The organism is Bradyrhizobium zhanjiangense, assembly GCF_004114935.1.
Lineage (GTDB): Bacteria > Pseudomonadota > Alphaproteobacteria > Rhizobiales > Xanthobacteraceae > Bradyrhizobium > Bradyrhizobium zhanjiangense.
The window spans coordinates 4,234,900-4,290,175 of record NZ_CP022221.1; the positions used below are offsets into that span (position 1 = coordinate 4,234,900).

The 55,276-nt window shown below is 64.6% G+C and carries 52 protein-coding genes, 1 tRNA gene and 3 pseudogenes (1 of these 56 cut by a window edge); 29 read left to right on the forward strand and 27 right to left on the reverse strand.

What is annotated here, in order from left to right:
- Positions 1-250 precede the first annotated feature (250 nt).
- Positions 251-1,477, reverse strand: a complete 1,227-nt coding sequence (locus XH85_RS20105) for a c-type cytochrome (RefSeq protein WP_128933163.1) — start codon at positions 1,475-1,477, stop codon at positions 251-253.
- A gap of 280 nt (positions 1,478-1,757) precedes the next feature.
- Between XH85_RS20105 and XH85_RS20110 the strand changes: the two genes are divergently transcribed.
- The 9 genes and pseudogenes from XH85_RS20110 (at position 1,758) to XH85_RS20155 (ending at position 15,459) form a co-directional block, all read left to right on the forward strand.
- The gene (locus tag XH85_RS20110; protein ID WP_128933164.1) at positions 1,758-5,249 is read left to right on the forward strand and encodes an indolepyruvate ferredoxin oxidoreductase family protein; all 3,492 of its coding nucleotides are present in this window, start codon (positions 1,758-1,760) and stop codon (positions 5,247-5,249) included.
- A gap of 942 nt (positions 5,250-6,191) precedes the next feature.
- Complete coding sequence (locus XH85_RS20120; RefSeq protein ID WP_128933166.1) at positions 6,192-7,349, forward strand: thiolase domain-containing protein; 1,158 nt, start codon at positions 6,192-6,194, stop codon at positions 7,347-7,349.
- On the forward strand, positions 7,349-7,738 hold the full coding sequence (locus XH85_RS20125; RefSeq protein WP_128933167.1) for a Zn-ribbon domain-containing OB-fold protein: 390 nt from the start codon (positions 7,349-7,351) through the stop codon (positions 7,736-7,738). The genes XH85_RS20120 and XH85_RS20125 overlap by 1 nt, the downstream gene beginning before the upstream one ends.
- A gap of 199 nt (positions 7,739-7,937) precedes the next feature.
- Positions 7,938-8,798, forward strand: coding sequence for a MaoC family dehydratase (locus tag XH85_RS20130; RefSeq protein WP_128933169.1), 861 nt, complete (start codon positions 7,938-7,940; stop codon positions 8,796-8,798).
- A gap of 179 nt (positions 8,799-8,977) precedes the next feature.
- On the forward strand, positions 8,978-9,856 hold the full coding sequence (locus tag XH85_RS20135) for an SDR family oxidoreductase (RefSeq protein ID WP_128933170.1): 879 nt from the start codon (positions 8,978-8,980) through the stop codon (positions 9,854-9,856).
- Between the two features lie 28 nt (positions 9,857-9,884).
- Positions 9,885-10,838, forward strand: a complete 954-nt coding sequence (locus XH85_RS20140; RefSeq protein WP_128933172.1) for a dihydrodipicolinate synthase family protein — start codon at positions 9,885-9,887, stop codon at positions 10,836-10,838.
- Between the two features lie 4 nt (positions 10,839-10,842).
- On the forward strand, positions 10,843-11,658 hold the full coding sequence (locus XH85_RS20145) for an NUDIX hydrolase (RefSeq protein WP_128933174.1): 816 nt from the start codon (positions 10,843-10,845) through the stop codon (positions 11,656-11,658).
- A gap of 80 nt (positions 11,659-11,738) precedes the next feature.
- Positions 11,739-12,649 (forward strand): annotated as a pseudogene (locus tag XH85_RS20150) (DMT family transporter).
- A 122-nt stretch (positions 12,650-12,771) separates the two neighbouring features.
- Entirely contained in the window at positions 12,772-15,459 is a 2,688-nt protein-coding gene (locus XH85_RS20155; protein WP_091889788.1) for a PAS domain S-box protein, read from the forward strand.
- A gap of 39 nt (positions 15,460-15,498) precedes the next feature.
- Here XH85_RS20155 and XH85_RS20160 read toward each other — a convergent pair whose 3' ends face one another.
- From XH85_RS20160 to XH85_RS20170, 3 genes are all read right to left on the reverse strand, one after another.
- Positions 15,499-15,939, reverse strand: a complete 441-nt coding sequence (locus XH85_RS20160; RefSeq protein WP_128933175.1) for a DMT family transporter — start codon at positions 15,937-15,939, stop codon at positions 15,499-15,501.
- Between the two features lie 80 nt (positions 15,940-16,019).
- Complete coding sequence (locus XH85_RS20165) at positions 16,020-16,568, reverse strand: AraC family transcriptional regulator (protein WP_164940550.1); 549 nt, start codon at positions 16,566-16,568, stop codon at positions 16,020-16,022.
- A 229-nt stretch (positions 16,569-16,797) separates the two neighbouring features.
- Entirely contained in the window at positions 16,798-17,151 is a 354-nt protein-coding gene (locus tag XH85_RS20170; RefSeq protein ID WP_164934954.1) for a GrlR family regulatory protein, read from the reverse strand.
- A gap of 258 nt (positions 17,152-17,409) precedes the next feature.
- Between XH85_RS20170 and XH85_RS20175 the strand changes: the two genes are divergently transcribed.
- Positions 17,410-17,907, forward strand: coding sequence for a hypothetical protein (locus tag XH85_RS20175; RefSeq protein WP_128933178.1), 498 nt, complete (start codon positions 17,410-17,412; stop codon positions 17,905-17,907).
- A 58-nt stretch (positions 17,908-17,965) separates the two neighbouring features.
- On the opposite strand, the gene XH85_RS20180 is transcribed toward XH85_RS20175, so the two are convergent.
- Complete coding sequence (locus XH85_RS20180) at positions 17,966-18,349, reverse strand: VOC family protein (protein ID WP_128933180.1); 384 nt, start codon at positions 18,347-18,349, stop codon at positions 17,966-17,968.
- Between the two features lie 183 nt (positions 18,350-18,532).
- Between XH85_RS20180 and XH85_RS20185 the strand changes: the two genes are divergently transcribed.
- The 3 genes from XH85_RS20185 (at position 18,533) to XH85_RS20195 (ending at position 20,004) form a co-directional block, all read left to right on the forward strand.
- Positions 18,533-19,105, forward strand: a complete 573-nt coding sequence (locus XH85_RS20185; protein WP_128933182.1) for a hypothetical protein — start codon at positions 18,533-18,535, stop codon at positions 19,103-19,105.
- Between the two features lie 164 nt (positions 19,106-19,269).
- Entirely contained in the window at positions 19,270-19,776 is a 507-nt protein-coding gene (locus XH85_RS20190; protein ID WP_128933183.1) for a hypothetical protein, read from the forward strand.
- A gap of 151 nt (positions 19,777-19,927) precedes the next feature.
- Positions 19,928-20,004 (forward strand) — tRNA-Arg (locus XH85_RS20195).
- A 71-nt stretch (positions 20,005-20,075) separates the two neighbouring features.
- On the opposite strand, the gene XH85_RS20200 is transcribed toward XH85_RS20195, so the two are convergent.
- Positions 20,076-21,041, reverse strand: a complete 966-nt coding sequence (locus XH85_RS20200) for an AraC family transcriptional regulator (RefSeq protein WP_164940794.1) — start codon at positions 21,039-21,041, stop codon at positions 20,076-20,078.
- A gap of 460 nt (positions 21,042-21,501) precedes the next feature.
- The gene (locus XH85_RS20210; RefSeq protein WP_128933186.1) at positions 21,502-21,774 is read right to left on the reverse strand and encodes a hypothetical protein; all 273 of its coding nucleotides are present in this window, start codon (positions 21,772-21,774) and stop codon (positions 21,502-21,504) included.
- A gap of 307 nt (positions 21,775-22,081) precedes the next feature.
- On the opposite strand from XH85_RS20210, the gene XH85_RS20215 reads away from it, so the two are divergent.
- Positions 22,082-22,543, forward strand: coding sequence for a host attachment protein (locus tag XH85_RS20215; protein WP_128933187.1), 462 nt, complete (start codon positions 22,082-22,084; stop codon positions 22,541-22,543).
- 30 nt (positions 22,544-22,573) lie between these two features.
- Here XH85_RS20215 and XH85_RS20220 read toward each other — a convergent pair whose 3' ends face one another.
- A complete protein-coding gene (locus tag XH85_RS20220) occupies positions 22,574-22,837 on the reverse strand; it encodes a hypothetical protein (RefSeq protein ID WP_128933188.1) in 264 nt (87 codons plus the stop codon).
- Positions 22,838-23,128: 291 nt separating this feature from the next.
- Between XH85_RS20220 and XH85_RS20225 the strand changes: the two genes are divergently transcribed.
- From XH85_RS20225 to XH85_RS20235, 3 genes and pseudogenes are all read left to right on the forward strand, one after another.
- Complete coding sequence (locus XH85_RS20225) at positions 23,129-23,575, forward strand: hypothetical protein (protein ID WP_091889766.1); 447 nt, start codon at positions 23,129-23,131, stop codon at positions 23,573-23,575.
- Positions 23,576-23,673: 98 nt separating this feature from the next.
- Entirely contained in the window at positions 23,674-24,546 is an 873-nt protein-coding gene (locus XH85_RS20230; RefSeq protein ID WP_128933189.1) for a DMT family transporter, read from the forward strand.
- Between the two features lie 112 nt (positions 24,547-24,658).
- A pseudogene (locus XH85_RS20235) lies at positions 24,659-24,868 on the forward strand (hypothetical protein); the annotation flags it as partial.
- A 58-nt stretch (positions 24,869-24,926) separates the two neighbouring features.
- Here XH85_RS20235 and XH85_RS20240 read toward each other — a convergent pair.
- Entirely contained in the window at positions 24,927-25,217 is a 291-nt protein-coding gene (locus XH85_RS20240) for a histone (protein ID WP_164940552.1), read from the reverse strand.
- Between the two features lie 54 nt (positions 25,218-25,271).
- Positions 25,272-25,449, reverse strand: a pseudogene (locus tag XH85_RS46755) (FAD-binding domain-containing protein); the annotation flags it as partial.
- Positions 25,450-25,663: 214 nt separating this feature from the next.
- Between XH85_RS46755 and XH85_RS20250 the strand changes: the two are divergent.
- A complete protein-coding gene (locus XH85_RS20250; protein ID WP_128933191.1) occupies positions 25,664-27,394 on the forward strand; it encodes a methyl-accepting chemotaxis protein in 1,731 nt (576 codons plus the stop codon).
- Positions 27,395-27,523: 129 nt separating this feature from the next.
- Here the strand turns inward: XH85_RS20250 and XH85_RS20255 are convergent, their stop codons facing one another.
- Positions 27,524-28,183: a peroxiredoxin gene (locus XH85_RS20255; RefSeq protein WP_128933193.1), complete on the reverse strand. Its 660-nt coding sequence runs from the start codon at positions 28,181-28,183 to the stop codon at positions 27,524-27,526.
- Between the two features lie 382 nt (positions 28,184-28,565).
- Here XH85_RS20255 and XH85_RS20260 point away from each other — a divergent pair, with 382 nt between their 5' ends.
- Positions 28,566-29,138, forward strand: coding sequence for a hypothetical protein (locus XH85_RS20260; protein ID WP_164939111.1), 573 nt, complete (start codon positions 28,566-28,568; stop codon positions 29,136-29,138).
- A 55-nt stretch (positions 29,139-29,193) separates the two neighbouring features.
- On the opposite strand, the gene XH85_RS20265 is transcribed toward XH85_RS20260, so the two are convergent.
- Both XH85_RS20265 and XH85_RS20275 read right to left on the reverse strand, forming a co-directional pair.
- Positions 29,194-31,047: an alkaline phosphatase family protein gene (locus XH85_RS20265; protein ID WP_128933194.1), complete on the reverse strand. Its 1,854-nt coding sequence runs from the start codon at positions 31,045-31,047 to the stop codon at positions 29,194-29,196.
- A gap of 1,206 nt (positions 31,048-32,253) precedes the next feature.
- Entirely contained in the window at positions 32,254-32,532 is a 279-nt protein-coding gene (locus XH85_RS20275; RefSeq protein ID WP_128933196.1) for a hypothetical protein, read from the reverse strand.
- A 284-nt stretch (positions 32,533-32,816) separates the two neighbouring features.
- On the opposite strand from XH85_RS20275, the gene XH85_RS20280 reads away from it, so the two are divergent.
- Entirely contained in the window at positions 32,817-33,263 is a 447-nt protein-coding gene (locus XH85_RS20280; protein ID WP_164940576.1) for a hypothetical protein, read from the forward strand.
- Position 33,264: 1 nt separating this feature from the next.
- Here the strand turns inward: XH85_RS20280 and XH85_RS20285 are convergent, their stop codons facing one another.
- Positions 33,265-34,107, reverse strand: coding sequence for a GNAT family N-acetyltransferase (locus XH85_RS20285; protein WP_128933197.1), 843 nt, complete (start codon positions 34,105-34,107; stop codon positions 33,265-33,267).
- Between the two features lie 108 nt (positions 34,108-34,215).
- On the opposite strand from XH85_RS20285, the gene XH85_RS20290 reads away from it, so the two are divergent.
- A complete protein-coding gene (locus tag XH85_RS20290; RefSeq protein ID WP_128933199.1) occupies positions 34,216-34,917 on the forward strand; it encodes an SDR family oxidoreductase in 702 nt (233 codons plus the stop codon).
- A 113-nt stretch (positions 34,918-35,030) separates the two neighbouring features.
- Here the strand turns inward: XH85_RS20290 and XH85_RS20295 are convergent, their stop codons facing one another.
- Positions 35,031-36,086, reverse strand: coding sequence for a serine hydrolase (locus XH85_RS20295; RefSeq protein ID WP_164940577.1), 1,056 nt, complete (start codon positions 36,084-36,086; stop codon positions 35,031-35,033).
- A gap of 283 nt (positions 36,087-36,369) precedes the next feature.
- Here XH85_RS20295 and XH85_RS20300 point away from each other — a divergent pair, with 283 nt between their 5' ends.
- Positions 36,370-36,759: an ArsR/SmtB family transcription factor gene (locus XH85_RS20300; RefSeq protein WP_091889742.1), complete on the forward strand. Its 390-nt coding sequence runs from the start codon at positions 36,370-36,372 to the stop codon at positions 36,757-36,759.
- The gene (locus tag XH85_RS20305) at positions 36,759-37,250 is read left to right on the forward strand and encodes an SRPBCC family protein (protein WP_164940578.1); all 492 of its coding nucleotides are present in this window, start codon (positions 36,759-36,761) and stop codon (positions 37,248-37,250) included. The genes XH85_RS20300 and XH85_RS20305 overlap by 1 nt, the downstream gene beginning before the upstream one ends.
- A 169-nt stretch (positions 37,251-37,419) precedes the next feature.
- Here XH85_RS20305 and XH85_RS20310 read toward each other — a convergent pair whose 3' ends face one another.
- Positions 37,420-37,737: a hypothetical protein gene (locus XH85_RS20310; protein WP_128933203.1), complete on the reverse strand. Its 318-nt coding sequence runs from the start codon at positions 37,735-37,737 to the stop codon at positions 37,420-37,422.
- A 125-nt stretch (positions 37,738-37,862) separates the two neighbouring features.
- On the opposite strand from XH85_RS20310, the gene XH85_RS20315 reads away from it, so the two are divergent.
- The gene (locus tag XH85_RS20315; RefSeq protein ID WP_420837899.1) at positions 37,863-38,177 is read left to right on the forward strand and encodes a hypothetical protein; all 315 of its coding nucleotides are present in this window, start codon (positions 37,863-37,865) and stop codon (positions 38,175-38,177) included.
- A gap of 15 nt (positions 38,178-38,192) precedes the next feature.
- On the opposite strand, the gene XH85_RS20320 is transcribed toward XH85_RS20315, so the two are convergent.
- Entirely contained in the window at positions 38,193-39,167 is a 975-nt protein-coding gene (locus XH85_RS20320) for a Bug family tripartite tricarboxylate transporter substrate binding protein (RefSeq protein ID WP_128933204.1), read from the reverse strand.
- Positions 39,168-39,203: 36 nt separating this feature from the next.
- Positions 39,204-40,085 (reverse strand): IclR family transcriptional regulator, encoded by an 882-nt coding sequence (locus XH85_RS20325; RefSeq protein ID WP_128933205.1) that lies wholly within the window; start codon positions 40,083-40,085, stop codon positions 39,204-39,206.
- A gap of 201 nt (positions 40,086-40,286) precedes the next feature.
- Between XH85_RS20325 and XH85_RS20330 the strand changes: the two genes are divergently transcribed.
- Positions 40,287-41,129: a hypothetical protein gene (locus tag XH85_RS20330; protein WP_128933206.1), complete on the forward strand. Its 843-nt coding sequence runs from the start codon at positions 40,287-40,289 to the stop codon at positions 41,127-41,129.
- 3 nt (positions 41,130-41,132) lie between these two features.
- Here XH85_RS20330 and XH85_RS20335 read toward each other — a convergent pair whose 3' ends face one another.
- The 4 genes from XH85_RS20335 to XH85_RS20350 form a co-directional block, all read right to left on the reverse strand.
- A complete protein-coding gene (locus XH85_RS20335; RefSeq protein WP_128933207.1) occupies positions 41,133-42,344 on the reverse strand; it encodes an ABC transporter substrate-binding protein in 1,212 nt (403 codons plus the stop codon).
- Between the two features lie 40 nt (positions 42,345-42,384).
- Positions 42,385-43,242 (reverse strand): fumarylacetoacetate hydrolase family protein, encoded by an 858-nt coding sequence (locus XH85_RS20340; RefSeq protein ID WP_128933208.1) that lies wholly within the window; start codon positions 43,240-43,242, stop codon positions 42,385-42,387.
- A 22-nt stretch (positions 43,243-43,264) separates the two neighbouring features.
- A complete protein-coding gene (gene mhpA, locus XH85_RS20345; protein WP_128933209.1) occupies positions 43,265-44,773 on the reverse strand; it encodes a bifunctional 3-(3-hydroxy-phenyl)propionate/3-hydroxycinnamic acid hydroxylase MhpA in 1,509 nt (502 codons plus the stop codon).
- 73 nt (positions 44,774-44,846) lie between these two features.
- On the reverse strand, positions 44,847-45,638 hold the full coding sequence (locus XH85_RS20350; RefSeq protein WP_128933210.1) for a DNA-binding transcriptional regulator: 792 nt from the start codon (positions 45,636-45,638) through the stop codon (positions 44,847-44,849).
- A gap of 147 nt (positions 45,639-45,785) precedes the next feature.
- Here XH85_RS20350 and XH85_RS20355 point away from each other — a divergent pair, with 147 nt between their 5' ends.
- On the forward strand, positions 45,786-46,769 hold the full coding sequence (locus tag XH85_RS20355) for a VOC family protein (RefSeq protein WP_164940579.1): 984 nt from the start codon (positions 45,786-45,788) through the stop codon (positions 46,767-46,769).
- A gap of 17 nt (positions 46,770-46,786) precedes the next feature.
- Here the strand turns inward: XH85_RS20355 and XH85_RS20360 are convergent, their stop codons facing one another.
- Positions 46,787-47,449 carry a response regulator gene (locus XH85_RS20360; RefSeq protein ID WP_128933211.1) on the reverse strand — a complete coding sequence of 221 codons (663 nt, stop codon included), beginning with the start codon at positions 47,447-47,449 and terminating at the stop codon, positions 46,787-46,789.
- Positions 47,446-48,828, reverse strand: a complete 1,383-nt coding sequence (locus XH85_RS20365; RefSeq protein WP_128933212.1) for a sensor histidine kinase — start codon at positions 48,826-48,828, stop codon at positions 47,446-47,448. The genes XH85_RS20360 and XH85_RS20365 overlap by 4 nt, the downstream gene beginning before the upstream one ends.
- A 194-nt stretch (positions 48,829-49,022) precedes the next feature.
- Between XH85_RS20365 and XH85_RS20370 the strand changes: the two genes are divergently transcribed.
- A complete protein-coding gene (locus XH85_RS20370) occupies positions 49,023-49,907 on the forward strand; it encodes a DUF3280 domain-containing protein (RefSeq protein ID WP_128933213.1) in 885 nt (294 codons plus the stop codon).
- Positions 49,908-49,994: 87 nt separating this feature from the next.
- Here XH85_RS20370 and XH85_RS20375 read toward each other — a convergent pair whose 3' ends face one another.
- From XH85_RS20375 to XH85_RS20385, 3 genes are read right to left on the reverse strand one after another with little or no spacing between them, the layout of a single operon-like run.
- Positions 49,995-51,026, reverse strand: coding sequence for an L-idonate 5-dehydrogenase (locus XH85_RS20375; protein WP_128933214.1), 1,032 nt, complete (start codon positions 51,024-51,026; stop codon positions 49,995-49,997).
- A gap of 27 nt (positions 51,027-51,053) precedes the next feature.
- Entirely contained in the window at positions 51,054-51,821 is a 768-nt protein-coding gene (locus XH85_RS20380; protein ID WP_128933215.1) for an SDR family oxidoreductase, read from the reverse strand.
- Positions 51,822-51,832: 11 nt separating this feature from the next.
- Positions 51,833-53,032, reverse strand: coding sequence for a mandelate racemase/muconate lactonizing enzyme family protein (locus tag XH85_RS20385; protein WP_128933216.1), 1,200 nt, complete (start codon positions 53,030-53,032; stop codon positions 51,833-51,835).
- A 174-nt stretch (positions 53,033-53,206) separates the two neighbouring features.
- Between XH85_RS20385 and XH85_RS20390 the strand changes: the two genes are divergently transcribed.
- Complete coding sequence (locus XH85_RS20390) at positions 53,207-53,974, forward strand: GntR family transcriptional regulator (RefSeq protein ID WP_128933217.1); 768 nt, start codon at positions 53,207-53,209, stop codon at positions 53,972-53,974.
- Positions 53,975-53,998: 24 nt separating this feature from the next.
- Positions 53,999-55,276, forward strand: partial view of an MFS transporter gene (locus tag XH85_RS20395; RefSeq protein WP_128933218.1) — the 5' portion only. 87 nt of this gene lie beyond the right edge of the window; the window shows 1,278 of its 1,365 coding nt (coding positions 1-1,278); its start codon is at positions 53,999-54,001; its stop codon lies beyond the right edge, outside the window.

Sequence of the window (55,276 nt, forward strand, 5' to 3'; positions counted from 1 at the left end):
GCTCTCTTCGCCTTGCCCCGCTTGCGGGGAGAGGCCGACGCGCGAAGCGCGGCGGGTGAGGGGGAGTTTTCGCGAGTCAAGCTGGTCGGCGTACGCACAGGTCCATCCACGTCGTCATTGCGAGCCAACGGGTCCGCGCGAAGCGCGGCCCGATGACAGGCTCCGCGAAGCAATCCAGAATACGTCCGCGGAAAGACTCTGGATTGCTTCGCTGCGCTCGCAATGACGGAGGGGAGGCGGCAGCGCGAATCTACGGCTCCGCCTTCCTCGCCTTCGCCACCTGCGACGGCGTCACCAGCGGGCCCGCATTGCCCCAGGAATTGCGCATGTAGTTCGTCACCGCGGCGATCTCGTCGTCGGACAATTGCTTGGCATAGGCCGGCATCTCGCCGGTGTTGGGTGCGCGCGGCGTCGTCACGGTGTGGGCGCCGTCGAGGATGATGCGCAAGGTGGAGGACGGATTGATCGATTGCAGCAGCGCGTTGCCGGGCAGCGGCGGATAGATCCGCGGGCTGCCTGTACCGTCGGCCTCATGGCAGGCGACGCAGAGCTTTGCGTAGACCGCCTGACCGGCCTTCATCTCGGCATCATCGGGCGGCGTCACGATGGTCTCGCGCCGCGCCGGCGGCAGGCTCTTCAGATAGACCGCGATCGCTTGCACATCGGCATCGCTCATCTTCGAGGTCGAGTTGACGACCACCTCCGCCATCGGTCCGCCGGCATGGCTTTTGGCGTTGCGGCCGCTTTGCAGATATTCGGTGATATCGTCGGCGCTCCACGACTTCAGCCCGGTGCGCGCGGCGCCGTCGAGCCTTGGTGCATACCAGCCGCCGATCTCGCTGCCGGATAGCGCCTGCGCCTGCTTGTCCACGCCAAAATAGTTCTTCGGCGTATGGCAGGCGCCGCAATGACCAAGACCGGTAACGAGATAGCCGCCTCTGTTCCACGCGGCGCTCTGGCTCTGGTCCGGCTCGAACAGGCCGGGCTTGAAGTACAGATAGTTCCAGACCCGCATCAGGCCGCGATAGCCGAACGGCCAGCGCAGCTCCGGCGGCTTGTTGCGGTTAGCTAGGGGCGCCAGCGTTCCCAGATAAGCCCGGATCGCCAGCGTGTCGTCCTTCGTCATCCGTGTGAAATAGGGATAGGGAAACGCCGGATAGTAGTTCGAACCATCAGGCGCGACGCCATAGCGCAAGGCGCGCGTGAAGTCGGCATCGGTCCAGGCGCCGATCCCGGTGTCGCGGTCAGGTGTGAGGTTCGGCGCATAGATCGCACCGAAGGGCGTGTCGATGCGCTTTCCGCCCGCGAACGGTCTCGCCGGATCGGCGGTGTGGCAGCCCGCGCAGCCACCGGCCTCGACCAGCGTCTTGCCGTAAGCGATCAGCTCCGGCGAGGGCTCGGCGGCGCGGGCCGCGCTTGCAACTGCACTGCACAACGCCAAACCCACGAGAGCCGACCCAACCAGAATCGTCCGCATCGAAAGCCTCTCCTGCGACCAATCGCCCGCATCCGGCATGACGGGGCATCAATTCATTTCGCGACGGCGGGGGTATGGTGACACAAATTGAAAATGCCCAGCGTGTTTCAGGCCACGAAATTGCGATTTTTACCCGGCGCTGCCTTTGGCCGAGATTTGTGATGCGGAGCGTGAAATTTCCGACATAAAGTGGCGGAGGTGGTCGGCGCGCCCTAGCTAAAAACGACGGGCAGGCAACGGCTTAAGTGGCCAAACGCCAAGAAGGGTGGAAGAGGACAGCATGGGCATCAACCAGGGTCCGATCAGTCTCGATCAGAAATATACCCAGCAAACTGGACACGTCTTCACCACCGGCATTCAGGCGCTGGTGCGCCTGCCCATGGCCCAGATTCGGCGCGATCGCGCCAATGGCCTCAACACCGCGGGCTTCATCTCGGGCTATCGCGGCTCGCCGCTCGGCGGTTATGACCAGCAGCTCTTCGCGGCGCGAAAGCATCTCGAACAGTACAACGTCAAGTTCCAGCCCGGCGTGAACGAGGACCTCGCGGCGACCGCCGTGTGGGGCTCGCAGCAACTCAACCTCTCGCCCGGCGCCAAATATGATGGCGTCGTCGGCATCTGGTACGGCAAGGGCCCCGGCGTCGACCGCTGCGGTGACGTGTTCCGCCACGGCAATGCTGCCGGCTCGGCCAAGAACGGCGGCGTCTTGTGTCTTGCCGGCGACGACCACGGCGCAAAATCCTCCACCGTCCCGCATCAGTCCGACCACGCCTTCATCTCGGCGCTGATGCCGTATCTCTATCCCTCGAGCATTCACGAGATGATCGAGATGGGTCTGCTCGGCATCGCGATGTCGCGCTACTCGGGTTGCTGGGTCGGCATGAAGGTGATCACGGAGACGGTGGAAACCACCGCCGAGATCGACCTCACCGACGAGATGAAGCCTTTCATCATCCCCTCCGATTTCGAGCTGCCGCCCGGCGGCCTCAATCTGCGCTGGCCCGACGACCGTTTCGAGCAGGATCGCCGCCTGCAGGACTACAAGGGCTTTGCCGCGATTGCCTTTGCGCGCGCCAACAGGGTCAACCGCGTCACCATGGATTCGCCGAACGCCCGCTTCGGCATCATGGCATCGGGCAAGAGCTATGAGGACGTACGGCAGGCGCTGCGCGAGCTCGGCATTACCGAGGAGGTCGCCGCCAAGATCGGCCTGCGCCTCTACAAGATCGGCATGCCCTGGCCGCTGGAGCCGGAAGGCGTACGGCAGTTCGCCATCGGGCTCGAAGAGATCTTCATCGTCGAGGAACGCCGCGAGATCGTCGAGAACCAGGTCAAGCAGGAGCTGTTCAACTGGCGCGACGACGTCCGTCCGCGCATCGTCGGCAAGATGGACGAGCACGACAAGCGCTTTTTGACCTTCGCCGCCGAGCTCAGCGTCGCCTCGCTTGCGACCTCGCTGACCGAGCGGCTGCTTCGACTTAATCTCAACCCTGAAATTGCGGAGATGCTCCGCGTCAAGGCCGACTGGTTCAACGGCCGCCAAGCCACGCAGATGCAGGCGGTCGCGCCTGTCTCCCGCACCCCCTATTTCTGCTCCGGCTGTCCCCACAACACCTCGACGAAAGTCCCCGAAGGCAGCCGCGCGCTTGCCGGCATTGGCTGCCACTTCATGGCGCTGTGGATGGACCGCTCGACCGAGACCTTCACGCATATGGGCGGCGAGGGCGTGCCGTGGGTCGGCATCGCGCCGTTCACCAACGAGAACCACATCTTCGCGAATCTCGGTGACGGCACCTATTTCCATTCGGGCATTCTCGCCATCCGCCAGGCGATCGCCTCCAAGGCCAACATCACCTACAAGATCCTCTACAACGACGCCGTTGCCATGACCGGCGGTCAGCGCCATGATGGCGATCTCTCGCCGCAGCAGATCACCCAGCAGCTCTACGCCGAAGGCATCCGCGAGCTCTATCTGGTCTCGGAAAACCCCGACGCTTACCCGGCCGACACCATCGCGCCCGGCGTGAAGAAGTATCACCGCGACGAGCTCGACAACGTCATGAAGATGTGCCGCGAATACAAGGGCACGTCTGCGATCGTGTTTGTGCAGACCTGCGCGGCCGAGAAGCGTCGCCGCCGCAAGCGCGGCCTGATGGAAGATCCGGCGCGCCGGGTCATGATCAACCCGGCGGTCTGCGAAGGCTGCGGCGACTGCTCTGTGCAGTCGAACTGCATCTCGGTCGAGCCGCTGGAGACCGAGTTCGGACGCAAGCGCGCCATCAACCAGTCGTCCTGCAACAAGGACTATTCCTGCCTGAAGGGCTTCTGCCCGTCCTTCGTCACGATAGACGGCGGTGCGCCGCGCCACCGCGCGCCGGCGGAGCTCAGCGAGATCGGCGAGCTGCCGGAACCGGCCTCGCGACCGACGCTGGAAAAGCCCTACAACATCGCGGTCGGCGGTGTCGGCGGCACCGGTGTACTCACCATCGGCGCGCTGCTCGGCATGGCCGCTCATATCGAGGGCAAGGCCTCGATGATCCTCGACATGTCGGGCCTGGCGCAGAAGGGCGGGGCGGTGCTCAGCCATGTGCGGCTATCAGATCATCCGGCCGAGGTGACCTGCTCGCGCATCGTCACCGGCACGGCCGATCTCGTACTCGCAGCCGACGAGGTGGTCGCGGTTGCCAAGGATACGATCTCACTCTGTGACTCCAGCCGCACGCACGGCATCATCAACAGCCACGTCATCCCCACCGCCGACTTCATCCTCAACCGCGATTTCAACTTCCAGACCCGCAAGTTGAACGCGGTGCTGGAGACGGCGCTGCACAAGGACTCCGTATTCTTCGATTTCACCAGACCGGCCGAGCAGCTGCTCGGCGATGCCATCGCCACCAACATGATGATGATGGGCTACGCCTATCAGAAGGGGCTGTTCCCGCTGTCGGCGGAGTCGATCGAGCAAGCCATCGAAGTCAACGGCGTCTCGATCAAGATGAACAAGGAGGCCTTCCGCCTCGGACGCCTTGCGGTCGCCGACCCCAAGCGCCTTGCCGACATGCTGAAGGGGACGAACGAGGTCGTCGCGCCCAAGACCCTGGAGGCGATGACGCTGGACGAGGTCATCGAGCACCGCGCCAAACATCTCACCGCCTACCAGAACAATCGTCTCGCCAAGCGTTATCGCAAGCTGGTCGACCAGGTTCGCGATGCCGCCAAGCAGGGCGGCTATGGCGATGCACTGCCGCGCGCGGTCGCGGTGAACTACGCCAAGCTCCTGGCCTACAAGGACGAATACGAAGTCGCACGCCTCTACAGCAATGGCGCCTTCGAGCAGCAGCTCCGCGACCAGTTCGAGGGCGACTTCAAGTTCACCTTCAATCTGGCACCGCCGATCCTCAGCAGCGGCGTCGACGCGCTGGGCCGTCCGAAGAAGCGCGCCTTCGGCCCGTGGATGCTGAACGTCTTCCGCGTGCTGGCAAAATTCAAATTCCTGCGCGGCACCCCGTTCGACATCTTCGGCCGCAGCGCCGACCGCAAGCTCGAGCGCGATTTGATCGCCGGCTATGAAAAGGACGTCGCCACCGTGCTCGGCCTGTTGTCGCCGGTCACGATCGACACCGCCGTCGAACTGCTCTCACTGCCCGACCGTATCCGCGGCTATGGCCCGGTGAAGGAGAAGGCGGTGAACGACGCCAAGGCCCGCTATGCCCAGCTCGCCGCGGACCTCGCCAACCCACCGCCGGCGCCACGGCAGATCGCAGCCGAGTAGGCAGTCCTGTAGGGTGGGCAAAGCGAAGCGTGCCCACGTCTTCAGGATTGATTTCGGCGAGATGGTGGGCACGGCGCGTTGCGCCTTTGCCCACCCTACGGCACCACCCCTTGCGTTGCCCGTCGCGCAAAACACTCATGCCATGGGTCAATCCGCTAGCGGAAAAATATTCCACTTTACCGAAATTCGGAATTATCGTAGCTATCGCTCACCTCATCCCAGTCAGAGGGGCGTATCGCGATCGTCACGAAACGCGGGGTGAGCGGCGGTGGACGCGGGCTGCGTCGCACGGGGGATTGTCTCGCGTGCACGACGGGCGCGGTCTCGCGTACGGCAAAATCGTGTGGTCCTGGCGCCCGGGGTCTGTGCGTCAAGTCTTGCGATCACTCGCAAGGCGACGGGGGCAATAGTGCATCGCTCCCCGGGGAGAGCGCGACATAAGCCGTAAAGCCACTGCGCAGGGAAGGCCGGATGTTTGGCTTCACCTGTATGCCGCTGTGCATCTGTTCTTCGCGCATTTCGCGCACAGCGGACCGTGGGTGCCCAGCCGGCACCCGGTCTTCCCTGCGCCCTCTGTTTGGAGGGGGAGCAAGACGGGAGCAAAACTCGGGCGAACCCGCCGCGAGGATGCGGGCGTGTGTCTGCGATTTAGTTGTGAATGGAAAGAGCGACGTCGCTATCCGCGAACTCCGTCATTGCGAGCGCAGCGAAGCAATCCAGAATCCTCCACGGAGGGACTCTGGATTGCTTCGTCGCAAGGGCTCCTCGCAATGACGACGCGGCAGGCAGGTTAGCTTCCTATCCGCGGCCGGGATTTCGGCTGGACTCCAGTTGCGCCCACCCGCTGCCCTCTCGCCCGACGGAATATTTCCGCGCTTGCCAATCAGGCCGGTGCGGTTCAGAAAAAAGAGCCAAGAAGAAACGCGATCGGAGACCTGAAGTTTGACCATCAAGGGCAAGGCCTACATTGCCGGGATTTTTGAACACCCGACCCGGCATGCGCCGGACAAATCCACCGCCCAGCTCCATGCCGAGGTCGCCAAGGGCGCGATCGAGGATGCCGGGATCAGCAAGGACGATGTCGACGGTTATTTCTGCGCGGGCGATGCGCCCGGCGGCGCCTGGCCGATGGTCGATTATCTCGGCCTGAACACCAAAAAACTCCGCCACGTCGATTCCACCGAGACCGGCGGCTGCTCGTACATCATCCATCTCGGCCATGCCGCCGAGGCGATCGCCGCGGGCAAGTGCTCGATCGCGCTCGTTACGCTCGCCGGCAAGCCGCGCACCGGCGTGATGCCGCCGCGCGCGGCCGGTGCCGAGGTCGATTTCGAGTCCGCGTACGGCGCGACCACGCACAATGCCTATGGCATGTGTGCCATGCGCCATATGCACGACTATGGCACGACCAGCGAGCAGCTCGCCTGGATCAAGGTCGCGGCCTCCCATCACGCGCAGTACAATCCGCATGCGATGCTCAAGGACGTCGTCACCGTCGAGGACGTGCTGAACTCGCCGATGATCTCCGATCCCCTGCATCGCATGGATTGCTGCGTCGTCTCCGACGGCGGCGGCGCGCTGATCGTGACCACGTCGGAGATCGCGAAGAGCCTGAAGAAGCCGCTGGTCAGGTTGATCGGTCATGGCGAAGCCATGAAGGGCCCGCGCGGCGGCAAGGATCTCGATCTCACTTATTCCGCGGGCGTCTGGTCCGGCCCGCGTGCGTTCGAGGAAGCCGGGATCACGCCGAAGGACATCAAATACGCCTCGATCTATGACAGCTTCACCATCACGGTGCTGATGCAGCTCGAGGATCTCGGCTTCTGCAAGAAGGGCGAGGGCGGCAAGTTCGTTGCCGACGGCAATCTGATCTCGGGTGTTGGCAAGCTGCCGTTCAACACCGACGGCGGCGGCCTCTGCAGCAACCATCCGGTCAACCGCGGCGGCATGACCAAGATCATCGAGGCTGTCAGGCAGTTGCGCGGCGAGGCGCATCCGAAGGTGCAGGTCAAGAATTGCGATCTCGCCATCGCCCACGGCACCGGCGGGCTCTTGGGCGTCCGCCACGCCGCCTCGACCGCCATTCTGGAGCGCGTGTGATGAGCGAAGTGAAAAAGTATCCGGCCCCGGTGACGAACCCCGAGACCGCTGCGTTCTGGGATGCGGCGAAAGAGGGCAAGTTCATGATCAAGCGCTGCACCGCCTGCGGCGAAGCGCATTACTTCCCGCGCTCGATCTGCCCGTTCTGCTACTCCGACAAGACGGTGTGGGAGCAGGCGTCCGGTGAGGGCACGATCTACACCTACAGCCTGATGCGGAAGTCGCCGACCGGGCCTTATGCCATCGGCTACGTCACGCTGAAGGAGGGGCCATCGGTGCAGACCAATTTCGTCGACTGCGACCTCGAGAAGCTCAGAATCGGCCAGAAGGTTAAGGTGGTGTTCAAGCCGACCGACGGCGCACCGCTGCCGTTTTTTACGCCGGCTTGATTACTTTCTTCCTTCTCCCCTTGTGGGAGAAGGTGGCGCGAAGCGCCGGATGAGGGGTCTGTCTCCGCGGAGAGAGATTTCAACGCGGAAGCAACCCCTCACCCAAATGCGTATGTGGCCGGCACCTCGTGGCCCTCTCCCACAAGGGGAGAGGGCACATTGATAAGCGCCGGTGAAATTCCGGAGGAAGACAAACAACATGTCCGCCAGATACGAAGAGCTCAAGGCCCTCAAGAACATCGGCCAGAAATATGCCTACACCGACCGCGAGGTCATGCTCTATGCCTACGGCATCGGCCTCGGCGCCGATCCCATGGACGAGAAGGAGCTCGCCTTCGTCAACGAGGGCACGCTGACGCCGCGGCCGCTCAAGGTGGTGCCGACGTTTGCTTCCGTCGCCGCCTGGGGTTCGGGACCGGGCGAAATGAACCTCAACCGCGTCATGGTGGTAGACGGCGAGCGCGACATCACCTTCCACCAGCCGCTGCCGGTCGCCGCGCGCATCACCGCCGATTCCTCCGTGCTCGAGGTCTACGACAAGGGCAAGGACAAGGGCGTGGTGATCAGTCACCAGACCGTGCTGAAGAACGAGAATGGCGAGAAGCTGGCTACTCTGGTGGCCTCGCGCTTCGCCCGCGGCGATGGCGGCTTTGGCGGGCCAAACCTGACCCAGCCCGATCCGCACAAGATCCCGTCGCGTTCGCCGGACAAGACCATCGACATCGTCACGCGCCCTGACCAGGCGCTGGTCTATCGCCTCTGCGGCGACCGCAACCCGCTGCACTCCGATCCCGAGTTCGCCAAGAAGGCCGGCTTCCCGCGCCCGATCCTGCACGGCATGTGCACCTACGGCATCACCTGCCGCGGCGTGCTGCAGACCTATGCCGATTACGACGCTTCCGCCTTCCGCCAGCACGTCGCGCGGTTCTCTTCGCCAGTCTATCCCGGCGAGACCGTGACCATGGACCTCTGGAAGGACGGCAACACGATCTCGTTCGAAGCCAAGGTGAAGTCGCGCGGCGTCACCGTGATCAAGAACGGCAAGACGGTGCTGGGTTAGGCGGGCACCGGCGGTTCACTCCCTCGCCCCGCTCTAGCGGGGAGAGGGTGGGGTGAGGGGCTCTCACCACGAGCCGTGACGGTCTTGAGACCTGTACCCCCTCACCCGATCGCTACGCGATCGACCTCTCCCCGCAAGCGGGGCGAGGTGGAAGAAAAAGCAAACAGGGAGAAGCCACCATGGGACTACTCGACGGCAAGGTTGCGCTGATCACCGGCGCGGGCGGGGGGCTCGGTGAGGCCTATGCAAAGCTGTTCGCGCGGGAAGGGGCGTCCGTCGTCGTCAACGACCTCGGCGGCCCCCGCGACGGCTCCGGCGCTGACAAGTCCATGGCGCAGCTTGTGGTCGATGCGATCAAGGCGGAGGGCGGCAAGGCGGTCGCCAACGGCGCCGACATCTCCACCATGGAGGGCGGTCAGTCGGTGTTCGACGACGCCATCAAGCACTTTGGCCGCGCCGACATCCTCGTCAACAACGCCGGCATCCTGCGCGACCAGACCTTTCACAAGGCGTCTGAAGCCGACTGGGACAAGGTCATCAAGGTGCATCTGAAGGGCACTTTCTGTTGCACTATGCCGGTGTTTCGCTGGATGCGGGAAAACGGCGGCGGGGTCATCGTCAACACCTCCTCGACCTCGGGCCTGATCGGCAATTTCGGCCAGACCAATTACGGCGCGGCCAAGGGTGGCATCTGGGGCCTGTCCAACGTGCTGGCGATCGAAGGGCGGAAGTACAACATCCGGATCTGGACGCTGGCCCCGGGCGCGCTGACCCGCATGACCGCAGACCTGCCCCGCTATAAGGAGAACCCCTCGGCGGCGCTGGGGCCGGACGGCATCGCACCGGCCGTGCTATACATGGTCAGCGATTTGTCGGGCGACCAGACCGGCAAGGTGCTGGGCGTGTCCGGGCCCCGCGGCGTGCGCGAAATGCGGATGATGGAAATGGAAGGCTGGAAACCGCCGCACACGGGCTGGAAGGCCCAGGACATCGTCGATCACGCCAAGGAGATCTTCTTCTCCGAGGAGCAGATCAAGATGGGGGCGCGGCGGTTTTAGCCATCGACAGAGAGAAACAAGGAAGACGATGAAACTCACCGCCGACGCCAAGGGCACCTTCGCAATCGCGCCGACGCCGTTCCACGACGACGGCCGGATCGACGAGCGCTCGATCGACCGCCTGAGCGATTTTTACGAGGAGGTCGGCTGCGACGGCGTCACGGTGCTGGGAATCCTCGGCGAGGCGCCGAAGCTCGATGCCGCCGAGGCCGAGCAGGTGGCGGTGCGCTTCGTCAAGCGCGCCAAGAAGATGCAGGTAATCGTCGGCGTCTCCGCGCCGGGTTTTGCCACCATGCGCTCGCTGGCGAAGGCCTCGATGGATGCGGGCGCGGCCGGCGTCATGATCGCGCCGCCGCCCTCGCTCCGCACCGACGACCAGATCGTCGGCTATTTCAAGCAGGCCGCCGAGGCGATCGGCCCGGATGTGCCCTGGGTGCTCCAGGACTATCCGCTGACCCTCTCGGTGGTGTTCACCCCCGCCGTGATCCGCAAGATCGTCACGGACAATGCGAATTGCGTGATGCTCAAGCACGAGGACTGGCCGGGGTTGGAAAAGATCTCGACCCTGCGCAATTTCCAGAAGGACGGCTCGCTCCGTCCGCTCTCGATCCTCTGCGGCAATGGCGGGCTCTTTTTGGATTTCGAGATGGAGCGCGGCGCCGACGGTGCCATGACCGGCTATGCCTTCCCGGAACTCTTGATCGACGTCGTGCGCCTCTCCAAGGAGGGCAAGCGCGACGCCGCGCATGATCTGTTCGACGCGCATCTGCCGCTGATCCGCTACGAGCAGCAGCCGGGCGCCGGCCTTGCCGTGCGCAAATATGTGCTGCAGAAGCGTGGCATCATCGCCTCCAGCGCGCAGCGCAAGCCCGGCGCGACCATCACCCCGACGGCGAAGGCGGAGGTCGATTATCTCCTCTCGCGCGTCGCCCGCGTCGACAAGCGCGCCAATCTCGGCCCGCAATCCAGCGCCGCAGGTTAGTCGCATGGCTGAAGCTGTCGCATCACGCCCTGCCTCGACCATTCTCCTGCTGCGCGACGGTGCGGGTGTCGACGGCAAGAGCCGCGACGAGATCGAGGTCTTCATGATGGTTCGCCATCATCAGATCGAGTTCAACTCGGGCGCGCTGGTGTTTCCCGGCGGCAGCGTCGATGCCGGCGACAAGGAGATCGTCGCTCGCGCCGATCTTTATTCGGGCGGCGAGGGCCTCAGCGAAGCGGACCGCGGCTTTCGGATTGCCGCGATCCGCGAGACCTTTGAAGAAAGCGGCATCCTGCTGGCGCGATCGAAGGATTCGGGCGCGCCGGTCGACGCCAAGCGTGCCGGCGAGATCGCGGATGCGCATCGCGTCGCGCTCAACGAGCATAATATTAGCTTCCTAAAAATCCTCGAAGATAACGGCCTCCAGCTCGCGCTCGACACGCTCGTGCCGTATGCGCACTGGATCACGCCGGAGGGCATGCCGAAGCGCTTCGACACCTGGTTCTTTCTTGCGGCAGCGCCGCCCGATCAGCTCGGCGCCCATGATGGTCGCGAGTCCACGGATTCGATCTGGGTCTCGCCGCGCGAGGCGGTGGAGGGCGGGGAGAGCGGCCGCTTCAAGCTGCCGTTCCCGACCACGCGCAATCTGATCCGGCTCGCCAAGCAGCCAAACGTGAGTGCCGCACTGGAGCACGCCCTTGGGATGTCGATCGTCACGGTCATGCCTGTGATGACCAAGACTGAAACCGGCCGTCAGCTCCGCATTCCCCGCGAGGCCGGCTACGACGGCGAGGTGTTCGAGGTCGGGGCGCTCGGCTAGGATAGTTCGACACCAAACGAAGTATCGGCGGCTGCGGACGCGCTAGGTTCCGTTCATCGCGAATGGACGGGACGCAACGCATGAACAACCGGCAGGGTACCAACATCGCCGTCGAACTGGCGTTGCTGGTCGCGCTCGCAACGCTCTGGGGCGGCTCCTACACCTTCATCAAGCTCGGCGTCGCCACCATCCCGCCGATCACGCTGATTGCGGCGCGCACCGCCATCGCGGGCCTGTTGCTGCTGGCCGTCATGTGGTTGCGGGGCATCAGGATGCCGACGGATGCGGCGACCTGGCAGCGCTTCGCGTTTCAGGCGGTGCTCAACAGCGTGATCCCCTGGACGCTGATCGCCTGGGGCGAGCGCCATGTCGATGCCGCGCTCGCCACCATCCTCAACTCGGCCGGGCCGATCTTCACGTTCCTGCTCACGGCGCTGATCACCCACCACGAGGCGACGACGCCGCGAAAGCTGTTCGGCGTGATCGCCGGCATGGCCGGCATCCTGCTGATCGTCGGCGTCGATGCCTTCCATGACATCGGCAGCGGCCTGCTGGCGGAGGCGGCGATCGTGGCCGCGACGATCTGCTATGCCTGCGCCGCGATCTTCGGCCGCAGTTTCAAGGGGCTCGATCCCATGGCTCCCGCCGCCGGCTCGCTGCTGACGCGGCGGTGCTGATCCCGGCCTCGCTCGTCGTCGAGCAACCCTGGACGCTGTCGCCCTCGCTGGCGTCCGTGTTGGCTCTGCTGGCGCTCGCGGTGTTCTCGACCGCAGCAGCGTTTGCGATCTACTTCCGCTTGATCCAGACCCTAGGCTCGGTCGGGACCACCGCGCAGGCCTATCTGCGCGTCCCCATCGGGGTTGCCATCAGCGTCGCCTTCCTCGGTGAGACCTTGAGCCGGACCGCCTGGATCGGGCTGGCCTGCGTCGTCCTCGGCGTTGCCGCCATGACGATCCCGGCCCGGCGGCGGACAAGCCTCAAAGGCTCATAGTCCGAAACGGAGGAGGGGCGGCAGGCCCGATATTAAGGATATTCGGCGGCCAGAGGCATGTTCCCCCGGGGGCGCAATACGTCGTATATTGGACCTCCAATAGCCCGGTCCCCCAAACACCAATGTCCGCCGAATTGACGCCGACCCCTGAGAAAAAGCGAACTTTTTCGCTCTCCATCGGCCAGCTCACCTTCGGCAGCTTCCTGTTGGTGCTGGCGGTGATCATCGTCACCTCGACCGCGAGCGTGATCGCGATCCGGCATATCGACACCACCTTCGCCGAGCTGCAACGGCTCCAGAGCGTCGGGGACCTCGCCGAGGACATCGACCGCCGCATGAACGAATTGCGCCTTGCCGCGCGCGACTTCGTCACCGATCCCGGCGCCGGCATCCAGTTCCAGCAGGTGGGCGAGGCGGCTTCCGCCTTAAGTGACATCCTGAAGAAGACCCGCATCGAGCTCGCGCCCGAGCAGCAGGACATGATCGACGGGGTCACCGAGCGGCTGGCGACCTACCGGACCGGCCTGGAACGGATCTCGACCCTGATCGACCGGCGCGCCCAGCTGCTCGCCGGCCTGCCGCCGCTGCGCGACCGGTTCGACGCGGCCGTCGCCGGCACTGCGGACCGCGAGCTGGCCTCCCGCCTGTCTGAGGCGCAGAGCCGCATCGCGCTCGGACTGCTGGCGCGCAACCCGTCCGCGGCCGAGCAGGCCGCGGAGGGAATGCGGGCGATGGACATCGCCGATGGCAAGCTGAGGTCGGCCGTCAACGATTACGCCGAGGCGATCATGGCGGTCGCCGTCCGCGAGCGGCAGATCGCCGACATCGACCGCGAGGTGCTGGGCACCGAGGGCCGGCTGATTGGCCGCGTCACCGAATTGCTGCGCGAGGTCAGCGCGCGGCGCGGCCACGTGCTGTCGCGCGATTTTGCCCGCACGCTGACCGAGGCGCGGTGGCAGAGCATCGTGCTCGGTACGGTCGGCGTGCTGATCGGCATCGGCGCCGCGCTGTTCGTGGTGCGCAGGACCGTCCGTCCGCTCGCCCAGATCGCGCGCTCCATTCGCGCGCTTGCGGCGGGCCAGAAAGACACGTCGATCCCGTCCGCCGACGTCGACAACGAGATCGGTGACATCGCACGGGCGGCCGAGGTGTTCCGCCGCGCGCTCGAGGAGGCCGACACCGCGCGCGAAGCGGCGGTGCGCGCGCTTACCGAGCAGCGCCTCGCCGAGGAGAGCTATCGCAAATTGTTCGAGGGATCGGTCGATGGCATCTACGTGACGACACCGGCCGGCGACCTCCTCAACGCCAATCCGGCGCTGGCGCGGATGATGGGCTATGACAGCCCGCAGCACCTCATCGACAGCATCAACGACATCGCCCATACGATCTACGTCCACCCCGAGGCGCGTGCCGAATATCAGCGGCTGATGGCGCGCGACGGCATGGTGCGCGAGTTCGAATATCAGGTACGCCAGCGCAGCGGCAACATCCTGTGGCTCTCCGACAGCGCCACCGGCGTGCGGGACGAGCAGGGCAACATCGTCCGCTATGAGGGCACGCTGCGCGATATCACCGACCAGAAGCGGGCGGAAGACGCCATCGCCGAAGGCCGGCGCCTGCTCCAGCAGGTCATCGACACCGTGCCTGCGGTGATCAATGTCAAGGACCGCGACCTGCGCTACGTGCTGATGAACCGCTACATGGCCGGCATCTTCGGCATCGAGCCGGGCGACGCACTCGGTCGCACCACGGCCGACCTGATGTCGCGCTACGGCGCGGCCAAGTCCGACGAGAGCGACAAGCGCGTGCTCAAGTTCCGCAAGGGACTCGGCTTCTATGAGGAGGAGTACAAGGACGCCTCCGGCAACATGCGGCAATGGCTGGTCAACAAGCTGCCGCTGCTCGACGCCGAAGGCGAGATCGAGCGCATCGTCACCGTCGCGCTCGACATCGGCGAGCGCAAGCGCGGCGAGCAGGAGATGCGCAAAGCCAAGGAAGCCGCCGAGACCGCGCTGCGCAATCTGCGCGAGACTCAGGCCTCGCTGATCGAGGCGGAGAAGCTCGCCGCGCTCGGGCGTCTGGTCGCCGGCGTCGCGCACGAGGTCAACAATCCGGTCGGCATCAGCCTCACTGTCGCCTCCGCGCTGGAGCGCAAGACCGCGATGTTCACGGCTGAGGTCGAGCGCGGCGAACTCCGCCGCTCCACGCTCAACGACTTCCTCAACACCAGCCGCGATGCTTCCTCGCAGCTGGTCTCCAACCTCAACCGCGCCGCCGAGCTGATCCAGTCGTTCAAGCAGGTCGCGGCCGACCGCAACTATTCGGACCAGCGCAGCTTCGACCTCGGCGACCTCACCGAGCAGGTGGTGATGAGCCTGCGACCCGGCCTGCGCAAGCACAATCTGACGCTCAACGTCGAGTGTCAGCCGGACCTCACCATGAACAGCTATCCCGGCCCTTACGGCCAGGTGCTGACCAACCTGTTTCTCAATTCGGTGGCGCACGCTTTCCCGGACGGCCGGCCGGGGACCATCGACATCCAGGTGCGCGAGTCCGGCAAGGACAATGTCGAGATCATCTTCTCCGACAATGGCTGCGGCATGTCGCTCGACGTCCGCCGCCGCGCCTTCGATCCGTTCTTCACGACGCGACGCGACCAGGGCGGCACCGGCCTCGGCCTGCACATCGTCTACAGCATCGTCACCAACCGGCTCGGCGGCCGGCTCGATCTCGATTCCGAGCCGGGCGGCGGCACGCGCATCCAGATGATCCTGCCGCGCATAGCGCCGCTCGAACAGGCGGCGGAATGACCAGGTGGCGGACTCATTAGCGCGGCGCTTCGGCGATCGTTACCCGCGAACGAGAGCCGCGCCCAGGATGAGACACCCTGCGCCCAAAATGCGTGTCAACGTGATCGGATGGTGCGGCAGGCTGAACATCCCGATGTGGTCGAACGCCAACGAACCGAGCAACTGACCCACGACGATCAATGTCAATACCGTCGCCACGCCGAGGCGCGGCACCATGAGGATGCCGGTCGCGATGAAGATCGCGCCGAAGATTCCCCCGGTCCATGCGATCAAAGGAGCTCGTCCGGCCAGGGCGGCAGCGGGTATCGGCTCGCGCACGGCGACCAGAACCAGCAGCAACGCGATTGTTCCGCCAAGATAACTCACGAACGCCGCCCACCGCGCGGATTGGATGGCGTTGCCAAGACTGGCGTTCAGCACCTGCTGAAAGGCGAGGCTCAGGCCTGCGGACAGGACCACGAAAGGTGCCAAGAGGTTCATGCGCGGCTCGCAGTGGCATGGAGAGGTGGAGCCAGCTTAGCGCCCGAGGCCAATTCACGTCTGGAACGAAATCGACCGTCTCAATCCGCGAACGCTGAACGGTAGGCGGCAGGCGTTGCGCCGTAAGCGCGTCGAAACAGGCGACCCAGGTGGCTCTGGTCGGAGAACGAGCCGGCATAAGCCACGTCGGCGACGGTGTCGCCGCGCTTCAAACGCGAGCGTGCCCACGCCAGTCGCAGCGCAAGACGATAGGCGGCGGGGGTCATTCCAACCTCTCGCTTGAACAGCCGAATGAAGCCATCTGTCGATCGACCCTGCCGTGCCGCGATCGTGCGGATGGCGAGATCGTCGCACGAAACCAGCTCCGTCAGCGCGGCACATCGGGCCGGCCGCGTGAGACGTCTCGGGCACGAGCCGATCGCGTCGAGCATCTCGTCCGGCAAGGTTGCCCGCGAGTTGCGGATACAGAGCGGCCCAGAGATCCCTTTCACCGCCGCATGATCGCTCGATAGATAGAGATGGCTGACGATCGAGCCGGCGCCGCCGTGCGAGGCGTGCGGTACGTCCGCCGGGATGACGACGATATCGCCCGCGATGGCGCGGAACTCTCCGACCGTGGTCACGTACATGCGCCATCCTTCGCTGACGGCGGCAACCTGGACATCCGGATGTACGTGACAGGCGAGCGCGACTGACTGAGCCGCCGCGAGGTGGCCGAGCTCGATCGCCGCGTCACGTGCCCATGGGCGATATGTCCACGATCCAGGCATCCCTACTGCATACGATCTATTGCTTAGGATGTCAGGGGCTTGCTGCGGACTAGTTTGGGCCGTGCGTCGTGACTTATGGCGGCACGCCCTAATCGACGTCGGCGAGCCTGTGCAGCGTCGCGCCGAAGATCTGGCTGGCCTTGCCGACCAGCGCCGTACCAGTCATCTCCCCGCGCGTCTCCGTGAAGGTGCCGCTGACGCCGATGCCGACCGGGGCGGGGCCGCCGAACAGCGGATTGTCGTCGCCGCGCGGCGAGGTGTGGCGCTGCACCAGGACCTCGCCTTTGAAGGTGTTGTTGCCCTTCACCGTGTAGCTGCCGGTGTAATAAAGGTAGGCGTCGCCGCCAAGAATCTTGCCGTCGCGGAAGAGAATGACGCCACTGCCCTTGCCGACTCGACCGTCGAGCAGGGTTACGTGAATCGAATAGAGGCCGTTCTTCATAACGTCCCGCAGGTCGGCCGCCATCGCCCAATGGCGTAACCGGTAGAGCATTTATGCCAAAGCGCGTCCGCCGGCGCAACGCGTCACTTTTGCCGGTTGGCGGGAGCTGCCGTCGCGAGCCGTAGTTGTCCCGGCTTGTGCGTGACGCCGTCATGACGGTCTGATGATGAGGCGAGGCCAAACGTTGCGAATCGGAGTTGGCCCGCGAAATGCATAACCATTGTTGCACTGGCCGCGGAGTGCTGGAGCAAGACGAACGTGAGCAACTGGATCGATTCCGGCGGCGATGAGCCGCGTCTGTACGGTGCGCGTCCCACGAATTGCAAAAGCGAACGACGGCGGATCGGCAGCGCGACACGCTGGCTAAGCGTGACAAGGCTGGCGTGCGCCTTGGGCCTGATTGCGCTCGCGGCTCCCTTCGGGCACGCGCGTGACCGTGGCCAGTTCGTCAACACCAATGCGGATTTGAAGGCCTGGTTCGACGGTCTGCGTAGCGGCAAGGGGCCGTGCTGCTCCGACGCCGACGGCTCGGCGCTCTCGGACTCCGACTGGGACAGCAAGGACGGGCACTATCGTGTCCGCGTCCCGCGCTATGGCTCCGCCATCGACGGCCAGCCGCAGGAACTCGTCTGGGTGGACGTGCCGGAGGAAGCCGTGATCTCGGAGCCGAACCGGGTCGGACGGACCATGGTCTGGCCGATCTACGGCTACATGGGCGTCACCATCCGCTGCTTTATGCCCGGTAGCATGACGTAGGCCCACCGGGGCAGCGCTTCGCCCCGGAGGGCCGATGCCTGATGCCGTTCGGGCCGCGTCAGGTATACTTCTTGTCGCGCTCGAGCAGCTCGATGGAGATGCCTTCGGGGCCGCGGATGAAACAGATGCGTACGCCGGGCCTGATCGTCGTCGGCTCGCGCGTAAAGGTGACGCCCTTGGCCTTGATCTCGGCGGCGACGGCGTCGATGTCTTTTACCGTCAGACCAAAATGATCGAGGCCCTGATGCGGATGCGGGGGCGGTGGGCTTACGGCGGCGTCGCCCTCGAGCGGCGCGATGAAGACCCTGGCGCCGCCAAGGTTCACGTCGATCCGTCCCGGCGCGCGCACGATCTCGCCACCGAGGATGTCCCGCAGCCAGGCCGCCGTAGCCTCCGGATCAGGGCTGCGCAGATGGACGTGATCCCAAGTGACGACTGGCATTTCATTCTCTCCCAACGCGGTCTTTCGATGTTGCGCCGCATGTTTAACGGCCCCAGCCGGCGATCGCCACCGTCTTTGCTGATTCGCACCGGGCCGGGAACCTTAGTTCGTGTTCCCGATTAAGTGAAACGGTGGCTTAGTCCGTCGTAGGACGTGCTTCAGCCGCTGTCGGTGATGAAAACCATGAACGTTAGGCTTGACCGGTTCGGGTTGGGGCGTTGCGCCGGGACTGGCGAGCGATTGGCGCGGGCCGTGACGGTTGCGAGCGTCTCGTTTGGCCGAAGCCTGCTGTGGCTGCTGGCAGCGATCATTGTCGGCTGCGGAATCTGGATGCTACTGCCTCTCTCCAAAGGCAATAGCGCGGAACCGGTGACCACCGGCCTGGCAGCCGTCGAGACGGCTCCTTCAGGCGATGCAGCAGCTGCGGGCTCGCCGTCTTCCGCAGCTCAGGCGCCGGCAATGGCAGAACTTGGTCGTCTCAGGATTTCATCGCAGACCTGGCGCCGCGGCGGCCTCGGCTCGAAGGCGCTGGTGACGTTCACGCTGCGAAACGACAATGACTATGCCGTAAAGGACGTCGAGATCGTCTGCGTGTTCGCGCGGCGCGACGGCAGTCATCTCACTGATCGCAGTCGTGTGCTGGCGGACGCTGTCAGCATGAAGAGCCGCAAGACCTATGCGCATATTCCCGTCGGCTTCGTCAATGTGAATGCCGACCAGGCGAAGTGTTCGCTGGTTGCAGCACGCCGCGCCTAAAGGGCGGCATTTTTCCGGATAGCGCAAAAGTTACCATCCGCAGGTCTTGGCCAAAATACTTGGCGTTGCCATTTGAACCAAAGGGGCAGGGCCAGGAACCAACTAGAGAATCGCCTGTTAAGGCGAAGAGCCCACGCGGGGATGCGGGGGGCGGAGCGCGGCCAATGCCCATCTTTCGGTATTTCATCTTTGTCGGTGGAGCTTTGCTCACACTGTTGTTTGCGGCGGATTTCATGCTGCCGGCAGCACCCGTGGCGCAAGCTGTTGCGACCGCGAGCAACGACCAGCCGCTGATCCGAATCCGGTCCGATCGCCATTTGCCTGAACGTGTCGTGCTCGACACCAGCCAGCCGACCATCGCCGCGCCTGCGATGAAGACCGCCGTCGTTGCGCCTCAGCCGCCAGTGCAGGCTGGCATGTCGCCCGCATTGGCCGAGATGTCGGCCAAGGTGCGGGTCCGCGAGACGTTCGCCCAGTTCACGCCGGGCCCGAAGGCCGATACCGCCGCCGCAGCCCGGAAGACCGAGGCCCAGGTTCAGGCTGCCGCGGCTTCTCCGGCCCAGGCTCAGCCCAAGCGCAAAGTCGTCAGGACGCATCGGGCGCCGCAACAGGCACAGCCGATGATGATGGCCCAGCAGCCGCATTTCGGCCTCTTCAACACGACCTGGTGAGGGCGCCTTCGACTCGTCTCGAACGGAGGCGGGTGGGGCTTTTTATTGGTCGGCCTCTCTGCTAATGCGAACCCATCCGAACGCCGTCCGCTGCGCGGGCTCGCCAGCAGTGGACAAGCGCGTCTCGGTTGCGGCCCAATGCTGGGCCAGGGCGCTCGTAGCTCAGCTGGATAGAGCATCGGATTTCGATTCCGAGGGTCGGAGGTTCGAATCCTTCCGAGCGCGCCACGCCTGTCCTTCGTTCTAGATCTGTTCTGTATCAGCACTGATGCCGGTCACCATCGCGTGGGCCTGCGGCGTCAGCCTGCCGACACTCGGATTTGCCGGCCACGGGCCAGCGTGTCCGAGGGCGCCTCGTGGAAGGTCGCGCGGTATGCTGCGGCGAACTCACCGAGATGATGGAAACCCTGGGCGCGCGCGCATGTAGCGACGGTGGCGCCGCCGCCTTTGAGCAGGCGAGCGCGGGTCGCCCACAGTCTTTTGAGGCGAATGTACTGGTGCAGGCTCATGCCACGCACCTTGCTGACCGCGCCGCCGAGCGTCCGGATCGAGACGCCAAACTCGCTGGCGAGATCAGCCGTATAGATCGGAGCGGTCGGATAGGCTGCGACGTAATCGTCGATCTGCTGAACGAGTTTGATCGACCGCTCGCTGCGAACGGAGGTGCTCCGATCTGACAGGGGATCGATCCGAAACAGATCATCGAGCGCGAGCAGCAAGCCTTCCTGGAGATGGGCGGCGACCTCGGTGGTCTCGAACAGGCGCGGCTGCACCGATGCGGTTCGCAGAATGTCGAGCAGGAGCTGACGTGCGTGGAGCAGGGCCGGCCGGTTCGCGACATAGGCCCGCAAATCGTCGGCACGATCGAACCAGCCCCGGTCTCGCAAGATAGGCGAGAGGATGATCATCGCGTGATGATTGGTCTGGGGTTCGACGTAGTGGCATTCATCATTACCGCGCAGTGCAACGAAGAAGCGGGCGTCGAGATCCACACCCCTGAAATTGGCCTGAAGGTCGTCGGTCATCGCCAGGATCACCATCCCGCCCGGCATCCGATAGGCGGTGTCGAGGATGCGCGCGAACGACCTCATCACGACGATGCGGCATGCCGGCAGGGAGACAACGGCGCGGGCCGCCGCGAAGTTCGCAACGTCGAGCGGAATGCTCCTCGCGTCCTCCATCGACTCGATCGGCCGAAACGCATCGACGTCGGCAAAGCCGATCAGTTGGAGCGCGGAGGACGGGACGAGGGCGTCGAACAACATGCGTCTGGGCGGCTGCTGCAATGTGACACGCAAATGGATGTCGGTGCATCGCCATCAATGGCGAAACATCATGCTTCAGTAAATCGGATTTCGTGCCGTAGTATTGCGGACCTCATGCCATGAGGCACGGCAGATCAATGTCACCGTCAATCTTCTCTGCTGATCGGTTGGCCGGAGGCGAGGTCGATGAAATGCAGGCGCGTGCACGCGGGACAGGCAAAGGATGCAAAGCTCCGACCCTCCTGTCTTTGCCCCTTCTCCAAATGCGTCTGCACATTCATGCCCGTCTGGGGGCATCGGAAAACGATCAAATCGGCCATCTCCGTACAATGACGAAGTGACGGATTTCATCTTTGATCTAGATCAGTTTTGGAATTGCTCCAGGCTAGCCGCGCAGGTGGTCGGGGCAAGCGGTCTACGGTCTCGCAAAAGCGAAGGGGCCCCAAGGGCCCCTTCGATATCACCAGCGGCGATAGCCGTAGCCATAATAGCGTGGGCCGTAGTAGCGCGGCGCATAATACCGGGGGCCGTAGTACGGCCGCGGTCCGTAATACCCATAATAGTTCGGACGCCACCAGCAGCGTCCCCAGGCGTTGCAGACCATGCGGACCTGCTCGACGTCGGAGACTTCTGGCGTTGCAGGTGCGGGCGCGATGGGCATGGCGGACGCCGCCGGCGATGCCGCGAGGGCACCGAACAGGGATGCGGCGACGAGGCCAATCTTGAGCTTCATGATGTCTTCCTCCGCTGACGCGATGCAGGATATCGATGATGTTCTGATCAAATTGTGGCGGAACCGAAATGTAATACTGATGAACAAATCTTCAGCGAGCCCGCCGCAGGCGTGACCTTAATGCGCCAGACTATTCCAGGTTCGAGCGTCTGACCAATGTTGCGCTGGCGCCGGCAGGTGCCGCACGACATGCCGCCATCCTTGATCCTGCGCAATTCGTCGGCGCGGCTTCATCCCTAGTCTTGCCGCACGGCCAGCCCTTCGAGGAATTCGAAGGGCAGGCCCATGGGTTGCTTGGAGCTGTGCAATGGACAAGATGAGACTGGACAAGGGTGACTGGCTGGTCGTGTGCGACGGGCGCAAGGCGCTCATTCTGGAAAATCTCGGCGACGAGATGTTTCCGAACCTTCACACCAGGGAAGTGCATGAGCAGCCCAACCCATCGACCGGCGCGCTAGGGACCGATGCGCCGGCCCGATTGCATGGGGCGGCCGGCGGGGCGCGCAGCTCCGTCGAACAAACCAATTGGCACGATGAGGCTGAGCGCGCCTTCCTGCGGAGCTTGGCCGGCCGTCTCGATGCCGCCGTCAGTGCGGGAGAGACCTCGGCACTGACTATGGTGGCCTCACCGCGTGCGCTGGGCATGATCCGCGCCGACTATTCCGACGTGGTGCGCAAGGCGCTTCAGTGCGAGGTCGGTAAAGACCTCGTCAAGCTGCCGGTCTACGAGATCGAGAAGCAATTGCTCCGGTCGGGCGCCGCGAGATAGGGGCGCCCGCGGGGAAGGACGTGCGGCGCCTCAGTAGCAGGGGTGCCGGCGGCCGTCCTGGCCGATATAGGCGGCCGCGCCCCGGTAGCAGTGGTTGGTCGACGGGCCGTCGTAATAGGCGAAGGTCCCGGGGGTGATGCCGGGCCCGTAATTGTGCAGATAGCTGATCGGATAGGGCAGCGGGTTGGCGTAGGAGCGGTGATACCGGTGATGTCCCCGCGCCTCCGCGAGGCCAGGGGCTAGGATTGCAGCCGACAGGGCAGCAACTGCGGCTACAAGCTTCAACTTGCTCATCTCGATTCTCCGGAACCCGCGAATAGGTCGGCCATTTATAGCAATTTCGGGTGGCCAGGACATCGGCCCGGAGACGCGGAATCAGGCCCAAACCCGCAGATTTCCGGGTGGGTGTGACAGAATTGCCGGACATGCGGTCGAAAGCTGCCCATTTTTGGCCTTTTCGGGATGCTTAACGAATTCCCCACACAAGTATGACCAAAGAGTATTCGGCTAAGAATCCTGCTGCCGGCCCTTGGGGGGCTCCTTCGAGGTCGGTCCATTCCTGAAGGCTTTCGCCGTCACGTCGCCATGCGCATCCCGCTTTTGAGCCTGCTGTCGCTCTGCCTCGCCGCCGCTACGCCGGCGCGCGCCGAGTTGCACATCACCCGCGACCACGGCGGCTATGTCGAGGAGTACAAGGCCAAGTACAAGCGCGTGCGTGAGAAGGGCGAGCGCGTCATCATCGACGGCATCTGCAATTCGGCCTGCACGCTCGTGCTCGGCATCGTGCCGATGAACAAGATCTGTGTGACTCCGCGCGCCAGCCTCGGCTTCCACCAGGCTTACTACGACAAGGCCTTCACCTTCGGCATCAAGGTCACCAGCGCCGAGGGCACCTCCGATCTGATGTCCTACTATCCCGACAAGGTGAAAGACTGGATCCGCCGCAATGGCGGGCTCACCACCGACATGAAGAAGATCAAGAACGGGGTCGAGCTCTGGAAAATCATCGATCCCTGTCCGGAAGAATGGTGAGCGGTTAAACCGCGGCTTCCGCTGCCCGTCGCAGCGCAGCATCGCTCGTCCGGAAATTCGTATTGCCGCATAGGGCCCCATCGGGCAATGAGGCGGCAATGAACCACAATCCGGAAGCCCTGACCGCCCGCGCGGCGCCGATCCTGTTCGTCCTGCTCTGGAGCACCGGATTCATCGGCACGAAATACGTCGTCAACAATGCCGATCCCTTGACCTATCTCGCCATCCGCATGGCGATCGTGGTCGGCCTGATGGCGATCATCGCAGGCATCGCGCGGCCGAAATGGCCTGATGGCACCGGCATTGCGCACAGCGCGGTCGCCGGCATTCTGGTCCACGGTTTCTATCTCGGCGGCACCGCGATCGCGATCGCGCATTCGATTCCGGCCGGCCTGTCCGCGCTGATTCCGGGCCTGCAGCCGATCCTGACCTCGACCATCGCCAATCGCTGGCTCGGCGAAAAAGTGACGCCGCTGCAATGGGCCGGTCTCGTGCTCGGCCTCGGCGGGGTCGTGCTGATCCTGCACAACCGCCCGATGACCGGCGAAGCCGGGCTCGGCTGGCTCGCCTCGGTGGTCTCGCTGATCAGCATCACGCTCGGCACGCTCTATCAGCGCCGCTACTGCAATCACATCGACTGGCGCGCCGGCAATCTCGTGCAATACGTGTCCGTCACGATTTTCTTCGCGATCGGAGCTTTCCTGTTCGAAGACCGCGTGGTGCACTGGACGCGGGAATTCGTGCTTGCGCTCGCCTGGCTGGCCGTGGCGCTCTCGATCGGATCGATCGGGCTGTTGTACTGGCTGATCCGCCACGCCGCGACAACCTCGGTCGCGAGCCTGTTCTACCTGGTGCCGGCCGTGACGGCGCTGATGGCCTATCTGCTGTTCGGAGAAAAGCTGGACGCAATTGCCATTGCCGGCATGGCGCTCTGCGCCACAGCGGTCTTTGTGGTCAATCGACGCTCTTAGCGATATCCAGCGCGCACAGCCCTGACGTGTGTTGACTGTTTTCGTGCTAGGGTGGGGCATTCAACCTATTTCTTTTTCAGCGCGGTGATGTCCATGAAGAAGGCGAGGCGTGCATATGGGGTCGCTTGAGGCGCCGTTCTCGATGACCGAGGGCGGCTACGTGATCAAGAAGGTCAACGGCAGACGGGTGATCAAGCAGTTCGGCTCACCAGAAAAACGGCGGCGCTTCAACGCCGAGGACCGGCGCGGCCATCGCAGTGAATTCCGCGATCCCAAGGGCAAGCATCATCCTGGCCGGCGCGCAGCCAAACGGCGAGGGTAGGCTGGCGCTGGAGCTGTCTCCGGGCGCGCCCGCGCCCGGAGATCTGCTCTGAGTGCGATCAGCGCTTGGCCTTCTTGGCCTTCTTCGACTTGGCGGCTTTCTTGGAGGCCCTTTTCGCAGACGTCTTGGCGGCCTTTTTCGCGGCTTTCTTGGACGATTTCTTTGCGGCCTTCTTCGTGGTCTTCTTCGCAGCCTTCTTGGCAGTCTTCTTCGGCGCTACTTTCTTCGTAACCTTCTTGGCGGCTTTCTTCACCTGCTTGACGGCGGTGACCGCGGCGTCCTTGGTCGCTTCCACGGCGGTGGTGATCGTGCCCATCGCCTGCTCTGTGATCGGCTTATCGTCGTCCATGTCGTCCCCCATTGTTTGAACGAAGCGATGACGATAGCGGGTTTCAAAATTGTGTCAAAGCAACGCTCGACCTTTGCGGATCTTTGCGTAGGCGAGCGAGCGCTCGCATCCCTTGGCATGATCGACGATCAGCTGCGGGCATGATGCCCGCGCTCGCAAGCTCGATCGGCGTTGCCTGCCACGGCGGGTGGATCAGCTTCGCCGGCCGGTCCTTCAGCTCCGGCACCCAGCGCTAGGCTTTCGATGGCATCGCTTGCGATCTTCGGTGGAGGACGCAGCATCCTTCGATGCGGGCAGGGGGCGCCAGGCGCCAGCACGGGCGGCTGGTCAGCGGTGTCCTCGTTTACGATTTGGAAAGCATGCCGCGGGCCGCGGTGCGAACGGTCGTTAATGGGGCCGTAAGCCGATTGCACGAATATGCAGGAATTACGGGGGTCATTTCATCCATGTCCAACCTTCTCTCGGCGAAGTTCCTGCCGCAGTTCAAGCTCGGCACCAAGGCCGTCCTGTGCGCGGTACTGCTGATCGCCATGAATACAGCGCTCGTGGTCGGCGCCGGCTATTGGTCGCTGACATCCGCCTTCAATGATCGAGCGCTCCGCGACATCGAGGTCAATCTGCGCACGCTGGCTTTGGCCTTTGCCGAGACCGTTCCAGACGTCAAGATCACGATCCGGGATGGCGCCGTCCAGCGCGCCGAGATTCCCAAGATGCCCGACCTCAGGGATCACGCCATCGTCGATCGCGCGGTGTCCTATGTCGGCGGCAATGCGACCCTGTTCGTGTTCGACGAGGCGAGCGGGCAATTCGTGCGACGCTCGACCAATGTGAAGAAGGAAAATGGCGACCGCGCCGTCGGCACCCAGCTTGCCGCCGATCATCCGGGGCAGGCGCCGCTGCGTCGTGGCGAGGCCTATAAGGGGCCGGCCACGCTGTTCGGTAAGACGTTCATGACCGCCTATTTCCCGATTCTGGACGCGACCGGCAAGGTCGCCGGCATCCTCTATGTCGGCATCCCGATGGCCCAGTTCGAGAGCATGCTGTCCCAGGCGATCGAGAGCATGGCCGCCGCCGCTGGGCTCGCTGCGCTCCTAGTGCTGATCCTCACCTTGGTGATCGTCCGCCGGGTCACGAAACCGCTCACCTCGGTCACGCATTCGCTCACGGCGCTTGCCAATGGCCAGAGCGACGTCGCGATCGAGTGCGAGGACCGCGCCGACGAGATCGGCGAGATCGCCCGCACGGTCGCGGTGTTCAAGAGCAATTCGCAGGAGCGGGCGCGCCTGCGCAGCGAACAGGCGGCGGCAACGACTGCCGCGGCCGAGCAGCGCAAGGCGGAACTGCGCAACTTCGTCGAGGAGTTCCGCGGCAGTGTCGGCGGTATCCTCGACAAGGTGCTGACGTCATCGGGCGAGTTCGAGCGCGTGGCTCGGCAGCTCACCGATGTCGCGCGCTCCACCGCCGATCTGTCGGCGCGGTCCGCCGGAGCCTCCGAAAGCGCCTCCGAGCACGTGCGTTCGGCGGCCTCGGCCTCCGACGAACTGTCTCAATCGATCTCCGAGATTACCCGCCGGGTGCAGGAATCCAACGAGATCTCCGCCGAGGCGGTGCGGCAGGCCGAGGCGACCGATCAGCGCATCGCGCAGCTCTCGGAAGCCGGCGCGCGCATCGGCGACGTCGTCAAGCTGATCACCTCGATCGCCGAGCAGACCAACCTGTTGGCGCTGAATGCCACCATCGAGGCCGCGCGCGCGGGCGATGCCGGCCGCGGCTTCGCGGTGGTGGCCCAGGAGGTCAAGACGCTCGCCGGCCAGACCGCGAAAGCGACCGACGAGATCTCGAACCAGATCGAGAGCATGCAGCTCGCGACCGAGGAATCGGTCGCTGCCATCAAGGCGATCAGCCAGACCATCGAGCGCATCAGCGGCATCGCCGGCTCGATCTCGGCTGCGGTCGAGCAGCAGAAAAGCGCGACCCACAACATCGTGGCCAGCGTTCGCGCGGCGGTGTCGGGCACGGCCGATGTCGCCGTCAATGTCCGTCACGCCGCCAAGGGCGCGGGCGAGACGGGCGAGACCTCGAGCCGGATGTTTGCCTTCGCCCAGGCGTTGTCGGGCGAGAGCCTGCATCTCAAGGCCGAGGTCGAGAGCTTCCTCGACCGCGTCCACGCGGCGTAAAGTCAGAACTCACGGCGTCATTCCGGGGCGGTGCGTCAGCACCGAACCCGGAATCTCGAGATCCCGGGTCTGGTCCTTCGGACCATCCCGGGATGACTTGTTGCGGTTGCTATCCGCAACCGCAAAAAGTCACTTCGGCTGCGGCACGATCCGGATATAGGGCTTCGGCTCCTTCCAGCCCTGCGGCCAGATCGTCTTCGCCTCGTCATTGGAGACCGAGCCGGCGATGATGACGTCCTCGCCCTGCTTCCAGTCGGCCGGCGTCGCGACGCGATGCTTGGCGGTGAGCTGCAGCGAGTCGATCGCGCGCAGGATCTCCTGGAAGTTGCGGCCGGTGGTCATCGGATAGACCATCGCCAACTTGATCTTCTTGTCCGGCCCGATGACGAAGACGTTGCGGACGGTCTGGTTGTCGGCCGGCGTGCGGGTGAGGGGATCGCCCGAGGTCGAGGCCGGCAGCATCTCGTAGAGCTTGGAGACGTTGAAATCGGTGTCGCCGATCATCGGGTAGTTCGGTGCGGCGCCTTGCGTCTCCTTGATGTCCTCCGACCATTTGGAATGGCGGTCGACCGGGTCGACCGAGAGGCCCATCAGCTTGACGCCGCGCTTGTCGAACTCCGGTTTCAACTTGGCGAGAGCGCCGAGCTCGGTCGTACAAACCGGCGTGAAGTCCTTCGGGTGCGAGAATAGCAGGGCCCAGCTGTTGCCGATCCAGTCGTGGAACTTGATCTTCCCTTCGGTGGTCTCGGCTTCGAAGTCGGGTGCGGTGGCGCCGATCGGAAGTGTCATGGTTCTACCTCATCTCGTTGAATTTACTTTAGAATTCAGCTTTTGCCGTCGTCGTCAGTATAGGATGCCGGAGAGGCCAAGTGAACCGGCTCAAGTAAAATGTGAATTCCTTCTTTGAAGAGCCGATTTCCTAGCACCTTTCTGTTACAGCGGCGCCTGCGGCGAAGTATCTCCACCCGGGGTCACACGGTCGCGATTGCCCCGATAATGCCTTTTATGACTTTCATCACGCTCGCCCGGCGCTTCCTAGAACCAGAATGGTCCTAACAGCGACCAATTGGCAACCATCTAGAAAAGTCGCGATCCCCGTATCGAATCGTTAACCACCCCTTTACGTCGGCATGAAAATGCTGGCCGATCAGAAGAAATCTGGAAGTGAACTATGTCTGCCGCTGCGCCTAAGCCTACCGACTCGTCGTCCCTCGAACCGTCCTGCCGCGATACCGCGGCCCATGCGCTGAGCATCGTGCGCGACGGCGTGATCACGGGGGAAGGCCCGACCACCAAGGGAAGGGTGCATTTCTCCCGTTCGCTCGATGCCGATGACACCGCCTGGTGCATGCGCATCCTGACCGCCACCGCCGTCAACGACCAGCCGGTGAGCCGCACCGAGGCCGAAGTGCTGTTTGAGATCAACGAGGCCGCGACCGAGCGCGCCGATGGTGGCCGGTTCGATGACCTGCTCGCCAAGGCGGTCGCCCATTATGCCGCCAGCGCCTCGGGCCTGAAGGTGCCGCCGCGCAGCGTCGCGCTGTCGGCCGACACCGAGATCGAGAGCTGGGCGCCGTCCTATGCCTCCAAGGTCAACAGCGAGATGCTGGAGTGGATCGCCGGCCAGATGCGCGGCAAGCGCCACAACAACCGTCGCCTGATGGCGATGGTGGCGACCTTCCTGGGCGCCACCGCGCTGCCTCTGGCAGGCCAATTGCCGAACGTGTTCGACATCGGCATGTAAGATTTGGGCTTGTAAATTTACGCGTCTCAATCGAGGACGCGATGAAGCGGCGGGGTTATTTCCCCGCCGTTTTTTGTTTGCCGCCCTCAACCTCGAGCCCGAGCGTGCGGCCGGGGAAGCCGGCGGCATCGAAATAGCGCTGGGTGCCGACGCGCTGGAAGTTCAGCACGGTCATCAGGCCACCTTCGGCCGGTTTGGACTTCAGCGTGCCGGCATAGGCCTTCGGCACCGTGCCGTTGGGCATGGCCTCCGACATCACGCGGCCGACGAGATCGCCATTCCGCGCGCCGCGCAGGTCCATGAGCCGGGCAGCGGTCATGCCGACGTCGGCATTGCTGACCGGGATCTCGTCGACATAGCCGGCTTTGAAGTCCGGACCGATGGCGGCCATGAAGTTCATGGTGTCGCCGCGGCTGAAGCTGCCATGCATGCCCTGGCCCTGGCGCAGCACGGTGTCTGCGACCTGCACCGAGCAGTTGGTCGGCGCCTCGCCGCAATCGCTGGCATAGGAGCGGAAGTTGACGACGATCGACGGCGTCGGCGTCGCCGACTTGCCGCGCAGATTGATGCTCGACAGCGGCAGGGTGCCGGGGAAGCGGCCGAGCGCGTCCTCGACGAACAGGCCCGAGACGTAGTCCTGCTCGAGCAGCGCCTTGATCGTCTTCGCCGCCAGCTTCTTGTCCTTGCTCGGCAGATAGATCAGGTCGGAGCCGCCATTGGTGGCGACGACGAGATCGGGCTTGGTCGGATCTTTGCCGAGCACGCCGTTGCCGGCCTTGGGATGCTTGTTGCCCTCGATCTTCGCATTCTTGTCGTTGGGGTCGAACAGCGGCAGGTCGAGCGCTTTCGCAAGGTCGAGCGCCAGGAAGCCCATCGGCAAAAAGTCCTTCGGCGTGTCGTCATAGCTGATCTTGGCCGAGGGGCTGGTCTTGCTCTCCTTGGAGATGGTCGAGAAGCCGTGGTCGGCCGAAACGATGATGTTGGTCGAGGCGGCTAGCCCGAGCTCGTCGAGCGCCTTGCGGAGCTGGGCGAGGTTGGTGTCGGCATTCTTGATGCCGGCCATCGAGGTGGGGCCGTTGATGCCGGGCTTGATCTGATTGAGGCTGTCGCCGGTATTGTGCTGGCTGCCGTCGGGGTCGCGCGACCAGAACACCAGCACGAATGGCTTGTTGCGTGCCTTGAACATGGGTAGCACCACCTTGGTGGCGACATCGGCGAAATAGGCCTGCTGCGCGACGTTGGCGACCGTGGTGCCAGGGGTTTTGGCATCGCCCGCCTTGGAATTGTCACCGCGCGGCGGCGTGGCGGTGGGCAGGCCGGCCTTGGTCAGCGCGTCCTTCACCTGGTCCGAGAGCGCCACGCCGATCTTGCCGCCGGTGGCGTCGTCGAACACGATCGAATGCAGACCGGCCTTCTCGGGCTTGTCGGTGTGATCGAACTGGTAGGTGGGACCATGTTTGCCCAGCGCGGCAGTGCTGAACCCCTTGTCCCGGGCCATCTTCAGGATGGTCTCTTCGTTCAGATAGTTGCCCTTGAAATGCTCGTCGATATCGCCGAGCACGGCGTCGTTCTCGATGAAGGGGACCACCGTGTCGCCGGCGGGGACGGAGGTGTAGTTGGTCCAGATCGTGTTGGAGAAGACGCCGGTATCGCCGAGATAGTGTCCGGTCGACATCGCCGAGCCGTTGGCCATAGTGAAGGTCGGGAAGAGCGAATGCGGGTTCTTGAAGTTGACGCCCTTGTCGCGGACCTCGGCCATCGCAGGCGCCGTCTCCGGTGTGACCTTCAGCGCGCGAAGACCGTCCGGAATGAACAGGATCAGGTTGCGTGGCGTGTTGTTCTGGGCGGAGGCAAGTCCGGTGGACAGGATGGTCAGTCCGGCGGACAGCAACACCAGTGGACGGCGCATCAAATCTCTCCCTGCGGTGAGGCGGCTCGGCCGCTGGCGGCGGCCCCGGCTTCGTTTAGTTTCGCTGGATGACCGTTTTGTTACAAGAGCGGAGAAGCGTGCAAAGAAGGGCAGAGCACTCGCGCATCCCGGACGCGCTGCCAGGAGGGCGGCGCGTTTCGCTGTTGCATGGGCCCCGGCTCTGCAGCGCACCGCTGAAGAAGCGCTGCGCTGCGTCCGGGGCACGAGAAGCGAGGCTTGGCGCGCACAGCTGCATCAACGTCGTCATTGCGAGCGGAGCGAAGCAATCCAGACTGCCACCACCGCGGAGGCAGTCTGGATTGCTTCGTCGCAAGGGCTCCTCGCAATGACGGAGTTTGAGGCGGCATGGTCGCTCATCATTCGCATTTCAATCGCAGACACACCTTCGCATCCTCGCGGCTTGTTCGCCCGAGCTTTGCTTCGGTGCCTTGCCCTCAATGAAAGAGGGCGCAGGGAAGACCGGGAGCCGGTTGGCTCCTATGGACCGCCATGCCAGGAGCAGATTGCGTGTGCTTCAATGCATAGCGGGAAACAGGGCAACCGGAAGCATCCCGGCCTTCCCTGCGCAGTGGTTGGAACGGCTTATGTCGCGCTCTCCCCGGGGAGCGATGCACTATTGCCCCCGTCGCCTTGCGGATCGCTGATGCTGCGAACCCGGTCGGGCCGCCACATCACCGCCAGACTTGGCGCACAGAACCCCGGGCGCCAGGACCACACGATTTGGCCGTACGCGAACCGCACCTGTCGTTGGCGTGACGCTTTCGCTCACGGTTGCCCGCCCTGCGAAGCCTTTCGCGCCGGTGTGGTCCATGTCCACCGCCGCCCGACCCGCGTTCGTGACGATCGCGATACGCCCCTCTTCCTTGGGCCGGGTTGCGCGACACATGCGCCGTTTCCGAATTTCGGTAAAGCGGAATATTTTGGGTGGCGCGCGTTGACCCATGGCTTGCGCGTTTTGCCCGACAGGCAACGCAAGGTCTTGTAGCCCGGATGGAGCGCAAGCGTAATCCGGGATTCCATCCGTGCGGACCCAGCGGTCCCGGATTGCGCTGCGCTCCATCCGGGCTACGGCCATTATCGCGCAGCCGGCGGCAACGGCGATTCTTCAGCTCACAATACGTAGGCCGCAAAAGAACAACCCGCCGCTCGATGAAGGCGACGGGTCGTGCAAATGAAGCCCTGTCGCTACCAGCGATAGCCGCCGGTCAGCGTGCCGTTGTTGTTGCCGTCAGGGCCGACATCGCCCTGCGTCGAGCTCGGAGTCGGATGGCGGATGCCGTAGTACGTGCCATACGGTCCGGCGACGTCAGGATAGTACGCGCGCGGCTGAACCGGTTCGTAGGCTGGCGCGTCCCAACCCACGCGCGGTCCGTTCCAATCGTAATAGCCCTGCGCCGACGCGGCTGTAGCGCCTGCAACGAGCGATGCCGTGACCAGGCAGAGGAGTTTTGACTTGTTCTGCATTCGAGTGCTCCTTGCTTGTGTCGGGGGCCAACGGTTGCAATGCGGGAGCGTTCCGGACGTATTGGCCAGGATCGATCAACTCCGATCAACTGGTTATGAATCGCGTGGCGCGGAACGAAGTCGCTCAAACGGGACGGGAAATCCGGGCGTTCTGCCGCACCATGTTCCCCGTTAATCCCGTGTCTTAACCAATAATTAATTATACGTTTGCGGGCGGGCGACAGCCCGGCCTAGCCTGCGGTGGGGAGCCGCTACCTGCGAAGCCAAACGAGTTGGTGCGTATCATGATGTCGAGATCACAAGGGGCGCTATTCGCCTCGCTCAGCGCAGCCGCGCTGCTCCTTAGCCCCAGCGACAGTTTTGCCAGACCCGGCGGCGCCGCGCCGCATGGTGTCACCGCAGCTCCGTCAGGAGCAATGGCACGTGCGCCGATCGGGCCGGGAGCCCGGTTCCACCGGCGCAGCAATCCCTGGGTCTACTGGCCAGGCGGGGGCGGGTTCTTCTACGACGGCGCGACGTACAGCCAGCCTTTCGACGAGGCGGCGCAGCCGCTCTCCAATGACGTGCGCTACACCTATACGTATGACGTTCCCTGGGATTGGGCGCATCGCTTCCCGCCGAACGTCGTGCCCTCCGACCGGCCCTATGTGCCGAGCTGCCCGACGGAGCAGGTGACGGTGCCCGGCCGCGGCGGCGGCGAGCACACAGTCAACATCATGCGCTGTTACTGAACTAACCCAGTTCGAAGCTGGTCACGCCGAAGACGCGGTCGATGCGCAGCGGCGGGATCGGCCCGGTGTACATCCGCGCCGTCTCGAACACCGGCTTGAGCCCGAGCTCGCCCGCGAGCGCGATGGCCTCGCGATTGACGGCGGGGACATCGAGAAAGACCTCGCCGCCGTCTGCGTTCGACAGCAAAGCTTGCACGATCGCTTCCGCCGCCGCGCGATCGTGCGCGACGAGCGGGCCGATCTTGTGGCCCGTCCGGCACGGCCGGATCACGCCCCAGGCGGCGAGCTTGCCATCGCGCAGCAGCGCGCGGCCGACATGGCCCGATGTGTTGATCCAGGCGCGCAGGAAGGCGCTGCGCGGTGCAGGGAAGACGGTGGCGTCATCAGCTTCAACAAGTGCAAACGGGATCTTGTCGAGGGCGACGACCTCGGCGGGCGGTTTCGGTGGTGCGGTCACGATGCCGCCATAGCGGATATTGGCGTAGGCGAGCTGGAAGCCCGATCTCCTGTAATTGTCCTGCTGTGCGACCACGCCATCGAGCCCGATTACGCGGGCGCCCGCATGCGCGATCGCCGCGTTCCAGATGCGCAGGCCGTGGCCGCTGCCGCGAAAGTCTGCACGCACGATGTAGAAGCCGAGGAAGGCGAAGCGGTCATCGTAATTGACGCAGGAGACGGTCGCGACCGGCTCGCCGTCGATCTCGCCGACTAAGAAACCTTGCGCGTCAGGGATCGCGAAGCAGGCAGCATCGGCCAGGCCCGGATTCCAACCCTCCGCCGCGGCCCAGTCGATGGCGACGGCGATCTCCTCGGGACGCAAATTGCGGATCTGCAAATCGCTCATGACGGATGCTCTCGACGGTGGACCTGACAGCGGGTCCGGCGGTAGAAGGCCTCATGATAGGCCGGGCCTGTGGCTCGCCTCAACGATATCACAGAGGATGAATCGCTCATGGCGGAGAAGGTTGCACTCGTCACTGCGGGCGGCAGCGGCATGGGCGCGGGGGCCGCGCGGCAGCTGGCAGCGGACGGGTTTCGCGTCGCGATCCTGTCGTCCTCCGGCAAAGGCGAGGCCCTGGCTGCCGAGCTCGGCGGCTTCGGCGTCACCGGTTCGAACAAATCCAATGACGATCTGAAGCGTCTCGTCGACGGTGCGCTGGCCAAATGGGGACGCATCGACGTGCTCGTCAACAGCGCGGGCCATGGGCCGCGCGCGCCGATCACCGAGATCACCGACGAGCAATGGCATACCGGCCTCGATACGTATCTGCTCAACGTGATCCGTCCCACCCGGCTGGTCACGCCGGTGATGCAGGCGCAGAAGGGTGGCGCCATCATCAACATCTCGACCGCTTGGGCGTTCGAGCCGAGCGCGATGTTCCCGACCTCGGCGGTGTTCCGGGCGGGCCTTGCCGCCTTCACGAAAATCTTCACGGACACCTATGCCGCTGACAATGTCCGCATGAACAACGTGCTGCCGGGCTGGATCGACAGCCTGCCGCAGCTAGACGCGCGCCGCGACAACGTGCCGATGAAGCGCTACGGCAAGGTCGAGGAGATCGCGGCGACGGTCTCGTTCCTGGCATCCGACGGCGCGGCCTACATCACCGGCCAGAACATCCGCGTCGACGGCGGGCTGACGCGCTCGGTCTAGAGCATGATCGGTTCTGATTGGATCAGAACCGAAGCTCTAGATTCTTGTTTTGACGCGTTTTCTTCACGCGAACCGGTATCCACTTCGCTCGAAAACGCTCTAAAGGCGGCGCCTCAATGTGAGGCGACCAGCCGCGCCAGTTCCGGCAATATCTTGTAGCGCGCGATCTCGTGCGGATATTCGCCGCGATTGGCGAGCAGGACGATGCCGAGCCGCCGCGCCGGCACGAGGCCGATATAGCCGGAGGCGTTGTTGAGGCCGCCCGGCTTGTCCACGACGGTGACACCGGGCAGGCGTACGGTTTCCCAGGCCATGCCCTGTCCGAATTTCTCGTCGACGCGGAAGGCCTCATGCTGCGTCATCCGCAACGCCTCGCGCAGATGCGGATCGACCGAGCGGCCATCGACGCAGGCAGCAACGAAGCTCGCGAGATCCCGCACCGAGGAGAACATCTGGCCGGTGCCGGAAAAGTCAAAATAGCTCTGCTGGTTGCCGATCGGGCCGATCGCCATGCCCTGATCCGAATAGCCCTGGACCACGCGCCGCATCCAGGCCTCGTCCATGGTGGCGCGGTTGTCTTCGCCGCGCTCGGGGACGCAGGTGGCGGCCATGCCGAGCGGCGCAAGGATGCGCTGTTCGAACAGGGCCGCGGTCGGAGCGCCGTAGCGGCGCTCGAGCACGAGCTGAAGCAGCACGTAGCCGGCATGGGTGTAGATGCGCTGCCGGCCGGGTGCGACGCCGGGCGGTGGCACGAAGGTGTTTAGCATGGCGATGAACTGGTCGCGCGTAAACTGCTCGTCCGGCCAGGGCGGATGATCGGTCGGCAGCAATAGCCCGGAGGTGTGCGTGGCGAGCTCACCGACGGTGACGCCGCGGATGTAGTCGCCGCTCAGCTCGGGCAGGTATTTCGGCAGGTGGTCATCGAGCCGCAGCTCGCCGCGCAGTGCGCCGAGCGCCACGAGGGTCGCCTCGAAGGGTTTGCGTAAGGAGGCGAGATTGAACAGCGTGTCCGGCGTCACCGGCCGTTTGGCGGCGTCATCGGCAAGACCGTAAGTGAAGAACTCGACATGGCGGCCGGCATAAAGGGCGGCGGCAAGCCCGCCTGAATAGTCCGGCGTCGCGGTCGGCGCCAGCTCGTTCGCGACGATGTCGCGCATCTGCGCGATCATGTCGGAATCCGCCAAGGCGCGGCCGGACCAGGCAAGTGCGAGCGGAACGAGCGCTGCCCGGCAAAGCGCTCGCCGGGTGAGGTGTGATGAGGTGACAACGGACGGCACGGCTCTGACGCAAGATGTGATGTGCCCCCGAGCCCCTCTTAACGTGAACGAGCGCGCGCCCCAATTCACGATTGCGCGTTGTGGGTTCCCCCGTGTGGGGGCTCGCGACAAAATAACTTAGCCTGTGAGCTAACAATTGTTGACGCCGGATGGCGGCGGCCCTATAGTTAGCTTCATGGCTAACCAATTGTCCCGGCTCGACCAGGTTTTTTCCGCGCTCGCCGATCCCACGCGGCGGGCGATCGTGATGCGGCTCTGCGCGGGCGAGGCGTCAGTCGGCGAGCTCGCCGATCCCTTCGACATGGCGCTGCCGAGCTTCATGAAACACATCCATGTGCTGGAGACGAGCGGGCTCGTGCTGTCGGAGAAATCCGGCCGCGTGCGCACCTGCCGCCTCAGCCCGAATGCGCTTCTCAGCGCGGAAGACTGGTTCCAGCAGCAGCGTGCGATCTGGGAGGCGCGGCTCGATCGGTTCGAAGCCTATGTGATGAAGCTCAAGAAAGAGAAGGAGAGGGCGGCCGCCAAGCGTCCGTCCCGAACAACCAAACGGAAAGGTTCCGAGTGATGACGAATTCTGCCAATGCCGCCTTGTCGCAATGGTCGCTCGACCGCGAGATCGTGATGTCGCGCGTGATCGACGCGCCGCGCGATCTGGTGTTCGAGGCCTGGTCCGACCCGAAACATCTGCCGCAATGGTTCGGGCCAAAGGGATTCAAGATCGAGACCTTCGAGATCGACGTTCGCGTTGGCGGCGTCTGGCGTTTCAACATGATCGGCCCCGACGGCACAGTCTATCCGAACCGCATGCGCTTCCGGCGCATCGAGCGGCCGTCTCTGATGGAAATGGATCACGGCGTCGACCAGGACGAGGATCCCGGCATGTTCCGCTTCACCGTCACCTTTGCCGAGCAGAGCAACGGCAAGACCGTGTTGATGATGCGCCAGCTGGCCTCGAGCACCGAGCAGCGCGATGGCATGATCGGATTCGGCGCGGTCGAATACGGTTACCAGACGCTGGACAAGCTGGCGGCGTATGTGGCGGGGATGAAGCGGTGAGATCGCGTTCGCAAAGATTTCTCGCGGCCACTTGAACGTGTCTTAAGTTCATCGCTCAGCCGTTTGAAAAAAAACGAGTGCGGCTCCGGCGCAGAGGACGCGCCGAGGCCGCACTCATGCGCGCCACTTGGTCGTGTCGATTTTCGAAGGGGCCTGATCATTGCTCCCGCTAACGACGCGGGGTGCCGCCGGACGATGGGGTCGTCTCGTTGCGCATGCCTTTAGGACTGGAGGCGCCTTGTCCGCCACGCTCCACATGCGTGATACCGCCGCCGCCACTTGCACTGCCGGCGCCTCCGCTGCCTCCATCGCCCGAGCCTGCGCCTGCTCCGGCACCTGCGGCGCCAGCGCCACCACCGGCTCCGCCGCCAGCGCCTCCAGCACCACCACCGGCGCCGCCGCCGCCCGCACCTTGTGCGAACGCTGCGCCGATTAAAGCGCCGGCCAGCATCGCGGCCGTGAAGATCGTCAGAATCGTCTTACGCATGTTGTTGCTCCCAAAGATTTACGAGGGGACCAATCACGCGCGTTGCCAACCGTTCCTACGCTCATCGATGTGAAGGCGCGGCGATCTCGTCGCATTGTCCGGTCCGAAAATCGGAACACCGGATCGTGCACCAGGCCGGTAGGAACGATAGTGGCCCTCCGGCTTTGGCAGTGATGACGCACATTATCTTCAGCGATTACCGCAATCCCGCCGCCGAGCAGGCCTTCGAGATCGCCTGGGACTTTCTCGCGCGCACGGACGCCATCAGCGACGAATTCGAAGCCCGCGTGTTCCTGGCGCAACGTATCGCCGTGATGGTGGAGGAGGGACAGACGAACCGGATCCGCATGGCCAATCGCGCGATCTCCGAATATCAGCACCACGTCGACGAACGCGACGACTTCATCCGCAGCGGCGGCCGCCGCGCCGGAGGGCACTGAGCGCCGCATCGATCGTCATTCGCCCTTGAGGCCGGCGTCGCGGATCAGCTTGGTCCATTTCTGCGTTTCGTTTTCGATGAATTGGCCAAACTCCGCCGCGGTGCCGGGCCGCACTTCGAGGCCCTGCGCGGTCAGCTTGTCCTTGATTGCGGGTTCGGCGAGTGCGCGCAGCACCTCGGCCTGAAGCTTGTCGACAATCATGCGTGGTGTCGTCGATGGCGCCATGAAGCCGTACCAGCCGGCGGCGGCCACGTTCGGAAAACCCTGCTCGCGCAAGGTCGGCCCCTGCGGATAGAGCGCGCTGCGCTCGGGCGAGGCGACGCCGAGCACGATGAACTTGCCGCTCTGGATGTAGGGCAGGGCGGTCGGCAGCGCGGTCAGCGTGGCGTCGACGCGGCCGGCGAGCAGCTCGGTGTAGGAAGCGGCGTCGCCGCGGAACGGGATGTTGAGGCCCTTGACGCCAGCATCCCGGAACAGGAGCTCGCCGGCAAGATGCGGCTGCGAGCCGGCGCCGGGCGAAGCGAAGGTGAGGCCGTCGGGCTTCGATTTGCCATAGGCGATCATTTCGGGGAGCGTCTTGAACGGCGCGTCGGCACTGATGATCAAGAACAGCGGCGCGATCACCGCCATCGCGACGGGTTGCAGATCCTTTCGCTCGTAGGTCAGCTTGCCGAACAGCACTTCGGCGGTGGCATAGGGAGCTGCGACATAGAGAAAGGTGTAGCCGTCGCCCGGCGCATGCGCGACCATATCGTTGGCGATGCGCGTGCCGGCGCCCGGCTTGTTCTCGACGATGAACTGCTGATGCAGGCTGCGGCCGAACTCCTCCGCCAGGAGGCGCAGCGAGATGTCGTTGGAGCCGCCGGGTCCATAGGGTGAGATCAGCCGCACCAGGCGTGACGGCCAGGCCTCCTCAGCGCGTGCGCAAAATGGCGGGCTCGACAGGGATGCGACAAGGGCGCCCAGCAATGTTCGGCGTGTGATGGTCATGATGGCCTCCCGGACGTGGGGCGCCAGCTTGCTTGTTCATGTCCTGGCGCCCTTCTTGTTTTGCTTGCGTGTCGCGGCTGCCGGCTCCGCCGCCCTGACGATGGCGCGGATGCTGTCGGCGAGCGCGGCGATGCGCGGGCCGATCTCGCCCTCCAACTGGCCCGGTTGCAGCCGGAACGCGGGGATGCCGCAATTGATCGAGAACGACCGCTTCGCTTCGCGCGCGTGAAACAACGGCGCGGCGACGGCATGGATCGAGGCGATGTACTCGCCCCAGCAGGTGCAGAAGCCGCGGCTTGTGCATTGCGCGATTCCGGCCCGGTATTTGTCGCGGAAGGCGGACCACAGCGCGGCGTCTTCGGCCGCGATCTGCCGTTCGAGCCGGTCCGCATCCGCCGGCGGCAAGGTTGCCGCCGCGGCGCGGCCCATCGCGGTCATCGCGACGGAAATGGGCATGCCGATGTCGGGGACGTGCGGGCCGACGTCGCCGGAGCGCGCGGTCTCGACATAGATCATCGAGGTCGCATCGAGCAGGCCGATCGACACCGTGCCGCGGACACTCTGCGCGAGCTCCTGCATCATGGGCCGCGCCACCTGGCGAAATTGCATGTCGGCGAGCAGCGGATGCACCATGCGCAGCGCCCGCGCACCGACGCGATATTTCGCGCGCTCGGCGTCGTAGCGGAGATAGCCGAGCTCAGCCAGCGTGTGCGTCAACCGCGCCACCGTCGGCCGTGGAATCCCGGTCAGCGTCGACAGCTTCATGTTGCCGAGCAACGTCGTCCCGGCCTTGAAAGCCTCGAGCACCACGAGACCTTTCGCCAGCGTCGTCGCGAATGCGGCGTCATCGGTGCTCGAAGCCAGCACCGCGGCGGCGGTCGAGGAGGCGAGGGACGGTTTGGAGACGGCTCGGGCCATCCGGGTTTCATGAACCCGATCAGCCCGGTTGTCCAATACATTCAGAAAATGTGCAGTTATCGTCCACTATGCGGACGCGCTGGCCCGGGCCAAAACTGCGCGGAAAGCGCCCCCCGCACACAGATTTTTGTCGTGATTCCATGGCGTCTTGTGACAGGATTATTACGAATACATGTCAGGTCGATTACAGCGGAGCGATTCATGTTGCAGTGGCAGGCACGGTCAAATCCCCTCGCGTGGTGGTGGGGGTCCCTGACGCTGGTCAGCGCTGCCAACATCCTCGTCTGGTTCATGCTGTACCGCGAGTTCTACCCGACCGTTGCGGGCAGCGTCAGTGGCGGCTCGGATATCGGCCTGATGTTCCTGCTGTGCGCGGCCTATGTGTTCGGCTGCGCCTTCCGCTCGGTGCTGCCGCGCGCCGATGTGCAGCGCATCTGCCTGTTCGATACCTGGCTGTCGAGCGTGTTCGTCGGCCGTACGGTCGCGACCGTCGCCGAAGTCTGCTTTGCCGCGCAATGGGCGATCATCCTGCATCAGCTCGGGAACATGACCGGTGCGGAGACCGCGGTGAACATCGCGCTCGTGATCGTGCCGATCATCATCATTGCGGAGTGCTTCTCCTGGTACGCGGTGGTGACCACCAACTTCCTCTACAATGCGATCGAGAACTCGCTGTGGGCGGTGACCTTCTTCCTCGCCGGCATCGCGCTGTGCCGGCTGATGCCGCAATTCCAGGGCGTGGTGCGCTGGGCGTTGATCGCCGGAATCGTCGGCATTGCCTGCTTTCTCGCCTTCCTCGTCACCGTCGACGTGCCGATGTATCTCAGCCGCTGGCGGGCAGGGCACGCCGAGGGCGGCAGGTTCTTGGGCTTCCTCGAAGGCCTGCACGACGTCGCGACGCGCTGGGTCGTGACCCACGACATCGCGCACTGGAAGGGCGAGCTGACCTGGATGTTCCTGTATTTCAGCGCCGCGGTGTGGTCGAGCCTCGCGCTCTGCGCGCTCTATGCCATGGAAGGCTATCTCACGCGCTATCTCGCCTGACGGTTACTTGCCGACCAGGCCGCACTTGCTGCGGTCGAGCGGACGGAAGGCCTGGTCCGGCGGGATCGTTGCGACCAGCTTGACGAAATCCCAGGGACCCCTGGATTCCTCCGGCGTCTTGACCTGCACCAGATAGAGGTCGTGCACCATGCGCTGGTCCTCGCGGATACGGCCGTTGGGGGTGTAGGCATCCGATACCGGAGTTGCCTTCATCTTGGCCATCACGGCGGCGCTGTCGTCCGAGCCGGTGTCTTTCACGGCTTGCAGATAGTGGCGTACGGCGGAATAGACGCCGGCCTGGATCTGCGAGGGCATTGCTTTCCTGCGCGCATAGAACGCATCGGAGAACTTCCGGGCGGCGGGCGAGACGTCCTCGAAGAAGGAGGTGACGATGAGATCGCCGCGCGTGGCCTTGAGCCCGACCGCCTCGATGTCGACGTTCTGAAACGACATCGGCACGATCTTCATGCCTTGGCTGGCGAGCCCGAATTCCTCGGCCTGCTTGATCGCGGTGGCGTTGTCGCCGGCGACGTTGATCGCGAGGATCTTTGCGCCCGACGACTGCGCCTGCAGCAGGAACGAGCTGTAGTCGGGCGTGCCGAGCTGCGCCTTGACGCTGCCGGCGACCCTGCCGCCGAGCGCGGCAATGCGCTCGCGCGCGGTCGCCTCGATCGAGTGGCCAAAAGCGTAGTCGCCGGTGATGAAGAACCACGGTTCCTTGCTGGTCTGCATGATACCGGAGACCACCGCGGTCGCCGTGGAATAGGCGTCCTGGGTCCATTGCACGCTGGTCGGCGCGCAGGCTTCATCGGTCAACTGGTTGGCGCCGGCGCCGGAGACGAGAAAGATCTTGCCGTTGCCGCGCACCAGCTCCTGCACCGCGAGTGCGGCGCCGGAACTGCCACCGTCGGCGATCGCCTGCACGCCGTCGCTGAACCACTTTCGCGCGAGGGAGGCGGCGAGATCCGGCTTGTTCTGGTGATCGGCCTGCAAAATCTCGATCGGCTTGCCGTTGATCTTGCCACCGAACTCCTCCACGGCCATCCGCGCCGCCTCGACCGAGCCGGGACCCATGGCGGTTGCGAAGACGCCGTTCATGTCGGTGAGGACGCCGATGCGGATCGCATCGCCTTTGATCTCTGCGCGCGCAGTGGCGCCTGCAAGCGCCAGCGCGGACAGCAGGATGGCGGTGGACGTCGTGCGGAGCGTGGCCATGGCGTTTCCTGATTTTATCGTTGATCGATGGTGCTGGCGGTCAGGCCGGTTCGGCGATGACCTTGTTGCGCAAAGTACCGATGCCGGAGATCTCGACCTCGACGGTGTCGCCGGGGCGCATCCACAGTGGCGGCGTGCGCTTGGCTCCGACGCCACCGGGCGTGCCCGTGACGATGACGTCGCCGGGCACGAGCGGGCAGATCGTCGAGATGTAGGCGATCAGTTCGGGGATGGCGGTGATCAGAAGATCGGTGGTGGTGTCCTGCACGACATTACCGTTCAGCCGCGTCTGCAAGGACAGCTTTGACGGATCGGGGATCTCGTCCGCAGTCACCAGCCAAGGCCCAAAACTGCCGCTCTCGGCAAAGGTCTTGCCAGAGAGGAACTGGCTGGTGTGGCGCTGCCAGTCGCGGACGCTGCCTTCGTTGTAGCAGGAATAGCCCGCGATATGGTCGAGCGCGCTGCTCGCCCGGATGTGGCGGCCTTTTTTGCCGATGACGAGCGCGAGCTCACCTTCATAGTCGAAATCGTCGCTGACCTTCGGCTTCACAAGGGGCTGGAGATGGCCGACCTGGCTACAGGGAAATCGGACGAACAGTGCCGGCTTCTCGGTGACGGTGCGGCCGGTCTCGGCGACGTGGTCACGATAGTTCAGGCCGACGCAGATGATCTTGCCGGGATCGGGGATGACGGGTGCGAAGGTGATCTTATCGAGCGCGTGATCCGGCGTGGCGGAGCCGGCGAGCTTCGCGGCCTCCGCGAGATGGCCCTTTTCGAGCAGCCGGCGCAGCGTGGTGCAGTCGTCGCCGGCCATGCGCGCACCGAGATCGACGACGCCGCCATCCCTGACGGCACCGAAGGAGGCGCGACCATCGGCGAAAAATGAAAGCAGCTTCATGAGGTATCCTTGAAAAGTTCGGTCAGGCCGCGGACGGCACGTGGGTTGAAGGCGTGATGGCGCCGATAAGCCGGTCGAGCTCGGCATCGTTGCGGGCGGTGCCGCGCACGTAACGGTCGGGCCGAACGAGCGCGGCGATGATGCCGTGCTCGCGAAGCCAGTGGCCGACACCTTCGGCATCGTCGCTGGACAGGATCTTGATCCCTGCCTGTGAAGGATTGAGAGATGACGACAACGTGGCCGCGCTCGCGACGAGGAGCACATGGCTGTAGCCGATCTGGTCGTCACTACGGCCACCGTCGCGCAAGATGAATTGCGGCGCGAGATGTCCGGCGAGAGGCAGGTCGCCGAGCGCAAGGCCCGGGCCGAGCAGGGGCTTCTTCACCTCGAGCCTGACCGGCGCATTCTCGCGCGCTTTGCCTGCGGCAAGGCCGGCTTCGATCGCCTTGGTGTTGATGACCCCGCCGAGGCGAATGGCGAGCTCAATGAACTCGCGCACATGCGGCTGGCGTTCGCTCTGATAGGTGTCGAGGAGGTCAGCTGCAGCGCCGCCACGGATGATCGCGCTGAGCTTCCAGGCGAGGTTTGCAGCATCGCGGATTCCGGCGCACATGCCCTGGCCCAGGAAGGGCGGTGTCTGATGCGCGGAATCGCCGGCGAGCAGCAGTCGAGCGCTGCGCCATCGCTGCGCGATGACGGAATGAAACGTGTAGACCGCGGCGCGCTCGATCGCGGCATCATCCGGCGTGATCCAGCGCGACAGCAGCTCCCAGACCTTGGCAGGTTGCGCTACCTCCTGAGAGTCCTCATCGGCAAGAACCGTGATCTCCCAGCGCCGTCGTGTGCCGGTGCCGCGCACGTAAGTTGCGGGCCGCCGCGGGTCGCAATGCTGGAGGCTGTAGTCGCCGAGGTCGTCCCGCTCGCGCTTGAGCAGGACGTCGATCACCAGCCAGCGCTCGTGGAAGCCGAGATCGTCCATCCCCGAGCCGATGAAGCGTCGCACCAAGGAGCGGGCGCCGTCGCAGCCGATTACGTAGCCGGCGCGGACCTCGCTGAGCCTCCCGTTGGAGAGGTCCTCGTAGCGGATGCGCACGCCATGCTGATCCTGGTCCAGTGCGAATACATCGCAACGATTGCGCAGGGTTACGTGCGGCCATCGCGCGAGGCCGCCGATCAGCGCGTCCTCTAGATCGGGCTGATGGAAGCGATAGCTCAGATTCCAGCCCATCGGGGTGAGCGTCTGCGGCCGCGACCAGTCCAACAGCATGCGGCCATCGGCGTCGAGGAAGAGCATCCCGGGGCTGAGGATGGTTTGCGGCAGGATCGCCTCGGCAAGGCCAATGGTCTGGAACACGCGCATGCATTCGTCGTCGAAATGCACCGCGCGCGGCAAATGATAAGTCCGTGCCTCGCGCTCGAGCACCAGCGTGCGCACGCCGCGCAGGCCGAGCAGGTTGGCGAGCGTGGCGCCGACCGGACCACGGCCGACGATGACGACGTCGAATTCTTCGGGGGCGGATTTATCTTGCATGGGGCTATCTCTTCCCCAAGCAATGCCATCCCTTCAACGCCGCCGCGCCAAGTGTCCGCCCAGCGGACGGCGGCTAGACCTCGACAGGAATGGCTGACGCGGTCTGCTGAAGCTGGCCCGCGAACTGCGCCACCCCTTCCTCGATGCCCAGCGCGGAGCGAATCCAAATGATTGAGATGCAGCCAAATACGGCGCCGTTCCGCACGATGGGGACGGCAATCGAAGCCGTCCTGGGATTGTATTCACCCTCGCTGCGGATCGCGTAACCCCGCGCGGCGGTCTCGGCGATCATGCGGTCGAGCCGGCCTTGGTCGAGGAAGGGGCGGTCGTCGGCGTCGTCGATGCGGCGCAGATGGGCCACGATCAGATCGCGCTCGCGCGCGGGGCAGGCGGCGAGATAGGCGCGGCCGGCTGAGGTGCGCAGCATCGGCAGGCGCTTGCCGATCATGCCGCGGTCGATCGAGAGGGGACTGCGCGAATGGGTCGTTTCCTGCACCACCATCGCGGCGTTCTCGTAGGTGGAGAGATCGACCGGCCAGACCAGCGTCTTGCTGAGTTCGGCGAGATAAGGCGCTGCCGCCTGGCAGATCACCACGCCGGGATCATAGCCGTCACCGAGGCTCAGTGCCCGCCGGGTCACACGAAAACGGTCGTCGCTGGCGCTGCGCGCGACATAGCCGAGTTCCTCCAGCGTTTCGAGCAGGCGATACACGGTGGGGCGGGGCAGGCCGAGCGCGCGCGCAACGTCGCCGGCGCGGATGCCGCCGGAGCGGTTGACCTCCTGCAGTACGTCCAGCCCGCGCTTGAAGGCACGAACGCCTTCCGACTGACGGGGCTGGCCGTTCCGCGTCCGCTCCTTGGACACTTCGTATTTCCTCCCTTGTGGCGTACGGTCGCGCGATTATCGTCGTTGCGAACGCGAAGCGATTGCGGGACTTCACCGTAGGATCGCACGCGGCCGGTATCAAGTTCGCCGCACTGCGGCACATGCGATGCCTTCGGGAGGACGTCGATGGAAATCACCGCGCTCGGCTATATCGGGATCAATTCCTCCCAGCTCGACTCGTGGAGCCGGATGGCGACCAGGCTGCTCGGCATGCAGCAGGTCGACCGCGGCGGCAAGATGTGCGCCTTCCGCATGGACGACCGCAAGCAGCGCCTGATCGTCGATGGCAGCAGCGATGCCGGACTTGCGGTGATGGGCTGGGAAGTTCCTTCGGCCGCCGAACTGGACCAGCTCGCTGGCAGGCTTGAAGGGCAGGGCGTCAAGGTCGTCCGCGGGTCACGCGCGCTGGCTGACGAGCGGCATGTCACCGAGCTGATCACGTTCGCCGATCCCGCCGGCAACCGGTTGGAGGCGTTCTGCAAGCCGGAGCTTGCAACCGAACCGTTCAGGCCCGGCCGACCGATCTCGGGTTTCCGCACCGGCGCGCTCGGCATGGGACACGTCGTGCTCAATGTCGAGGACGTCGAGCCGCTGTTGCCGTTCTATCGCGACGTGCTCGGCTTCCATGTCTCGGACTTTGGCCTCAAGCCCTACGGGCTCTATTTCTTCCACGTCAACGGCCGCCACCACTCCTTTGCGATGGTCGGCTCCGGGCGCAAGGCGCTGCACCATTTCATGGTCGAGCTCGGCAGTCTCGACGATGTCGGGCAGGGCTATGATCTCGCGCAGATGGACGACGGCCGCGTTGCCTATACGCTGGGGCGGCACACCAACGATCACATGACCTCGTTTTATGTGAACACCCCGTCCGGCTTCTTCATCGAATATGGCTGGGGCGGGCGCGTGATCGATCCCGAGACCTGGCAGCCGCACGAGACCTTTGACGGCCCGTCGCTGTGGGGTCACGAGCGGCTCCATATGCCCGAAGAGCAGCGCAAGCGGCTGCGCGACATGCGACTCGATGCGGCGGCGCGTGGCGTGCGCGTCGCCGACCCGCGCGTGCCGCCGCTCAACTGCGCGTGGCTGGATTCGCTGATCGCACGCGAATGATCCGCGGCCACGCAGCGTCAGGCCTCGCCGAGATCGACCTCCGTCAAGAGTCCCTGGCGTAGCGCCAGCCGCACCAGCTCGATGTCGGAGCCGACGCCGAGCTTGTCCTTGATCAGCGAGTGCAGGTTTGCCACCGTCTTCGGGCTGACATGCAGGGTCTCGGCGATTTCCTCCGTCGTGTTCTCGGCGAGCAGCAGCCGCAGCACCTCGAATTCGCGCGGTGTGAGCACGTCGGCGGCCGAACTCTCGCCGCTGATACGGCTGAGCGCAAGTTCGTGGTCGATGTCGGGGCTGATGGCGATCTTGCCGGCGAGCACGTCCTTCACCGCGCGCACCAGCGTCTCGGGCGGATTGGTCTTGGTGACGTAACCCCTCGCACCGGCGCGGATCGCCTGCACGGCAAAGCCGGCATTCTCATGCATGGTGAAAACCAGGATCCGTGCGCTCTTGTCCCATTGCCTGATCCGCCTGACGGCCTCGATGCCACCGATGCCGGGCATGCTGAGGTCCATGATGACGAGGTCGGGCGCCTCGGATTTGTACAGGCGGTAGGCTTCCGCACCGTCGGCCGCCTCGGCGACGACGCGCAAGCCCGGCTGCTTCTGGAGCACGGAGCGATAGCCCTCGCGCACGACGGAATGATCGTCGACCAGCAGGATGGTCGCGTCTGCCCCGCTCATGCCGCGTGCTCCAGCGCCTGACCATCGGCGGCCGCGAGCGGAATGACCACACGCAGTGCCGAGCCATGGGCACCGGTTTCGAAGCTCAGCCGGCCGCGAAGCGCGGCGACGCGCTCGCGCATGCCGAGCAGGCCCATGCCCGATTTGACGGCCGCCTCGTTCGGCCGGCCGTCGTCCTCGATCGCGAGCGCGATCTCACTTTCGGCCATCGTCAGATGCAGGCTGACCTTCGTTGCGCCGGCGTGCTTGGCCGCGTTGGTGAGCGCCTCCTGCACGATGCGATAGAGATTGGCGCTGACGGAGGCGGGCACGCTCTCGAAAGCGCCCTCGAAGGAGATATCGAACCGGGTCTGGCCGCGGCTGCGGCCGTTCCACCCCGAGACTAGGCCTTCGAGGCTCGCGACGAGGCCGAGCTCGTCGACATCGGGTGGCCGCAACCGGAACAGCGCGCCACGCAGGGTCTCCATCATGCCGGTCGCGGTCCGGGCAATGCTGTCGCACTCTCCCAGCAGATCGGGGCAGTCCTGCGCCGCAGTCTGGCGGGCGGATGCGGCAAGCGCGCGGATTGCGGCGAGCGACTGGCCGAACTCGTCATGCAGCTCGCGCGCGAGATGGCGTCGCTCCTCGTCCTGCAGCGCGATCAGCTTCCGCGTCAGCTCGTTGCGTTCCGCAAGCGCGGTGTCGAGGCTTTCGGCGAGATGGTTGAAGACATCGCGGATGGCGGAGAGCTCGGCGAGGTCGAAGGGCGGCAGCCGTGTGGTGAGGTCACCAGCGGCGATCCGCTCGAGGCCGTTGCCGATCATGCCGGTGGGGCGCAGGGCGCGGGCGAGTGCGGCATAGACCAGCGCGCAGAGCAGCGGCAGCGCAATCGCAAGCGCGATCATCAGGCGCCCAGCCTCGTGCCAGGCCTCCGCCGTCTGCACCGCCGGATCAACCGAGACAACGGTCTCGCCGAGCTTCGTTCCGCGCACGATCACGGGCCGCGCCGCCTCGCGGCCGGGGTCGAACAGGCTGCGATAGAAGGCGGCGAAGGCTTGCGGCGGCGGGCTCGCCGGGGTAGGCGCGCCACTACAGAAACGCTGGAGCATGTCGCCGCTCGCGCTCCGGAATCCAAGACACAGGCCGGGCGTCATCACATGGGCCGAAACCGGGTCAAGGTTCGGAAAGTCGGAGCGCGGGCTGGCCACCCACTGGATCTTGCCCTGTTGCAGCTCCAATGTCTTCGCCACGATGGCAGCGATACCGTCGATGCGCGCGTGCGCGGCGCTGTCGGCGGTAACAAGGAAATAGGCGGAGATCGCGGCGAAGCAGGCGGCCGATACGGCGGCCACGCGCAACGTCAGACGGACCTTGAGATCGAACCTCGGGCGATTCCACATCGGCGGGTACCTGGTGCGAACGGGTTTGTCGCTCCCGCATTAAACGGCAGAACGCAAGCGGCGGGAAGCGTTCCCGCTCTGTCGCAGTGCAACGTCGTGAAATTTTCCCGGCGCTTGTCGGGACAGCCACGGCTGCATGGTCTCAGGCGACCCGTCCAGATTTGCGGGGCCGCTCCATCCCACGAGGCCCGTTCATGCACCGCTCCCGGTTGATTCTGTCTGCTTTTCTCCTCTTCGTCCTTTCTTCGCGAGCCGATGCCGAGCCTGCCATTGGCGTTGCCATGGACGATTTTAGCTATACCGACACGTCGGCCGAGCCGGCCAACCAGACCGCCGCCCACGAGCGGCGGCTATCGGCGTTCATGGCCGCGCTTAGACGGGATATCGGCGCGGACCGGCGCTATCGGCTGGTGCCGTCCGCCCAGGACGGTGCGGCGTTCAAGGTCATCGGCGGCATCCAGAAGACCAGCACGCTGGTGCAATGGGCCAAGGTCGCTGTGATCGATGTCGGCGCCAAGAAGCTGGTGATGGACAAGCTCTACACGTTCCGCGGCGACAATGATGAATCTTGGGAGCGGGCCGAAATTTTTGTCTCGCGCGAGGTGATGGCTGCGCTCGCGATGCCTGCACCGGTCGCGCTGGCGGTGTTCGATTTCGAGCTCGAGGACATGACGGCTGCTTCCGCGACCACCTCGGCCGCTTCGGACGCCTCGTACCTCGCCGAGGTCACCGACGGTGTGCGCGAGGCGCTCGGCCAATCCGGTCGCTATCGCATCGTCGATGTCGGCGGCGAGGCGGCGAAGGCGCGCGCCTTGCGCGACTGCGGAGGCTGCGAGGCGGCGATCGCGCAGAAGCTCGGCGCGGATCAGTCGCTCATCGGCGTGGTGCGGCGTGTCAGCCGCACCGAATACACGCTCGGCTTCCAGGTTCGCGATGCCAGGACCGGCGCGGTGGTGGCCCGCGGCGACAGCGGCTTGCGCCTCGGCGCGGACTATTCGTGGAAGCGCGGCGCCGTGCGGCTGGTCAGCGATCGGCTGATCGAGAGCCAGCAGGCCACCGACGCACCTAAAGCGCGATGAGATGAGGACGAATCGTCATCGCGCTTTAGGCTATTGTTTGAGCATGATCTTGTCGGAAAACCGCTGCACACTTTTCCGGATCATGCTCTAGAAGGTCAGCTGCACCTTCATCGACTGTGCGCGGTCGCTGGCGAGCTCGAAGGCGGCGACCGCGTTCTCGAACGGCATGGTGGCCGTGATCAGCGGCTTCACGTCGATCAGGCCTTCGCCCATCAGCCGCACCGCGAGCTCGAACTCGGGATCGAAGCGGAAAGTGCCGCGAAGCTGCAATTCCTTGGCGACGATGCTGTTGATCGGCAGCGTCATCTCGCCACCGAGGCCGAGCTGCACCAGCGTTGCGCCCGGCCGCAGCACGTCGAGCGCGGTGCGGAGTGCGGCCTGGTTGCCCGAGGCTTCGAACAGGGTGTCGAACACGCCCTTGCCGGCGCGCCAGGGATCGAGCGCAGTGGCGTTGGTCGCGACATTGATGGCGTGGGTGGCGCCGAGCTTCTTCGCAACCGCGAGCGGTGCGTCCGCGACATCGGTCACCACGATCTCGGCGGCACCGCCGAAGCGCGCGACCAGGATCATCAGCGCACCGATCGGGCCGCAGCCGGTGATCAGCACGCGCTTGCCGAGCAGGGGGCCGGCCTGCTTGCCGGCATGCAGGCACACCGCCAGTGGTTCGGCCACCGCGGCTTCCGCCAGCGACAGCTTGTCGGCGATCGGCACGGCCTGCGTCGCATCGACCGTGATGAATTCGCGAAAGCCGCCTTGCACATGGGGAAAGCGCATCGCACTGCCGAGGAAACGCATGTCGAGGCACTGGTTGCGCATGCCTTCCTGGCAATGCAGGCACTGGCCGCACGGCTTGCTCGGATTGACCGCGACGCGCGTGCCCGGCTTGATGCTGGTGACGCCATCACCGACGGAAGCGACCACCCCGGCGATCTCATGCCCCAGTGCCATCGGCTGCTGGATGCGGACCACGCCGAAGCCGCCGTGGTGGTAGTAGTGCAGATCGGAGCCGCAGATGCCGCCATTGGCGATCTTGACGCGGACCTCGCCCGGGCCGGGCTCCGCATCCGGATAGCTATCGATCCGCAGGTCTTTCGGGGCGTGGATGACGACGGCGCGCATGGGCTTCTTCCTTCGGCGGTTCGCGGATCACATCGCGGCGATCATGCCGCCATCGACATAGATGATCTGGCCATTGACGTAAGTCGAAGCGTCGGAGGCCAGGAAGATCGCCGCGCCGACCAGCTCATCCGGCTTGCCCCAGCGTTTCGACGGGATGCGGCCCATCAGCCAATTGTTGAAATCGGTGTTGTTGACCAGCGCCTCGTTCATGTCGGTCAGCATGTAGCCGGGGCCGATCGCGTTGGCCTGAATGCCGTGCTGGGCCCATTCCACTGCCATCGAGCGGGTCAGATTCTTGATGCCGCCCTTGGCGGCGGTGTAGGGCGCGATGGTCGGGCGCGCGAGCTCGCTGCCGAGCGAGCCGATATTGATGATCTTGCCGTGCTTGCGCGGGATCATGCGCTTGGCCGCCTCGCGGCCGATCACGAAGGCGCTGGTGAGGTTGGTCTCGATCACCTTGCGCCACTCGTCGGTCGTGAACTCCACCAGCGGCTTGCGGTGCTGAATGCCGGCGTTGTTGACGACGATGTCGACGGCGAGACCCTTTTTGTCGAAATCGTTGAAGGCAGCGACGATCGCGGGCTCGTCGGTGACGTTGAACGCGGCGCCTTCGGCCTGGTGACCGGCGGCGCGAAAATCGGCGACGGCCTGCTCGACGCGCTTGGGATCGACGCCGTTGACGATGATCTTGGCGCCGGCTTTGGCCATGCCTTCGGCAATGGCGCGGCCGAGGCCGCGGGAGGAGCCGGTCACCAGCGCGGTACGGCCGGAAAGGTCGAAGAGGGCGGTGCTCATCTCAGGAATCCTTAGACGTTGGAGCGGCGTACGATCAGATCGGAGCGGTCGAATACGGCGGGCAGAAGATCGACGCCGAGGCCGGGGCCTTCCATCGGATAGACAAAACCGTCCTTGATCGTGGGCATGGTGGTGACGAGCTCATTGTACCAGCCCTTGTAGAAGGCGCGCACCGATTCCTGGATCAGCGTGTTGGGCTGGCTGAACGACATGTGGATGGCGGCGATGAAGCCGATCGGTCCGATGCAGTCATGCGGTGCAAAGGGCCGGTGGTAGGTCTCGGCCATCGCGGCGATCTTGCGGCCCTCGGTAAGGCCGCCGGTCCAGCACAAATCCGCCATCACCACGTGCATGGCGTCGCGGTCGAGCATGTCCTTGTAGGGGAAGCGCGAGCCCAGCGTCTCGCTGGCGCAGACCCAGACATCGGTCGAGCGCGCATATTCGGCGAGCGCCTGCGGCGAGTTCATGCGGATCGGATCTTCGTACCAGGTCGGCTTGTACGGCTCGAGCGCGCGCGCGATCTGCTTGGCGGTCGGCAGATTCCACAGCGAGTGGAGCTCGACCATGATCTCCATCTTGTCGCCGACCGCTTTACGGATCTTCTCGAACGGTTCGATCGCCTGCTTCATCTGGGCGGCGGTGATGTAGAGACCCTTGTTTTCCTGGGCCGCCGGATCGAACGGCCAGATCTTCATCGCGGAGATGCCGCTCTCCAGGAGGCTCTCGGCGAGCGCGTCGGCGCGATGCATGAAGCCGTCGAGATCCTCGTAAGGCCCCTTGGAGGCGCCGAGATTCCAGTTCGCGACCGGGCTGATATTGGTCGAGCGGACATATTGCGTGCCGGCGCAGGTGTTGTAGATGCGCTGCTTGTCACGGCAGAGGCCGCCGAGCATCTGGTGCACCGGCTGGCCGCAGACCTTGCCGAACAGATCCCACAGCGCGATGTCGATCGCGGAGGCCGCGCGATATTCGACGCCGGTGGATGACTGCGCCATCGGCAGGTTCAGCATGTCGCGGTGGATGGCTTCGATGTGCAGGGGATTGCGGCCGAGCAGGCGGCCGGCAAAGGTGTCGTGGATCTGTGCCTCGACCGCGCCCGCGCCGTAGAAGGTCTCGCCGAGCCCGATCATGCCCGTATCGGTGTGGATGCGCACCCAGATGACGTTGGAGAACTCCTCGGTGCGCAGGGTCTCGATCGACGTGATCTTCACGGCAACAATCCTCCCGTCGGGCCCATAGCGCCCGTTTTGTTTGTCATTTCTGCGCCGCCATCCGACGGGCAGGTCCAGTCTTACGCCCGCTTGTAATATATCACAACATGTTTTAAGGATATCACAAACAAGGCGCCGCCTCGCAACGCGAGCGCAGGCTGACGGGAGGACGATATGGCACGGCGCAAGCGCGCGCTCGAGGTGGTGAGAAACGACGATGACGGCGAGGGCAGGCCCTCCCGGCGCAATCGCCTCAACTTTTTCGAGCTGGCCTATCAGAGGATCGAAGAGCTGCTCGTTCATTGCGAGCTCAAACCCGGCCAGTTCATGACCATGCTGGAATTGCAGCAGATCACCGGGTTCGGCCGCACGCCGGTGCATCATGCCGTCAATCGTCTCTCGGCCGACACGCTCATCATCATTCGTCCGCGGCACGGCCTGCATATCGCGCCGATTGATCTGGCGCGTGAGCGCATGCTGCTTGGCTTGCGCCGCGACATGGAGCGCTTCGTGATCCGCCTTGCGGCCGATCGCGCCAGCCTGTCGCATCGCAATCAGGCACTGCACATCGAACGCCTGCTGCGCGAGCGCCGCGCCAGCCTGACCCTCGACGAATTCAACAGCATCGACCGTCGCATCGACGCGCTGGTGCTGGAAGCCGCCGGCGAGCCTTTCCTCGCCCACACGCTGCGACCGCTGCACACCCTGTATCGTCGCATTGGCTTCATCCACCATCGTTTCATGCCGGGACAGACCGAGCTGTCGGGCACGATCGATTGCCATCTCGCCATCCTCGCAGCGGTCGCCAATCGCCGCGTCGAGGATGCCGTGAAGGCAAGCGATGCGTTGATCGACTACATGGACGCGATATTCACCGGCATGGAGGCGGGCATCGACCCGCGCCTGCTCGATTGCAGCATCGAGCCGCTGCTCGGCACGTAGAGAGTTTTGAAGAGAGGACCAAGCATGTCAACGATGGCGATGCCACAACCGATCGCGAGCGAAGCCGCGGTCCGCTACCTCATCACGAACTACAGTCCCAAGGGCAACAAGGTCGGCTGGCTGATGATGGCCTCGATCCTGGTCGAAGCCTGGGATCTCTATTCGATCGCCTTCGTGCTGATCTTCATCAAGGAGCAGTACAACCCCGATCCGCTGATGCTGGGCCTTGCCGCGGCCGGCACGCAAGGAGGAGCCCTGATCGGCGCGCTGCTCGGCGGCTGGCTGTCCGACAAGATCGGCCGCCGCGTCATGTTCCTGGTGACGATGGTGATGTTCATCGTGCTGGCGCTGGCGCAGGCCTTCGTGCCCAACGTTACCTGGCTCGTCGTGATCCGCTTCCTGCTCGGCATTCCGCTCGGGTCGGACATCTCGACCGGCTACACCTACATCATGGAATCCATGGCCAAGGGCGAGCGCGAGGTCATGGGCAACCGCTGGCAGTTCATGTTCGCGGTCGGCGAGGTCATGACCATCGGCGTCATAGTGATCTTCCTGCTGACCGACATGAACCACGAGATGCTGTGGCGCGTGACGCTCGGCCTCGGCGCGGTGCCGGCGCTGATCATCCTGATCATGCGCCACGACGTGCCGGAGACGGCGGTGTGGCTTGTGCAGAAGGGACGCTACCGCGAGGCCAAGCAGGTTGCGCGCGAGATGTTCAACGACAATCTCGACATGCTGCCGGACCGGGACGTCGAGATGCCGAAGGTATCGACCCGCGCGTTCCTCGCCGATCTCAAGAAGGATCCGATCCGTTGGCGTGCCACGCTGTATGGTTGGATCGCATGTTTCGCGCAGGCGAGCGAGTTCTCGACCTTTGCGTTCTACCTGCCGGTGCTGTTTGCAATGGTCGGCGTGTCGTCGATCCTCGGCAACAATCTGGTGACGATGGCGCTGTTTGCCTTCGCAGCCTTGTCGGGGTGGGTCGGGCCGCTGCTGACGCCGAAGATCGGCCATCGCGGCATCGCGATCGCGGGTTTCTCCATCGTGCTGGTGTCACTGCTGGTCGCTGCGTTTGCGCTCTATACGGACAACAAGATGCTGCTGCCGTTCGCCGCGGCCGGCATGCTCTGGGGCCACTATTGGGACGCGTCGAACTGCATGACCATCCCGACGATGGTCGCCCGGCCGCGATACCGCGGCACCGCCAGCGGCTTCGCCTACATGTTCGTGAAGCTGCCGTCCTTCCTGGCGATCTTCCTGTTCCCGACGCTGTTCGCGGCGATCGGACAAGCCAACGCC

Bases quoted from the DNA above. Each gene is read 5' to 3' on its own strand.
- XH85_RS20105 (WP_128933163.1), bottom strand. From the start codon at position 1,477: ATGCGGACGATTCTGGTTGGGTCGGCTCTCGTGGGTTTGGCGTTGTGC.
- XH85_RS20110 (WP_128933164.1), top strand. From the start codon at position 1,758: ATGGGCATCAACCAGGGTCCGATCAGTCTCGATCAGAAATATACCCAG.
- XH85_RS20125 (WP_128933167.1), top strand. From the start codon at position 7,349: ATGAGCGAAGTGAAAAAGTATCCGGCCCCGGTGACGAACCCCGAGACC.
- XH85_RS20130 (WP_128933169.1), top strand. From the start codon at position 7,938: ATGTCCGCCAGATACGAAGAGCTCAAGGCCCTCAAGAACATCGGCCAG.
- XH85_RS20135 (WP_128933170.1), top strand. From the start codon at position 8,978: ATGGGACTACTCGACGGCAAGGTTGCGCTGATCACCGGCGCGGGCGGG.
- XH85_RS20140 (WP_128933172.1), top strand. From the start codon at position 9,885: ATGAAACTCACCGCCGACGCCAAGGGCACCTTCGCAATCGCGCCGACG.
- XH85_RS20145 (WP_128933174.1), top strand. From the start codon at position 10,843: ATGGCTGAAGCTGTCGCATCACGCCCTGCCTCGACCATTCTCCTGCTG.
- XH85_RS20155 (WP_091889788.1), top strand. From the start codon at position 12,772: ATGTCCGCCGAATTGACGCCGACCCCTGAGAAAAAGCGAACTTTTTCG.
- XH85_RS20160 (WP_128933175.1), bottom strand. From the start codon at position 15,939: ATGAACCTCTTGGCACCTTTCGTGGTCCTGTCCGCAGGCCTGAGCCTC.
- XH85_RS20165 (WP_164940550.1), bottom strand. From the start codon at position 16,568: ATGTACGTGACCACGGTCGGAGAGTTCCGCGCCATCGCGGGCGATATC.
- XH85_RS20170 (WP_164934954.1), bottom strand. From the start codon at position 17,151: ATGAAGAACGGCCTCTATTCGATTCACGTAACCCTGCTCGACGGTCGA.
- XH85_RS20180 (WP_128933180.1), bottom strand. From the start codon at position 18,349: ATGCCAGTCGTCACTTGGGATCACGTCCATCTGCGCAGCCCTGATCCG.
- XH85_RS20185 (WP_128933182.1), top strand. From the start codon at position 18,533: ATGAACGTTAGGCTTGACCGGTTCGGGTTGGGGCGTTGCGCCGGGACT.
- XH85_RS20190 (WP_128933183.1), top strand. From the start codon at position 19,270: ATGCCCATCTTTCGGTATTTCATCTTTGTCGGTGGAGCTTTGCTCACA.
- XH85_RS20200 (WP_164940794.1), bottom strand. From the start codon at position 21,041: ATGTTGTTCGACGCCCTCGTCCCGTCCTCCGCGCTCCAACTGATCGGC.
- XH85_RS20210 (WP_128933186.1), bottom strand. From the start codon at position 21,774: ATGAAGCTCAAGATTGGCCTCGTCGCCGCATCCCTGTTCGGTGCCCTC.
- XH85_RS20215 (WP_128933187.1), top strand. From the start codon at position 22,082: ATGGACAAGATGAGACTGGACAAGGGTGACTGGCTGGTCGTGTGCGAC.
- XH85_RS20220 (WP_128933188.1), bottom strand. From the start codon at position 22,837: ATGAGCAAGTTGAAGCTTGTAGCCGCAGTTGCTGCCCTGTCGGCTGCA.
- XH85_RS20225 (WP_091889766.1), top strand. From the start codon at position 23,129: ATGCGCATCCCGCTTTTGAGCCTGCTGTCGCTCTGCCTCGCCGCCGCT.
- XH85_RS20230 (WP_128933189.1), top strand. From the start codon at position 23,674: ATGAACCACAATCCGGAAGCCCTGACCGCCCGCGCGGCGCCGATCCTG.
- XH85_RS20240 (WP_164940552.1), bottom strand. From the start codon at position 25,217: ATGGACGACGATAAGCCGATCACAGAGCAGGCGATGGGCACGATCACC.
- XH85_RS20250 (WP_128933191.1), top strand. From the start codon at position 25,664: ATGTCCAACCTTCTCTCGGCGAAGTTCCTGCCGCAGTTCAAGCTCGGC.
- XH85_RS20255 (WP_128933193.1), bottom strand. From the start codon at position 28,183: ATGACACTTCCGATCGGCGCCACCGCACCCGACTTCGAAGCCGAGACC.
- XH85_RS20260 (WP_164939111.1), top strand. From the start codon at position 28,566: ATGTCTGCCGCTGCGCCTAAGCCTACCGACTCGTCGTCCCTCGAACCG.
- XH85_RS20265 (WP_128933194.1), bottom strand. From the start codon at position 31,047: ATGCGCCGTCCACTGGTGTTGCTGTCCGCCGGACTGACCATCCTGTCC.
- XH85_RS20275 (WP_128933196.1), bottom strand. From the start codon at position 32,532: ATGCAGAACAAGTCAAAACTCCTCTGCCTGGTCACGGCATCGCTCGTT.
- XH85_RS20280 (WP_164940576.1), top strand. From the start codon at position 32,817: ATGATGTCGAGATCACAAGGGGCGCTATTCGCCTCGCTCAGCGCAGCC.
- XH85_RS20285 (WP_128933197.1), bottom strand. From the start codon at position 34,107: ATGAGCGATTTGCAGATCCGCAATTTGCGTCCCGAGGAGATCGCCGTC.
- XH85_RS20290 (WP_128933199.1), top strand. From the start codon at position 34,216: ATGGCGGAGAAGGTTGCACTCGTCACTGCGGGCGGCAGCGGCATGGGC.
- XH85_RS20295 (WP_164940577.1), bottom strand. From the start codon at position 36,086: ATGATCGCGCAGATGCGCGACATCGTCGCGAACGAGCTGGCGCCGACC.
- XH85_RS20300 (WP_091889742.1), top strand. From the start codon at position 36,370: ATGGCTAACCAATTGTCCCGGCTCGACCAGGTTTTTTCCGCGCTCGCC.
- XH85_RS20305 (WP_164940578.1), top strand. From the start codon at position 36,759: ATGACGAATTCTGCCAATGCCGCCTTGTCGCAATGGTCGCTCGACCGC.
- XH85_RS20310 (WP_128933203.1), bottom strand. From the start codon at position 37,737: ATGCGTAAGACGATTCTGACGATCTTCACGGCCGCGATGCTGGCCGGC.
- XH85_RS20320 (WP_128933204.1), bottom strand. From the start codon at position 39,167: ATGACCATCACACGCCGAACATTGCTGGGCGCCCTTGTCGCATCCCTG.
- XH85_RS20325 (WP_128933205.1), bottom strand. From the start codon at position 40,085: ATGGCCCGAGCCGTCTCCAAACCGTCCCTCGCCTCCTCGACCGCCGCC.
- XH85_RS20330 (WP_128933206.1), top strand. From the start codon at position 40,287: ATGTTGCAGTGGCAGGCACGGTCAAATCCCCTCGCGTGGTGGTGGGGG.
- XH85_RS20335 (WP_128933207.1), bottom strand. From the start codon at position 42,344: ATGGCCACGCTCCGCACGACGTCCACCGCCATCCTGCTGTCCGCGCTG.
- XH85_RS20340 (WP_128933208.1), bottom strand. From the start codon at position 43,242: ATGAAGCTGCTTTCATTTTTCGCCGATGGTCGCGCCTCCTTCGGTGCC.
- mhpA (WP_128933209.1), bottom strand. From the start codon at position 44,773: ATGCAAGATAAATCCGCCCCCGAAGAATTCGACGTCGTCATCGTCGGC.
- XH85_RS20355 (WP_164940579.1), top strand. From the start codon at position 45,786: ATGGAAATCACCGCGCTCGGCTATATCGGGATCAATTCCTCCCAGCTC.
- XH85_RS20360 (WP_128933211.1), bottom strand. From the start codon at position 47,449: ATGAGCGGGGCAGACGCGACCATCCTGCTGGTCGACGATCATTCCGTC.
- XH85_RS20365 (WP_128933212.1), bottom strand. From the start codon at position 48,828: ATGTGGAATCGCCCGAGGTTCGATCTCAAGGTCCGTCTGACGTTGCGC.
- XH85_RS20370 (WP_128933213.1), top strand. From the start codon at position 49,023: ATGCACCGCTCCCGGTTGATTCTGTCTGCTTTTCTCCTCTTCGTCCTT.
- XH85_RS20375 (WP_128933214.1), bottom strand. From the start codon at position 51,026: ATGCGCGCCGTCGTCATCCACGCCCCGAAAGACCTGCGGATCGATAGC.
- XH85_RS20380 (WP_128933215.1), bottom strand. From the start codon at position 51,821: ATGAGCACCGCCCTCTTCGACCTTTCCGGCCGTACCGCGCTGGTGACC.
- XH85_RS20390 (WP_128933217.1), top strand. From the start codon at position 53,207: ATGGCACGGCGCAAGCGCGCGCTCGAGGTGGTGAGAAACGACGATGAC.